Here is a 55550-nt window from a genome sequence, read left to right as displayed (position 1 = left end):
GCCGCCCGCGCGGACGGCGGCGACTGCTGGCGCCCGGTCGCCCCGGCGGCGCTTTCCGGAAACGTCCCGGCAACCGGGGCGACGGTCAATTCCCAGCAGTCGGACGGAGTCTTCGCAGCCGAACGTGACCGTTAGGAAAAGCCGGGTAATCTGTCGCCCTGTGTCGGAGGGGACCCCCTCACCCCGCCCGGCCGTCCCCCTTGCCTGCCATCGCGGCCGGGTCCGGCGACGTGCTGCCCAAGCATCGGTCAACTGCGCCCGGTCAGGCGAAATACGTGCCTTAGTAAGGTAAACGCATGACGACGACCAACTCCCGTATCCCGGTCACCAAGGCAGTGGTCCCCGCGGCCGGTCTGGGTACCCGATTCCTGCCGGCCACCAAGGCCACTCCGAAGGAGATGCTGCCCGTCGTCGACAAGCCGGCGATCCAGTACGTCGTCGAGGAGGCGGCCTCCGCGGGCCTGTCCGACATACTGATGGTCACCGGCCGCAACAAGCGCGCCCTCGAGGACCACTTCGACCGCGCCTACGAGCTGGAGGAGCTGCTCGCCCGCAAGGGCGACCAGGACCGCCTCCGCCGGGTCCGCGAGTCCGTCGAGCTCGCCAACATGCACTACGTCCGCCAGGGCGACCCCAAGGGCCTCGGCCACGCCGTCTCGGTCGCCGAGCAGCACGTCGCCGGCCAGCCCTTCGCCGTCCTCCTCGGGGACGACCTGATCGACCCGCGCGACCCGCTGCTGTCCCGGATGATCGAGGTCCAGCAGGAGCTCGGCGGCTCGGTCGTCGCGCTGATGGAGGTCGACGCCTCCCAGATCCACCTGTACGGCTGCGCCGCCGTCAAGCCGAGCACCTTCGGCGACGACGTCTTCCAGGTGACCGACCTGGTCGAGAAGCCGGAGACCGCCGAGGCGCCGTCGAACTACGCCGTCATCGGCCGGTACGTGCTCGACCCGTCCGTCTTCGACGTGCTGCGGGACACCCCGCCCGGCCGCGGCGGCGAGATCCAGCTCACCGACGCGCTTCGTGAACTGACCACCCGCCCCGCCGACACCGGCGGCCAGGTCCACGGCGTGCTGTTCAAGGGCCGCCGCTACGACACCGGCGACCGCTCGGACTACCTGCGCGCTATCGTCCGTCTCGCCTCGGAGCGCGAGGACCTCGGGCCGGAGTTCCGCACCTGGCTGCGCGAGTTCGTCGCCACCGAGCTGCAGGACTGACACACCGACAGAGAGCGAGCGCGCCCATGACCGGGTCCACGGAGAGCGGTACCACCCCCGCAGCCTGCTGCGACGACTCCGCGGACCCGGCCGCGGCCGCCCGCCCCGGTGCCCGTCCGGACGGTCTGTGGACCGTGGACGAGCACCTCGCGGACGTCCTGGCCGCCGTCGGCCCGCTCCCCGCCATCGAGCTGCAACTGCTCGACGCGCAGGGCTGCCGGCTGGCCGAGGACGTCGTCGCCGAGGGCGACCTGCCCCCCTTCGACAACAGCTCGATGGACGGCTACGCCCTGCGCACCCCCGACACCGTCGGCGCGAGCACCGCGTACCCCTCGGTGCTGACCGTGGTCGGCGACATCGCCGCCGGCGCCGGTGAACTCCCGGCCGTGGGCCCCGGCCAGGCCGCCCGGATCATGACCGGCGCGCCCGTCCCGCCCGGCGCCGGGGCTGTCGCCCCGGTCGAGTGGACCGACGGCGGCACCGGCACCGGCCGGCCCGCCGACGCGATGGCCGCCGCGGTCGAGGGCGAGGAGGTCCGGGTGCTGCGCCCGGTCGCCGAGGGCGCCCACATCCGCCGCCGCGGCAGCGACGTCGCCGCCGGCAGCCGGGTACTGACCGCCGGCACCCGGCTCGGACCCGCCCAGCTCGGCCTGCTCGCCGCAATCGGCCGGGCCACCGCCACCGTCCGTCCGCGCCCCCGGGTCGTGGTGCTGTCCACCGGCAGCGAGCTGGTCCAGCCCGGCGAGCCGGTCGGACCCGGGCAGATCTCCGAGTCCAACAGCTTCACCCTCACCGCCGCGGCCCGTGACGCCGGCGCGATCGCCTACCGGGTCGGCGGCGTCCCCGACGACGCGGCCAGGCTGCGCGCCGTCCTGGAGGACCAGCTCGGCCGGGCCGACCTGGTCGTCACCAGCGGCGGCGTCAGCGTCGGCGCGTACGACGTGGTCAAGGAGGTCTTCGCGGAGTACGGCGGGGTGGACTTCCGGCGGCTGCGGATGCAGCCCGGCAAGCCGCAGGGCTTCGGCCGGATCGGCCCCGGCCCCGGGGTGCCGCTGCTGGCCCTGCCCGGCAACCCGGTCAGCGCGTACATCTCCTTCGAGCTGTTCGTCCGCCCGGTGATCCGCGTGATGCTCGGCGCCGAGGACGTCCACCGCCCCGTGGTCCGGGCGCACTGCCCGGTGGCGCTGCGCTCGCCCGCCGGCCGCCGGCAGTTCCTCCGCGGCCGGTACACGGCCGCGGACGGCCTGGTGGAGCCGGTCGGCGGCGCGGAGTCGCACCTGGTCGGCGCGCTCGCCCGGGCGGACTGCCTGATCACCGTTCCCGAGGACGTCACCGAGCTGCCCGCGGGCAGCGAGGTCGACGTGGTGCTGCTCGGCGGCTGAGCACGGCCGAACTCCCTGTTGCGGCGGGGCCGTCCCACCGATGCGGCCCCTCCCGCGCCGGGACCGGGACGGGGGGTACGGTAGCGCGGTATTCGACCTGCGCGCCCCCTGGAGCCACCCGTGACCGCCTCACCCCCCGGCGACCGCCTCACCCATGTCGACGAGCAGGGCGCGGCCCGGATGGTCGACGTCTCCGCGAAGGACGTGACCGCCCGGACCGCCGTCGCGGCGGGTCGGGTCCGGGTCTCCCCGCGGGTGGTCGAGCTGCTGCGCGGCGAGGGAGTGCCCAAGGGCGACGCGCTGGCCGTGGCCAGGATCGCCGGGATCATGGGCGCCAAGCGGACGCCCGAGCTGATCCCGCTCTGCCACCCGATCGCGCTCTCCGGCGTGAAGGTCGAGCTGACCGTCGCCGACGACGCGGTGGAGATCACCGCGACCGTCAGGACCACTGACCGGACCGGGGTCGAGATGGAGGCGCTGACCGCCGTCGCGGTGGCCGGGCTCACCGTGATCGACATGGTCAAGGCCGTCGACAAGGGCGCCGCGGTGGAGTCCGTCCGGGTGCTGAGCAAGACCGGCGGCAAGAGCGGTGACTGGACCGCCCCGGAGGGGGAGGAATGAGAGCCCTCGCGGTCACCGTCTCCAACCGCGCCTCCGCCGGCGTCTACGCCGACCGGGGCGGCCCGCTGCTGGTCGAGGGCCTGCGGGCGATGGGCTTCGACGTGGACGGCCCCCGGGTCGTCCCGGACGGCGAACCGGTCGAGGCGGTGCTCCGGGAGGCCGTGGCGGCCGGCTACGACGTGGTGCTGACCACCGGCGGCACCGGCATCTCGCCGAACGACCTCACCCCCGAGATGACCGCCCGGGTGATCGACCGGGAGATTCCCGGCATCCCCGAGGCGATCCGGGCGTACGGCCGGGACACGGTGCCCACCGCCGCGCTCTCCCGGGGGCTGGCCGGCCTCGCCGGACGTACCCTGGTCGTCAATCTGCCGGGATCGACCGGCGGCGTCCGGGACGGCCTGGCCGTCCTGGCCCCGCTGCTCGCCCACGCCGTCGACCAGCTCGGTGGCGGGGACCACCCCCGGCCCGACACGGCAGCTTCCGGGAGCGCGCACTGAACGCCGGCTGGCCGGTGGAACTCCACGAGGGGGACGTCGTGCTGCGCCCGATCAGGGCCCGCGACCAGCGCGAGTGGCAGGAGGTCAGCCGCCGCAACCGGGACTGGCTGCGCCGCTGGGAGGCCACCGTGCCGCCCGGCCCGGCCGGTCTGGCGGCGGGCCCGCGCCCGACCTTCCGGCAGATGGTCCGCTATCTGCGCGCCGAGGCCTCGGCCGGCCGGATGCTGCCCTTTGTGGTGCTGTACCGCGGCCGGCTGGTGGGTCAGTTGACCGTCGGCGGAATCACCTGGGGGTCGATGTGCTCGGCCAATGTCGGGTACTGGATCGACGAGGCGGTGGCTGGGCGGGGCATCATGCCGACCGCCGTCGCGCTCTCGGTGGACCACTGTTTCCGCACTCTCGGCCTGCACCGGATCGAGGTGTGCATCCGGCCCGAGAACGCCCCGAGCCGGCGCGTGGTGGAAAAGCTCGGCTTCCGCTCGGAGGGAATGCGTCCGCGCTATCTGCACATCGACGGCGACTGGCGGGACCACCTGGTGTTCGCGCTCGCCGCCGAGGAGGTCCCGGAGGGGATGCTCGAACGCTGGCGTTCTCTCAGCTCCGGCCGCCGACCACGTAATTGAATGTATGTTCGAATGAAATATCGATATGGCATCGGCGCGACGACGGACGGGCACAAATACCGGCAAAATAGTCGGAGAATCAGCTTGATCACACGACACGCCGTGCCAAATTGCTACCGGCCCCTCCTGCACGCCCGTACGGTGTGAATCGTGAGCAGTAGCGGCCTTATCTACGCCGTCATCGTAGGGGCCTGGGCCGCCTATCTGGTGCCGATGTGGCTCCGCAGGCAGGACGAGCTCAACGAGGCGCGCCCGACGGAACGCTTCAGCACCGCCATCCGCCTGCTGGCCGGGCGTTCGGCGCTGGAGCGGCGGGCGTCCCGGGCCCTGGGTGACGAACCGCGTGACGACGAGCAGAGCAATGACGGCCCCCCCGAGCGGGACGCGGCCGCCCCCGGCGACCCCGCGGACGCCCCGGACACCCCGGGTGCCCCGGACCTCCCCGACGACAGGACGGACGCGCCCGCGCCCGCCCGGCCAGTGGAACGCGACCGAGCCGAGCCGAGGCCGGCACCCCGAGGCGGCGGCCCCGAGCGCCGGGCCCGGCTGCTGGCGCGCCGGCGCCGGATGGTCACCGCGCTGTTCCTGGCCTTCGCGCTGGGAGCGGTGGTCGCGGCCGTGGCCGGTCTGGCCTTCCTGTGGGTCCCCGCGGTCCCGGCCGCGCTGCTGACCCTCTACATCGGGCACCTGCGGCGCCTGGAGCGCCAGCGGTACGCGGTGAAGCTGGACCGCAACCGCGCGGCCCAGGCCGCCGAGCGGCTGCGCAAGCGCGAGCAGCAGCGGGCCGAGGCGGGCCGTGCGGCCGCCGCCCCGGTGCCGGCCCCGGCGGCCGAGCCGGAGCCGCGGACGCCCGCCCCCGGGCGCGGACGCCCGCACCTTCGGCTCGCCACCGAGGCGGACGCGGCGCGGGCGGCCTCCGGGGGGAGTCCGGCGGCGGGCTCCGCGGTGAGCCCTGCCGGGGTCCCGGTCGGGGCCTCCTCCGCATCGGCCTCGGCCGTCGCGGAGGTCACCGAGCACGAGGAGTGGGTCGACGGCATGCGGGAGCGCGGTGCGGCCGGCCCGGACTCCTGGGAGCCGGTGCCCGTCCCGCTGCCGACGTACGTGACCGCGCCGGTGGCCCCCCGGGTCAACCGGGGGCTCGACCTGTCGGCGCCGGGCACCTGGACCGCCGGCCGCCCGGTCGAGTCCCGGAACACCCCGCTCTTCGACCAGTACGCCGAGCCGCCCGCCCAGGAGCCGCGGCCCCGCGCCGCGAACGAGTAGCGCGAGCGGTCCGCGACCGTCCGCGAAGAGGCCCCCGCCGTCGGGGGCCTCTTCGCGTTCCGCCTCCGTTCCGCCCCCGCCCCTCCCCCCGCTCCCGTCCTGCCGCAGGGGCGTCACCAGGAGGGTGGTCACGGACCACCTCGGAGAGGTGCTAAAGTTTCTTCTTGTTGGGGCTGTGGCGCAGTCCGGTAGCGCACCTCGTTCGCATCGAGGGGGTCAGGGGTTCGAATCCCCTCAGCTCCACCCAACGGAAGTCCCGCCCGATCGAAAGATCGGGCGGGACTTCTGCGTTGTGGGGGTGTGTTGTGGGGTGCGCCGGCCGACGGGGGGTCAGCCGGACTGCCGGGGCGGGGTTCCGGCGGGGTGTGAGGCGGATCACGCGCGGGCGGGCCGGGAAGCGGTGAGGGCCGGGCCGGAGAGGTCTCCGGTCCGGCCCTCGGGGTCCGGGCGGGTCAGGACTGGCCGGAGCCCGCGTACGGGCCCGGCTGCGGGGCGCCGGACTGCGGCGGCACCGAGCCGTAGCGGGCCGGCCGGCGGCCGCGCGGGTGGCGGGTCAGGGTGTAGCCGGCGACGCCCGCCAGGGCGGCCAGCACGCCGCCGCCCAGGGTCCAGAACCAGCGGCTGTTCCAGCCGGAGAACCAGCCGGTGTACCAGTGGTCCTCGGGCTCCTCCGGGGCCGCCGCCTTCGCGGTCGCGGCGCCGCCGCCGACCGGCGGGACCAGCGGGGCCTTGAGCTCGCCGCCCTCCGGCTGGGCGTTGTCCTCGTCGCCCTTGGCGGTCACCCGCAGCTGCACCGCGGCGGCCAGGCCGAGGTCGGGCTGCGGGGCGTCGGCCACCGAGAGCCGGACGTAGTAGGTGCCGGGCAGCGGGTCGCCGGACCACGGCTCGGCCCAGGAGCGGACCTCGCGCAGGGTGCAGCTGAGCGCCAGCGAGCCGGCGGCCTGCTCGGCGGTCGCGTTCTGGGTGCCGTCGGTGCAGGACTGGCGGCGGCGCAGCCCGTCGAACACCTCGACGTTCCAGGTCTGCGGCCCGTGCCGGTCGGCGGACGGGGCCAGCGAGACCGTGAGGTCCACCTTGGCGGTCCGGCCCTCGGCGGCGCCGAAGGCCCAGTACAGGTAGTCGCCGGTGGAGACGTCCACCTTGGCGTCCTGGCCGGGCGCCAGGTTGACGGCGGTCAGGAAGGAGGTGCCGGCCTTGTTGGCCGGGGCCGGGGTGCCGCTCGCGCTCGGGGAGGGCGAGGCGGCCGTGGCGGCCGGGGCCGCGAGCAGCAGCGCCGGGAACACGGCCAGGGCGGCCGCGGCGGTGCGGAGGAAGGTCGTACGCATGGTCAGTTCTCCTGCCAGACAGCGATCCGCCAGCGCGCGATCCAGCCGAACAGCAGGCCGGTCAGCAGGCCGGCCAGGGTGAGCACCAGCAGCAGGATCCAGCCGCGGCCCAGACCCATCGCCGGGCCGTCCGGGGCGGGGGAGGCGGCGGTCAGGTCGACCGTCAGCTCCAGCGGCAGGCCGGGGTCGGCCGCCGCACCGGCCTGCGGGGCCAGCGAGTTGGAGACGACCAGGCAGACATTGGTCTCCGGCTTGCCGCTCGGCGAGGCGGAGGCGGTGGCGGAGGCCGTGGCGTAGCCCTTGGAGGCGGCGGCGGACCAGCGCAGGCCGGTGGAGACCACGTCGGTGCGGCTGCTGCCGGCGTCGGTGCCGCGGACCAGTTCCTGGCCGGTGGTGCTGGTGGCCTGGAGCAGGACGCCGTAGTCGCGGGCCACCGGGCGGTCCAGGGCGACGCTGACCGAGGCGCGCAGCTCCTGGCCGGCCTTGACCGGGACGCGGTAGACGCGGTGCTCGGAGAACTTCTCGCGGTCGCTGTAGACGCCCGGGGTGAGGACCGGCGCGGACTCGCACTTGTCGGTGCCGGCGGTCTTGACCGGGGCGACCGTGTAGGTGTCGTTGGAGCGGTCGACCAGCTGCTTCACCTTCTCGGTGAGCTGCTCCTGGGTGCGCACGTCGGTGTAGGTGCCGCCGGTGGCGTTGGCGATGCAGAGCAGCTGCTGGCGGGTCTTGTCGTCGTGGGCCAGGCCCAGGGTGTCGACCACCAGGTGGATGCCCTGGGAGGCGAGTTCGCGGGCGACGTCGCAGGGGTCGGGCGGGGTGCAGGTGTCCTCGCCGTCGGTGATCAGCACCACCCGGCGGGTGGTCTCGCCCTTGCCGAGGTCCTGGGCGGCGCCGCGCAGCGCCAGGCCGATCGGGGTGAAGCCGGTGGGCCGCAGGGTCGCGACCGCGGTCTTGGCCTCGGTCTTGTTGGTCTTCCCGACCGGGAAGAGCTGCTTGCTGTCCAGGCAGCCCTGGGCCTTGTCGGTGCCGGGGTAGTTGGCGCCCAGGGTGCGGATGCCGAACTCGGTCTCGGCGGGCAGGGCGTCGATGACGTCGCTCAGGGACTGCTGGGCCACCGAGATTCGGGTCTTGCCCTGGATGTCCGCCTCGCGCATCGAGCCGCTGACATCGAGTACGAGATCGACCCGCGGGGCCTCCTTGCCGGCTGGGTTGGCTGATGGTTCGTCGGCATGGGCGGGCAGGCCGCTGAGCAGCGCCCCGCCCGTTATCGCCAGGGCGGCCAGCAGGCTGCCGAGCCTGGCCTTCGGTCGTCGTCCGGTAGTCACCCGTCGATCCTAGGGACCATCAGTTCGCCGTGGCCAACGCGCGATGCGGCGGGACACACCGGGTGAACCGGGCGGAATACCCGCACAGTGCTCGTTAGGGTGGCGAAGGGGATGGGGGTGCCGCCCGTCCTCCCCGGTGGTCGTCCCGGCGGCGCCCGCAGCCCCGACTCCCAGGACGGTCCGTGGCGACACCCTCCGCCGTGACGAGAACCGCCGGCCGGCCCCGCCGTACGGTGCCGACCCGGCGCAACACCGAACTCGCGCTGGTCCTCGCCGCCGTGCTGACCGCCGTGCTCGGCTACGCGGAGGTGGGCCTCAACGTCGACGGCGCGGTGCCGGCCGACGCGGGCGAGTACGGGGGCGCGCTGGGGGTGCTCGCGCTGCTGGCGCACGGCGCGGTCCGCTGGCGGGCGCCGTACGCGGACCCGCTGCCGCTGCCGATCGCGGTGCTGCTGAACGGCGTCGGACTGGTCGTCATCTACCGGCTGGACCGGGCCACCCCGGGCAACGCGGCCCCCACCCAGCTGCTCTGGTCCTCCCTCGGGGTGGGGCTGTTCGTCCTGGTGCTGCTCCTGCTGCGGGACCACAAGCGGCTCCAGCGGTACGCGTACATCGGGGCGCTGGTGGCGCTGGTCCTGCTGGTGCTGCCGATCTTCTTCCCGCCGGTGTACGGATCGCGGATCTGGATCACCTTCGGGCCGTTCTCCTTCCAGCCGGGCGAGTTCGCCAAGGTCCTGCTGGCGGTCTTCTTCGCCGCCTACCTGGCGGTGCACCGGGACGCGCTGGCGCTCACCGGGCGGCGGGTGTGGCGGCTGCGGCTGCCGCCCGGGCGGGTGCTCGCGCCGGTGCTGGCGATCTGGGCGGCCTTCGTCGGGGTGCTGGTGCTGGAGACCGACCTCGGCACCTCGCTGCTGTTCTTCGGCCTCTTCGTGGTGATGCTCTACGTGGCCACCGCGCGGACCGGCTGGATCGCCATCGGGCTGTTCCTGGCGGCGGTCGCGGCGGTGGGGGTGGGCCGGCTCTCGCCGCACGTGCACAGCCGGGTCGCGGACTGGCTGGACCCGCTCGGCTCGATCGCCGCCGGGCACGGGGCCAACCAGATCGCCCAGTCGCTGTTCGCCTTCGCCTGGGGCGGCGAGCTGGGCGCCGGGCTGGGCAGCGGGCACTCGGCGCTGATCGGCTTCGCCGCGAAGTCCGACTTCATCCTGGCCACCATCGGGGAGGAGTTGGGGCTGACCGGGCTGGTCGCGGTGTTCCTGCTGTACGCGCTGCTGGTGTCGCGCGGGTTCCGGACCGGGATCGCGCTGCGCGACCCGTTCGGGCGGCTGCTGGCGATCGGGCTGGCGGCGCTGGTCGGGCTGCAGGTCTTCGTGGTGGCGGGCGGGGTGCTGGCGCTGGTCCCGCTGACCGGCATGACGCTGCCCTTCGTCGCCCAGGGCGGTTCCTCGGTGGTCACCAACTGGGTGATCGTCGCGCTGCTGGTGCGGATGAGCGACATCGCCCGGCGGCCCGGCCCGGGGGAGGGCCGGTGAAGGGGCTCGGACGCGGGCGGGGGAGCGGACGTCGCGGCGCCGCCGCCGGGGGAGGGCCGCCGGGCGGCGGGCCGCAGGGGCTGCCGGGGATCTCGGTGACCGGGCGCCGGGCCGGCACCTTCTGTCTGCTGCTGACCGTGGCGCTGTGCGTCCAGGCCACCCGGGTGCAGGTGTTCCGGGCCGACGAGCTGAACCACAACAGCGCCAACCAGCGGCTCGTCGTCGAGCGCTACTCCCAGCCGCGCGGCAGCATCCGGGTGGGCGCCGACAGCGTCACCGGCTCCGAGCCCACCGGCGGGCGGTACGACTACAAGCGCACCTACACCGACGGGCCGCTGTACGCGGCGGTCACCGGCTACTCCTCGCAGACCTACGGCAACAGCCAGCTGGAGGGGACCGAGGACGCACTGCTCTCCGGCACCGACAGCCGGCTGGCGAGCTGGGCGGTGTGGGACGCGGTGGCCCGGCGGCAGAACCCCGGCGGGGACGTCCGCACCACCGTCGACCGGGCCGTCCAGGAGGCGGCGGTGCGCGGGCTCGGCCGGCAGAAGGGCGCGGTCGCGGCGGTCGAACCGGCCACCGGGCGGATCCTGGCGCTGGCCTCCACCCCCTCCTACGACCCGGGGAGCTTCGCCGGCACCTCCGCCGACGACCGGGAGGCCTGGAGCCGGCTGCAGAGCGACCCCGACCGGCCGATGCTCAACCGGGCGCTGCGGCAGACCTACCCGCCCGGCTCGACCTTCAAGGTGGTCACCGCGGCGGCGGCGCTGGAGAGCGGGGTGGTCACCGACGTCGACGCGCCGACCGACACCCCGAACCCCTACCTCCTGCCGGGCACCTCCGTGCCGCTGGTCAACGACTCGGCCGCCTGCGACGAGCCGAACCAGTCGCTGGCCACCGCGATGGCGCTCAGCTGCAACAGCGTGCTCGGCCGGCTCGGGGTCGAGGTCGGCCTGCGGCGGATGGCGGCGACGGCCGAGGGTTTCGGCTTCAACGAGGCCCGGCTGGACACCCCGGTGCGGGCGGCCAGGTCCAACTTCGACACCCGGATGGACGAGGCGCAGCTGGCGCTCTCCTCGATCGGCCAGTTCGACACCGCCGCCACCCCGCTGGTGATGGCGATGGTCGCGGCGGGCATCGCCAACAACGGCACCGTGATGCGTCCACAGCTTGTGGACAGTCTGACCGCCGCCGACGGCACGGTGGTGCACTCGGTGCGGCCGTCGGTGTACCGGCAGGCGGTCGGCCCGGGCACCGCCGGGCAGGTGCGGCGGCTGATGGTCGACGCGGTGGAGAACGGCACCGGTCGGGCCGCCCGGATCGACGGCGCGGTGGTCGGCGGCAAGACCGGCACCGCCCAGCACGGGGTGGACAACACGGGGACGCCGTACGCCTGGTTCATCGCCTGGGCGGCGCCGGCCGGCTCGGCCGCGGTGCCGCCGGTGGCGGTCGCCGTGGTGGTCGCGGACAGCGACGCGACCGAGGTGACAGGCGGGGGGCTGGCGGCGCCGGTCGCGCGTGCCGTGATGCAGGCGGTGCTGTCCCGGTGAGCTCCTTACCGACGGCGGTGACCTGCTGCTTTATCGGCTCGCCGGGAGATCCGCCGTTTGCGAAGTGTCCGGTTTGTACATGCCGATGCGACGGTTCGTACAATGCGCGCGCCGGGACTGTTCGTTTGCGACACTGGTGCTTTCGCGCGGTACTGTCCCATCTTTGTTCGGTTGGTCCCCGATGGCACCCTTCGGTGTGTTGCGCGACCGGCCACTAGGACACCCTCCCCCGCCTAGAAGGACACCCCCGCTTTGGCCCCCAACACGCTCGGCGCACGCCTCCTCAGGCGCAAGCCCGTCTCCACCCTGATCGCCGAGAGCGAGGGCCGTGAGGGCCCGCCCGCCGGGGCGCCCGAGGAGGGCGGCCGTTCCGGCATCCACCTGCGTCGCTCGATCGGGCTCTGGCAGCTGTCCGCGATCGGCATCGGCGCCACCATCGGCACCGGTATCTTCTTCGTGCTGAACAGCGCCGTGCCGTCGGCCGGCCCGGCCGTCATCCTCTCGTTCGTGATCGCGGCCGTCACCGCCGGGCTGACCGCGCTCTGCTACGCCGAGATGGCCTCCGCGATCCCGGTCAGCGGATCCTCCTACTCCTACGCCTACGCCACCCTCGGCGAGGGCGTGGCCTTCGGCGTCGGCATCTGCCTGCTGATGGAGTACGGCGTCTCGGCCTCCGCGATCGCGGTCAGCTGGGCCGAGTACCTGAACAAGTTCTTCGACCTGGCGTTCGGCTTCAAGATCCCCGAGGTGATCGCCGGCGCGCCCGACGCGACCCACTGGTTCAACCTGCCGGCGCTGCTGCTGGTCGCCATGGTCTGCTTCCTGCTGATCCGCGGCGTCAGCGAGTCGGTCAAGGTCAACACGGCCATGGTGGCCGTCAAGATCCTGATCCTGCTGCTGTTCATCGGGGTCGCCCTGACCGGCTTCCACTCCGGCAACCTGACCCCGTTCATGCCGCTGGGCATCGGCGGCGTCCAGGTCGCGGCCTCCAGCATCTTCTTCTCCTTCATCGGCCTGGACGCCGTGTCCACCGCCGGTGAGGAGGTCAAGAACCCCCGGCGCACCCTGCCGATGGCGATCATCATCTCGCTGGTGGTGGTCACCGTGCTGTACATCCTGGTGGCCCTGGCCGGCATCGGCGCCCAGCCGTGGCAGAAGTTCGACGGCCAGGAGGCCGGCCTCGCCCAGATCCTCCAGGACATCACCGGCCAGAGCTGGCCCGCCATCCTGTTCGCGATCGGCGCCATCGTCTCGATCTTCTCGATCACCCTGGTGGTCATCTACGGCCAGACCCGCATCCTGTACTCGATGGGCCGCGACGGCATGCTGCCCAAGCGCTTCGCCGAGCTCTCGCCGCGCACCGGCACCCCGGTCTGGAACACCATCGTGGTCGGCCTGGGCGTCGGCGTGCTCGCCGCCTTCGTCCCGCTGGCGCGGCTGGCCGACATCACCAGCCTGGGCAGACTCGTTCGGCCGCGTCTCGCGTCGTCTCTATCTGGAGACAGGCAAGGATGCGGGCTTGCCGTTCCTGCTGGTCATCGCTTCCTAGCGGCACCGAAGATGCCCCGGTCAACTGGCCGGGGCATCTTCGTTTTTGCCGCCTAAATGTGGAGCATGCAGGGTTGCAGGACTACACCGAGTGGGCATACCGTCACAGTTCTATCGTGCAACCCTGCACGCCCAACGGAGGGGACAGGCATGTCTGAGTACGGGGAGTACCAGGACGCCAAGGACAAGCAGGACAGCAACCAGGGCAAGCACAGCAAGCCCGGAGGGCCCTCCGGGGACGGCGAGAACACCGGGTGCATGGTGCCCGGGGTCGCTGTAGGGGTGGCAATCGGTATCGTGGCCCTGGCGGCCCGCACGGCGACGGCCAGGGCGCGGAGGAGGTAGGGCCCGTGGATCAAGTGGCCAGGCTCAAGGAAAGATTGTCAGGTCTGGAACCCGGGGAATTCGAAAAGCGGTTGGCCCGCCTCCGGGGGCCGGACTTTGGCAAGGTGGTCGCTGATGAGGAATACATCAGTTACGTCAAGGCCCAGATTCGAAAGGATCTTGGCTACCCGGAACCTCAGGGGTTCGCGCCAAGGTATGCCGTTCCCATCCTGCTTGCGGTCATAGCAATGCTGGGCGTTCTAGTGTGGGCCACGGCCCGCTAGATGGCCCCTTGAGGCCCCAACGCCGCCCGCCCCCTCGGAAGGGGGCGGGCGGCTGTCGTTTGGCCCCCTGTGGGGCTGATGGGGGCCGGAGGGCGACGACGTGCAGGGTTGCACGCTGCTAATAGCCCCGTTACTCTCGGATTTACCGGCAAGAAATAGATCGGGCGTGATTCTTCACGCCTTTGCCGGCATGGGCCCATTCGGGAGGGAAGTCAAATGGGTAGGCCGTCAAACCTTAACCGCGAACTCATCGTGCGGGCGTACGAAACCGAGGTGGACAAAAAGACGGGAAAGCCGCTTTCGATTAGGAAGATTGCTGCAATGTACGGAGCAACTTACGCGGCTATTCATTACCACCTTAGGCAGGCTGGTGTTACCTTTCGGGACACCAGCGGAAAGAAGCGCGGCTAGATCGGCGCAAAAGGCGGGATTGCCGGCCGGGGCGCAAAGAATCACCAAAGAGCAGGTTGCGTTTCTTATTCGGCGCGGATACTCGCTTGAGATGATTGCTTTTGGATTTGGAATTAGCCGTCGAACCTTGATGCGACGGCTGGCAGGCTGGAAGATTCAAGCGAAAGACCTAAGGACCCAAGGTTGGACAATGAGGGTTTCCCCTCCGTCGCTTCGGGAATTTTGGTATTCCGGAAGGGAGGGCGCTCCGACCGCCATTAAGGAAGTCCCGCCGCCTTCCAGGCGGAAACGTCTAATGGCGGAATTGCGTGGAATGAGTGCGGCTCAAGTCGCCTCCCATTTCGGCATTACGCCAATCCAGGCGAAAGAGTTGATGGAAGACCTGAGAACTCTTGATCCGTCGTGAGTTGATTGGGATCGGGCACGGGGCCCACCGGGGCCCCGTGCCTCTCGGGGCACCCTGATGACAGGTGTATCGGTCGCGCAATCGACGGAATACCTGTCATGTCCACATACGTACTGAATTGACCCCCGCCATGTGGCTGGACCTGGCCTGATCACGTAGCGTCGCTGAGCTGCTTGGCCCAGTGATCTTGACCCTTCGCCTGTCGGCGCCTAGCGTGATGTCCAGTACCGCCCTTGACAACCTCCCCAAACCAGTTGACACACGGCCTAGGCCGTGTGTAAGTTGGGTCGAGAGAGAGGGCAGGGAAAGACGTGAAAGATAAGGCCGGATTCTACTTATGATTGTCAGGTGTTGTTTCGATGACTGAGCGGACGGTTCCCTACGCCCATGATGACAAGATTAAGGCGGAGGCCCTAAGGCTAATCCTTGAGGAAGGATATTCCTACCAAAAGGCTGCCGATCAACTCGGTTTGTCGAAGAACACTGTTGCCGCATGGGTTCGAAATTCGAAGCAAAATATTGCGGCGCTTGTTGACTATTCCGGGTACCTGCCCCACAATCTTGCAGACACCCACTCACGGCATGACATGGCCGTTGCGTTGCGCGCCATTGCAGAGCAGGATGCAAATATTTCGGTCACTGGCCGACGATCAGATTTCGCCGAGAGTTTTAGAGTTATGTCCGGTGACCACATTTGCCACTATGACCCCGAATTGGCATTTGGGTTCTACTGGACTCGTCGCAAGTCCGGCGATGAAGGCTGGATTGTCGTGGATTGAGACCCTTGTCCGATTTGGCCACATTTGGGGCCAGGCTGATGCCTGGCCCCTGTTCTTTTTTGGATCGTCCATGCAACCATCGGCCGCCTGGAACGTCTCACTGTCAGAGGGGGGGCGTAAGGTCCCTTCGTGCCCAGTTGAAACGCCCTTGACCTGTGGTTTAAGGCTTTACTAAGATCAGCAAGCCCCCTGTTCGAGCCATGTTCGAACGGTGGTATGCGGGTGGGCAAAACGGACAACAGGCACCGATTCGCCCGAAAAGAACCTTTGGGGGTTTTCCATGACGATTGAGCAGGTGTTTACTATTCGACAGGTTGCAGTCAACACGCTTTGTGGTATTGAGATGGGCATTGACAATGCCCGCAATGTTGCCTATTTGGCTGTAGCAGAAAACCCCGACTGGTCGGCATTCCATGAGGAATCCGACCGCCTTACCGAACTTTTCGGCGAACCAGTAGAGGAAACGATTGCGCCGGACGGCCGCCTTTACTATGCGTGGACGGCATCCGAAGAGGGAATCAGGGAGCTAATATCGTAGCAGGACACAAGAGCGTTTCTCAGCTACTCGCATATTCGGGTTGCTCAGAACGCTACTACCTAGAGAGAATCCGTCGTGCGCCGCAAACCCCGGCAGGCTGGACATTGCAGGGGCTAGCTGTTCACGAAACGGTGGAAGCGTGGGAGCGCTCCGGCCGGGCGCTTGACGGCCGGGCACTCCGGCAAATCTATAACGACACGTGGCAAAAGCATTACGCCCGTATGCTGCGTGACGAACCGGATGTAAACCGATGGCTAACGGGAAACATCCGGGTAAAGGGTGAAACTGATGTGCAGCGTCGATTTGATCGAGGATACGATCAGGTCGACTTTTATATTTCAGATGCCCTCAGTGCTGAATGGGCAATCTGGGAAACCCCTGACTACGATCCCGCCATTGAACTTCCTTTCGCCATTGACCTTGATGGAGTGGAAGTAATCGGCTACATTGACCAAATCCGCGAGTGGCCGGATGGTTCCCTGGAAATCGTGGATGTAAAAACGGGGTCGAAGACTCCCGATTGGGATTTGCAGCTAGGGATGTACCGTCTAGCAATCATAGAAGCATATGAACTTGCGGGCCCCGTATCGGGGTCCTTTTTCATGCTCAAAGACGGAAAGTATGTTCCGGCAAAGAACCTTGAGGCTTATACGCGGGACAGGCTAACCGCATGGTTCAAATCCCTTGACAGGGGAGTTGAAAGCCAGGTCTATTTGCCGAACCCCGGCTCGCAATGCCGTATATGTTCGGTCTGGAAATATTGTTCCGCAACGTAAGGAGAGAATTTGTCTGACGTGCAGTACACCTCTGGCGTAACCGTGACCATTAAGGCCGGGCCCACCCAGGATTCGCCGTGGATTGTCTTCCATGGCACCGATCCGGACCATTGCTTTGCGCTGCTTGAAGAGGCGCAGCAAAACAACCTTTACGCCAAGGTTGGCGACGCCAACAATTTGTTTGCGGCTGTGGAGATGATCCGCCGGGAACTTCCGGCAACTGTGATGCCACAGAACGGCCGCCAGGGCGCCCCCGCCCCGCAGGGGCAGCAGGGAGGCTATAGCCGCCCACAGGCGCCCCAGGGCGCCCCACAGGGCGGCCAGCAGGCCCCCCAGGCTCCGCCGCCGAACCACGACCTTGCCGCCGTGTGCCGACACGGAGACAAGCTGTATGTGAGCGGCATTTCCCAGAAGACGGGAAAGCCCTGGTTCGGCTTTGATTGCCCGTCGAACTTCAAGACGGCCGAGTGTGCGCGTTTTGCCAAGGCAAATGGTTAAGGCGTAACCCCCAAACGATGCGGGCCGTTTCGACGGCCCTTTTCTATGCCCAAAAACAGGGGGATTATTGCTCACACTTGTACAGGCGCGACATTTGGGAGGCCAGGCCGGAGAACCTTTGCCGGCCGCCTTTCCCCAACTCGAAAAAGCCGGTTGCCATATTCGCCGGGGGCAGCTCACACTAATTGCAGCCGGGCCCGGAGTCGGAAAATCCGCCCTAGTAACCACCATTGCCACACGGGCGGAGGTTCCCACACTCTATTTCAGCGCAGACAGTGACGCATTCACACAATACGTGCGACTGGCCGCCATGCTTACAAACACCCCGGTTTGGGCTGTTGAAAAGGACATGGAAGCTGGCAAAAGCGTTCACTATGACACGCAAATCAACAATCTGGACTATTTGCGGTGGAACTTTGATGCCGCTCCGACGCTGGATAACCTCGATCTAGATGTTCAGGCTTTCGGGTATCTCTTTGGATGCTGGCCGCAGCTAATCATTGTAGATAATCTCCGAAATGTTTGGACTGAATCCGGGGACGATAACAGCAAATACGGGGAGATCATTGATTACCTGCATGAGCTAGGCCGTAAGACTGGGGCGGCAATTGTTGCGCTGCACCATCTGACGGGAACCTATGACGACGGGATCAGTCCCGCGCCCATGTCGGCACTTATGGGAAAGATCAGCAAGGTTCCAGAGGTAATCCTTACCTTGCACAAGTCGGGTTCCATTGACTTCGGGGACCTGAACATAAACGTTTCAATCGTTAAGAACCGGGGCGGCAAAGCCGACCCTTCGGGAAACTGGATAATTCCGCTGAATGCGGACATGGAAAGGATGCGCATTGATTGACAGCATGAACCTTGAGAACGGCACCATTGAGATTGACGGCAAGACCGTTCCGAAGATTGTTCACCATGACAACGGGTGCCAGACGTGGAATCTGGACCCCGAGACGGCGGCGGCCATTCAGCGCGCCGTGGCTGCCGCAATCCTCCGAATGATTGTCGATTCCCTGGCCGGAAGTGACGCGGATTCCGAGTTTGACGACTGATGAACGGACGGGCCAGTAAGTCAAAGGGCTACCGGGGAGAAGTGGAAGCCGTTGAAGTCTTCTCCCCGGTCTACCCGGAGGCGGAACGTTACGGCGGAATCAACGGAGCCAACGACTTGGGCGACATTAAGGGAATTCCCTATTGGGCTATTCAGGTCAAGAACGTGGCCGTTGCCCAGCTAGGCAAGTTCGTTGCTGACGCCGAGACTCAGCGCATAAGGGCCGGAGCCCTTTGGTCGGCAGTAATGCTGAAACTCAAGGGCAAGCACATGAGAAATGGCGTGTTTGTGATGTCGAATGAACAGGCCCTAAGGATTATGAAGCGACTAGAGGAGTGTGAAAATGGCACGTGTCGTTCGAAAGATTGAGATTCAATCCGGACCGCTCCGGTTCGATGATGACATTCCCCTGAGCGTGCTTGAGAAGTTTGTCGAGGAAATTCGGGAGATTGCCGGCATGGGGGTTGATCCCATGGTGAATGTCCCGCCAAATGTCTATTTCGAATACACCGAGGAGTAATCATTTCCCCCCGATACAACGGAAACACCAACCGACGCACTAAGCGGCGGGACCGTAGTGCAGGACTTGTCAGCAATCAGGATTCCTACGACGAGTGGGAGCGTTATGCGCTGGCCATGCTGCGGGATGACCAGCACAGTAACGACTACCCGAACGAATACCGCAGCGACACTCCGCCCGAGGCCGCCTAGGGCCCGCTAGGTGGCCCACGAAAGGCAGGCCGATGGATGCCGCCGACAAGCCGCCGATAGGGGCGCTACTGGGCCATTACGGGGCGGAGATCGGGGACACCGGGCGCAAATGGCAGTCTGTCCGGTGCCCCTTTCACGCCGACCGGTCCGCGTCCGCAAGCGTGAGCTTTGATGCAAATGTTTTCAAATGCCACACGTGCGATTTCGGAGGCGACAGCTTTGCACTAGTCATGTGGCAAGAGGGGATACGCGATTTCGGTAGTGCTGTCGGATTCTGCGAAAGAATTCTTGGAGAAGAGTACCGCCCGATACGCAAAGGCGGTGGCGAAAAGCGCCGCCGCCGGACGGTTCTTGGAGAAGAGATTTGGGCCCCGAGCGCAGGACAGCGCTCGATTGTTTCGGCTAGGCGTCGTCGCCGACCCATTGCCGGGGCATGAGCAATATGCCGGCATGCTGTCCATTCCCTACGAAACCCCCTACGGGGTTGTAGGACTGAAATTCCGCTGCTTGCAAGAACACGACTGCAAAACAGTTCACAAAAACAGGTACCTAAATCCACCAGGACATGAACACCGACTGTTCAACGTTGCGGACCTTTTCCGGCCCCTTCCATACATTGCGCTATCCGAGGGCGAGATAGACGCGATAACCAGCAGTATGGCCCGAATACCTACCGTAGGGGCCCCCGGCGCAACGTCATGGAAACCGGCCTTTACGCGCCTCTTTCTTGGATATGAAACGGTCTACATCCTGACTGATAACGACGATGACGGAACCGGGCTGGAAAAGTTCGCAAGCCCGCTTGCGGAAAAGATTCCCGGCGCGCGAATCATTCTCATGCCAAAGGGGCAAGACGTGAACAGTTTTGTAATGGAAAATGGCTATGACGCCCTCAGGGAACTAGTGGGAGTGTAATGCGAAACAATCGAAACAGGCCCAATGGCCTTCCCCCGGAAACTTTCACGTGTGACGAAAGCGCTGGCCTTGATGTAATTACGGTGGCCGAATCAACCTACGACCCCGAGGCGGTGTATATCACCGCATCGGAATACAACACCGCCGGGGTTATGACGCACCATATCGGATTCTTTATGACTCCGGGCAAGGCGGTTCGCCTAGCAAAGCGAATTCTTGATGAAGCAATCAGCAAGACGAAGGGAAACGGCTAATGGCTTACGCAGACGGTGAAACCATCTCGGTCGGTAACTATCAGGTCTATTTCTACAAGTCCGATGCCGGTGGATTTCGTGCCGAAATTCGGATTGATGGCCTGGAAGTTGATGACGACCAGATCACTAGCTATGAGGCCGCTGGACTTGTCGGCCTGCTGGCGGATCAGGGCGCAGCATGAGCCTTGACGTCTGGATTGCCAGGGTTACCCGCCCTGGGCGCCCCAAGCGGCTCTGCGGGTCGCGGGTGTACGACACCAAGCCAGAAATGCGGCGGTCCGTTGCGCAGCTCTATGCCCGGTACGGGCGGGAATACGTAGAGGTCTGGCAAATCGAGGACGGCCAGGCAATAAAGGAGGAATTTCCGCTTGACAATGATTAGCGACAGCCCGCATACCGTTCTACTCATTCCCGATACACATGTTCCCGAACATCACACGGGTACCGTTGCAAATATTGCCAACCTGATTCAGGAGGGCGGTTTTGCCGGAGTAGTGCACACCGGAGATTTCCTGAACCTGGATGCCCCGTCGCGTTGGTCCAAGGGGACCATCAGCGAATTTGCCGGAAACGTTCGGACAGAACGCGAGGCCGGCAAGCGCATTCTTGACCTTTGGTTCTCCAACTACGACGGTTACAAGGGAATGCATCTGGGAAACCATGACAGGCGCATTTCTGACTACCTGTGGAAATACGCTCCCGCCGTCGCGGATATGCCGGAATGGGAATACTCGCGGCTACTTGATTTTGATGCATTTGGGATTGAGCAGCGCGAAAATATCCACCGTGTAGCCCCGGGATGGGTCACCACGCACGGGGATAACCGAGAAATCACCCTTAGCCAGACTGCCGGGGCAACGGCCTACAATGCGGCCGTCAAGTATGGCGTAAACGTCGCATGCGGGCACACGCACCGTGCGGGAATCGTTCAAACGTCACACGGGTGGGGTGGTCGGATGAAGCCCAGAATTGGCATGGAACTGGGCCACATTTCCGACCTCAGGAAGGTTTCTTACCTTCCCAACGGATACGCAAACTGGCAAATGGCTTTTGGAGTTCTGCGAGTTGCCGGCCGCCGAGTTGATCCAGAAATTCACATGATTGCCGGGGACGGCAGTTTTACCTACGGCGGGGTTATCTACTCCGGCGGAAACCTTCGGAAGGCCAATTGACAATCGTTGCCGTGGATTTCAATCCCACTGACTTTCTTCCTCTGGCAAAGAGCGTTGCCCGATCCTTTGCCCGGGATTGGCCCGGCATTGACGCGGACGACCTTTACGGGGAACTTTCACTCAAGCTAGTGGAAAAGTCGGCGTCATTCGCCAAGACTGACAACACCAATGCGGCTGTTGCCGTAAGCCTCCGGCGCTTTGCCACGGAATATTGCGGCAAGGAACGTGGGCGGGCATTGCACGGAAGTGCCGACTACCTTTATTCCGCTACGGAGGTAGAGGTAATCATGAACTCGATGTTTTTGCCCGCCGATGAGTGGGGCCAGCAAACGCGGGCAGGTGCATTGCTTCCCGACTGGTCACAGGGGGCTCACAAGGGCCGTGACGGCATGGGGCACGTGGATGCCGTGCTAGACGCCAGGGCGGCATGGGAAAGGCTCCCAGAGGCCGCCAGGGCCGTTCTAAGGGACGGATGGGCTTACGGGCCTACAGCCTCCGCAGAGGCCGCCGGAACGTCCCTGGCAACGTGGTCCAAGCGCCACAGCCGTGCCGTGGAAAAGCTCAGGGACTCCATGAACACCAACCGCCTCCGGCGCGGCCAGGACCACAGCGGCCCCGGCAGCCGACAGGCAATTTCCAACAATCAGGCTCGAAATGCGGAGTGAAAATTGAACGAAAACGAAAAGCCGTGGCTTATCTGGTTTTTGACCGGCCTAGCCCTAACTGGGCTCGTATTTGCGACGGCTGGTCTGGTATTCATTGAGATTGTGATTATCGGCGCAATCTTTCACATTGCTACCGGCACGGCCATTCAGGCCACAATTGGCATAATCCTGCTAGGCGGAACCATCGCCCTGGCATATTCATTCTGGAAGAACGAAAAGGAGTAACAATGGCAATTATCGAAGAGACCGCCGTTTTCTACCGGTGTAACATCTGCGGCATTTCATACTCGGTCCCGGTAGCTGAGTGCTTCAACTCCCTTGACGCCGTGCACCAGGCTCTAGAGCCTGCCGCACCCACCATTCCGCCGCCGCCACCCTTTGAGCCGCCGCCCGAGGAATAGAAAAGGCCCCCGCCAATGGCGGGGGCCTTTCACTGTTGCTACTTCATTTGTTCTCGGCGTAGTTCAAGCCACTTCTTAGCCGCGCTTTTGTTTGTAAATGACTGTACATAGCTTCCGCCAGTGTCGTACAAGTGGAACGAGCCCTTGTCATATTGCGTAACCGTGTTGTCTCGCAAATGAAAGAAACGCTTAGACAGCGTCCAAAGGCCGTCGGGCATGCCAGTTGCGTGCCACGTGTGAGACTGCTCGGTTTCCTTGAACGCAACCGGGCCGTAGTCGACAACCATAGCGGTTTTCACGACTTCAAGAGCCTCTAGGAGTTGCATGTAAACATTGCCGTTGAGGAATTCCATACTAGCCGCACGGTGTTCCGAGGCAACCATCACGTTTTCGTTCGTGGGGTCATTGAACATCCGCAAGGATTCCTCCGCTTCTTTAAGGCGGGCCAGCAATTCGACGGCGCGGCGGCCCTTAAGGGAAAGGGTGTAGTCCATGGTGATTCTCCTTTACGTGGACGGAGGCGGGGGCCCCGGAGGGCCCCCGCGCAATTCTTTCCCTTACTGCCAGGCCGTAACCAGGGCAGCCAATTCACTCGGGGTTGCGGATGCGCCGGAAACCGCCCGGGTAATCGCCCCCCAGTAGCCGTGAACCTTGGCGCTGGTACCATCCTTGGCCAGTTCCACGCTGTAGACGGCATCCTCGCCGTAAGCGTCGTGCCAGAGAGAACCAATGATGCTGGTGGCCGTCTCGTAAACCAGGACCATGCCCCACCGGGGCGCCGTCTGGTTGCTAACCCGGTAGGAAGGCTGTTCGGCAGCCATTCGCAGGACGTCCCGGATCACGTCGTCCCGCAGGCGCACCGTGTGACGGTTGAGCGGCAGATACGGCATTTCCTTGACAGTCTCGGGCCGGAAGCGCTTCGGAGCCATTTCGTTTCCCTTCATCGTTCTTTCCCCGCCGGGGTTGATGAGATAAACATACACACGGGGCGCAGCGTGTGTCAATGGAAAGGGCGAAACTATTTCGTTCCGCCCTTTCCATTGGGTCGGGGTCACTCCCGCCAAGCCGCCGTTTCGTCGTGGTAGCTCACATACCCGTAGTGAGACACGGGATTAGCGGCAACAATCCACCGCTCACCGTTGAATTGAACCTTTTCAATGTCGGCCTCCGGCCAGTTGTGAGGCTCATTCACAACAGGGTAGTAGGTCGGACCGGTGGGGTTCGGGTAATCATTGCGGTATTCAAACTCGATGCAGTCGCCGTGAAGAGTGAAAACCCCCGAGTATGTTTCGTACGTCGGCCTGTCCATTTTCGCTCTCCTGTTCGCCGGGGTTGATGAAGCAAAGATACACACGGGATGCGCCGTGTGTCAACGTTTCCGGGAAAGGAAATGGGCCCGCCATGGCGGGCCCATTGGTCTAGCTAATCCAGATTTGGTCATACCCAAAGGTCCGGGAAAGTCTGTTTGCTTCCCGCAACAGAATCTCACGATATACGGCCCTGTTGGCCTCCGGCCAGTCTTCCCACCCTTGGGGCATTCGTTCATCCTCATAGCATGCGGCAGCGCTAACCGCGTGCAACAGGCGGTTTTGGGCATGTTCCTTGAGGGCCTTACGGGAAATGCTTTCCGACACGACCGTCCCCTAGTTGGCCTTAGGCATGACGCCATGTTCCCTGAGTACGTGGTGTGCTTCCTCGGGAATATCCATGAGGGAACCCGCCAGATCGGCCCCGATAAGAAACAGGGGCCCCCAAATACTTCCGGGCGGAACCCGCCCCGGGGGCATCAGAACGCGAAACAATTCCGTTGCCCGCCTATTTGGGCAACCGGGCCCCCATCCCTCGACGCTTACGAAAAGCGTCAACGTATCCCCGTCCTGATTTACGGCGAATGACGTTAGAGGTTCCGGGCTGGGGCCAATGGAATCCGCAAAGGCATTCATTGCGGCCCTTTCATCAAGACCCGTAAAGTCCACCCATTTCGGCATGCGGGTTTCGTCGTGGTGGATTAGAATTCCTCGCAATACCTCACCCCTCGAAACGCTTGCCAGCAGCATGCCGGCAATTGTGGCAGGAGAAAACATATGTACGGCGCTGGGGCGTGTCAATTGGCGAATGTCCGAATTGTCCTGGCTTGATGCAATTATCCAGGGACTTTGACCAGGGGAGGGAAGGTAAGTAAGGTAAGTATGGGGTTGCCGGCCAAGGACCCTTTCTTACCTTCCTTACCATACCTCCCCCGGCGGGGCGACAGGAGAAGTGAACAGATGTTCGAAGACAAGCCCGATGAGGCCGTCTACACGGGAATTCTTGGCGAGATTGTAAAGATCCTAGAGCCGAGCGAGGAAGCGGACCCAATCGGAATTCTGGCTTCTCTCATTTCTCTTACGAGCGCCATGGTTCACCCGGACATTCGAATCCCGATTTCCCGGAGCGAAAGGCACCCCGTCACGGCGTGGACCATGCTGGTCGGCCTCACTAGCAGGGGTCGAAAGGGTTCCGCCACGAATGCGGCACTAAAAACGGGGCGGAAGGTCAGCAGGACTTTCGTTGAAAACAATGTTCTGCGCTCCCTTGCATCGGGAGAGGGTTTGATTGAAGCAATTGCCGATCTCTCCCCCAAAGAGATTCGAGAAATGGAAGAGGCCGGGCAAGCAATTCCGGAACAGGGCGGGCAAAGTCGCCTTCTTTACCTTTCCGAATACGGGAAGATTATGGGAAAGTCGGTCGGCCCCGGTGCCACTCTCGGCACAACGCTACGGGAGGCATGGGACGGGGAAACCCTTGCCGTGCCGACGCGCAACAATCCAATCAAAGCCACACGGCCGCACTTGTCCGCCGTGGCGCACGTTACCCCGGGCGAATTTTCAGACCGTCTGAACCTCACGGAATTGGCCGGTGGTTCGTACAACCGGTGGATGTTCTTCTATGTCCAGCAGACAAAAGTTCTCGCGGACGACGTGCCAATTGATGAAGCAAAATATGCCGCCCTTTGCGCAAAGCTCAGGAACAATCTCGCCGACGTTGGAATGAAAGCGCAGACGGTTGTAGAGGCACAAAAGGCCGCATGCGCTGACGATGAGAACGACGATGGGGAAGCGGACTTCTTTCTCATTGAGCGCACGCCAGAGGCAAAGGAATTGTGGCGAGACATTTGCGCCACCCTTGAACAGCAAAAGGCCATGTCGCCCATCCTGGACTCATTCACAGGCCGACAGAGGCCGCACATTATGCGCACGGCGGCAACCTATGCCATTGCAGACGGACGCACGGAGATCAACGAAGTTGACCTAGCCGCAGCGTACGAGCTTTTCGAATACTCCCTAAAGTCCATTCGGTACGTGATTGGGGAGGACGAGGACATTCCCGAAGGGGGATACTCTGCAAACGCAAAGCTGAATGAGGACGCTAAGAACGTAGCGGCGGCGCTCAAGCAGCGGGCGGCCAACCTGAAAGACGGATTGACCCGCACGGAGGTCCGGGCAATCTGCGGCGGAAATAAGGTATCCGCCACCTATATTGACGAAGTGCTGAACGTCCTTGGGGACAACATTTCCCGTGGACAGAAACCGGGCGCGGGAAGGTCGGCAGTTCTCTACTCCTGGACCGGACCCCTGGTGCGCGAGATGACCGAGGAAGGCGTCTAGAAGCGCCTAGAAACACGAAAGGGCCCCCGCCTTGGCGGGGGCCCTTTCTGCGTCTCCTAGTCGGTGTATTCGGTGATTTCCCGGATGTCCCCGTAGGTGTCCATGGTCACGAACATTTCCATGACCGCCTTGGCCTCCCAGTAGCGGAAGAACTCCCGGACCGCCTCCGTCTGGCCGCTAAGGCGAGTCTCCGTGTAGGCGCCCATTCCGTAGGTGTAGATGTCGACCACCTTGCAGCCCATCATTTCAAGGCGGTAGTCGTGACGGCCCTTACGAAGGTTCACAGCCATTTTCTTTCCTTCTCTAGTTTCTCTGCCCGCCGGGGCTTGATGAGATAAACATACACACGCCGTGCGCCGTGTGTCAACGATTCCGGGAAAGAAACTTTCTCGGCCTTTGGGCTTGCAATCGGGCAATGGGCAATGCCAGAATGGAGACATCAAGAAAGACCCCGGCGAAGAGCGGGAAGGAAGCAAAGCAATGAAGATGCTTCACCAGATGGAAGCCGAAGAGATAGAAGGCCGGCATGTCAAGGCCGGAATGCGAATCATTGAGCGCAACCGAGCATGGCTGATCATCGAGATCACCGAAGAGGACGGCGTTTACACGGTGCATGGAATGCTCACCTCAATGGACTTTGAGCCCGATGATAGGGTGACCGTGGAAAAGCGATAGAAAGCCACCGGGGGGCCCGCCAAGGGCCCCCTGGGGTCTCCCCGCCAAGAACCCTAAAGGCGCGGCAGGAAAAGATTTCAAAGCCAGTGTTGACACACAGTCTGTGCCGTGTGTATCTTTTACTCATCAGCCCCCGGCGGGGAAGAAACGAACGAAGGAAAAGACAATGGCTACGGTCTACACGGTTCGGATGACTGGCAAGCTTGCTGACTACATTGCCGAGACTGGCCTGATGCAGACTCAGAAGCCCGCCGACAGGGCGGAGGCCGGGGCCCTGGCTGCCTGGAAGGAAGCCCCATCGCGGAAGGTCGGGAAGTCGGCTTACTACCTGACTGTTACCGCCACTAGGGCGGCCTTGGACATCTTTACGGACCACGCTAAGTTCATTCTGAACATGGGCGAGGAAGCCGACTTTTCCGAAGCTGAAATCAAGGCCGCCGCTACTTGGTTGGACCGTGTGAAGGCGGCAGAGGGCCGGGAGGAAACCGAGCTTGAAAAGTTCGAGCGCGTGAACCGGGAAAAGGCCCTTTCCCCGGCCTTTGGCGAGCCGGGGAAGGTGGAAACCCCGGCGCCCCCGCGCAAGCCCGGGAAGGCCCCTCAGAACTTTGTGGACATGGCCCGGTTGGCAAACTCGGAAACGGCAAAGGCGTTTTGGGCCCGTAAGGTGGCAGAGTACGAAGGCTAAATGAAAAGGCCCCCGCGAAAGCGGGGGCCTCCCATTGACACACAGGGTTGTCCGTGTGTATCTTTGTTTCATCAACCCCGGCGGGAAGATGAGCGAGGAAACCAATGGAAATGCAAATGGTCCGAGTGTTCTGGAAGTGCCGAACAAAGGGCTGCAAGGTTCGCGCGGTGACCGATCTTCCAAGGATCGGAAAGGGCACGGCGCTTCTCATCGGAAGCGAACCCGGACAGATGGTGGACATTCACTATTGGATGTTTGCCGACACCCCGGAAAAGGCCGCTGAGGCCCGGGAACTCTATGCGTCCCACGGCGCCCTGTGCGCCGACCACGGGCCCATGGAAGGTCAGCACCTTAATGCCCGCTACCGGGCGGAAAAGGTTTGTGACGGACGCTGCCTGTCGGCAAAGTCGGCCGCCTGCGAATGCTCATGCGGCGGCGAAAATCACGGACAGAACTTCATCTAGAGAGAGGCCCCCGCGAAAGCGGGGGCCTTTTTTGGCAAGACAAGCGAGCAATCCAGTTGACACACGGCACCGACCGTGTGTAGAGTCTTTCTCGTAAGGCAGCGCAAGGAACCCCGCACGATGCGGGGGGAGCATTGCCAAACACCAAATCCCCGGCGGGAAGGCTTGACGGATTATGACATTAGTCATGAACCGGATAGGGCCAATCGGATTGGCACTAAGACGGGACACCGAGGGAACGGTTCATACCGTGCACTCCGGCCCCGTTGACTGCCTGATAGCCCGGTCCCTGTCGATACTCGGGCACCCGTGGGTGCCGGATAGGACACTGTTCAACCAGTACAACGTTTGTTCGGAATGCTGGTGTCTGGTGGTTCAGGGATTCACCGAATGGCAATCCGCAAATGAACTTGACCGGCGCGGAGAAAAGCCGCTAAAGTCTAGTCAACAAGGAATGAGAACAAGGGAGGAACGAGGAATGGCGCTCGGCGCTTTCTTCAACACCGGCGAGACTATCGTTCACGCCGACCAGCGGCCCCGCGAGGGTTGCATCAAGGTTCAGATCGCCGTGGCAAAGCGGCTCATCGGAACGAACAAGCTGGACCTTTCCGTGCCTCTGCCGGAGGGATTCACCCTCTGCCCCCGGTGCGAATCCACGCTCAAGCCGCGCATTGAGGAACTGGCCGCCTACGTGGCCGAGGACAACGCGGAGGAGTCGGAGGAAACGGAATCCGACGAAACAGCCGAGGAAAAGGCCGCCCGGGAAAAGGCCGAGGCTGACGCGGAAAAGGAAGCCGCCGCCCGAAAGAGGAAGCGGGACCAGGCGGAGGCAAAGGCGCTCAAGGGCCTTGGGGTTCGCTCCCTGACCGACGCGCAGGCCAATTGGCTCCGAATCCTGGAGCAGCAGGTTCCGGGAACCCCGGCGTTCGATTTCTGGAATGCCAAGGTTGACGCGGTTCTCATCGCGACCATTGAGCTTGACGAAATCGACGCGGCCTAATCGGGGATAGGGGAAAAGCAAATGGCAGTCATTGAGACCAAGACGACTCAGGTCAAGGACGACCTTTCCGGCGAAATCATCGACCAGAATGCGAGCGATTCGTTCCGGTTCGGATTCGACGGGGTAAACTTCGAGCTGGATTCCTCGCTTGAAGCGATCAACAAGATCCGCGAATTCCTCGCCCCGTATGCGGCGGCGGCCCGAATCGTGGAAGACGCTCCGGTGCAGGTTGGCTTTCCGTCGGTTGCGGCGGCCACCCGTGGACAGCAGCAGCCGCGTAAGCGCGCCGCCGCGACCCCGGTGCGATCCTCGGGGCCGGACCCGGCAAAGGTTCGGGAATGGGCCCGTGCACAGGGCCTGGAAGTGAACGAGCGTGGCCGCCTTTCCAGCGGCATCGTGGAAGCCTACGAAAAGGCCCACGGCTAAAAGCAAAAAGAGGGGCCCCGCCATTTGGCGGGGCCCCTCTTTTGCATGCCCTTACTTACCTTCCTTACCTTACCTCTCGGGAGATGTCCGCCCGGTCCGGGGCGGGGGTGTACAGGGCCTCTGAGACGGCCGCCCGGTGCTTGCCCACAGGGACAGTCACGGAGTCCACGGAGAGGCCCAGGAGGGCCGCCACAGCGGCCAGGACGAGACCGACAGGCAGGGACGGTAGGTAGTGGGCCCCCAGGGCCAGCAGGGCCGCAGCGACCGCGTACAGTCGGACCGCGTTGCGGGTAATAAAGCTAATCATACCTATTCCTTTCTATTGACTTACTGGAATGTCCCCCTTACCTTGTGCCGCCAAGGAAGGGGGTAAATCATGCTGAAAAAGAAACTTCTACTCACGCTTGTATTTGACGATAAAGCGTGGATGATCGTAGGACCAGAACAAAGCTGCAACGACGCCAACTCAGGGAACGGCGGCGGGGATAATCGTAGGGGCGGCCTCCGGGCCGCCCCTACGGGCGTTCAGCCCTTGAATGCCTCCGCCCAAGTAGCGGGCCCAACCACACCATCCACCTCTAGGCCGTGCCGGGCCTGGAACTGTCGGGTAATGGAATCAGTCGCCGGACCAAAAGAACCGTCCGCATCAATCTGCCACGTACGTTCCTTAAGGCGCGCCTGGAAAGTCCGCACATCCTCGCCGGTCATATACGGTCGAGTCAGCTTGAGAAAGCGGCCAGGGAAAGCCGGAATGCCGGAAGTCGGCGGCTTAGGCTGAGGGGTCGGAATGGAGTTGCCGGCATAGGCCGGATATCCATATCCGAGAACCTGCCGGACCTTACGCGGACGAGTGCGACGGTAGCAACCGTCACCATTGGACTGAGAACCGGCATTACCGGCAGACGTGTTTCCCTCAAGGGTGGTAATAGTGGTGTCAGTAAACGACTCCACAATGCCAACGTGATCGGCAAGACCGTCACCATCCCAGTCATAGAAAACAATGGCGCCGACCTTCGGGTATTCGGACCACTGCTTTCGGGCCCGGAACCAATTCACGTGCGACGGGCAGTAAGCCGCCCGGCCAACCGAATCCGCATTGCCGGAAACGGAAGCGCAGTAACTAATCCACATATCGCACCACGCCTGATTAGGCAGGCCGTACCACTTACCGAAAAGGGTATCGTTATTGCGACCCTCCTTATAGCCCTGGTTAATCCACTTGCGGCACTCGTTCAGCATGCTGTCAACACTCATTAGTATTTCCTCTTTCTTTGTTTTGGGCATGAGAAAGCCCCCGGCCGGCAAACCGGGGGCGATTGTCTGTGTGGCCCCTAGGAGGGGCCCTTGTTGCTTGCCGGTCCTGCTGGACCCTTGCGCGTTTCTACGGCCCGCACAGAGCCACGTAGGGCCGACAGGGCGGCCATTGCTTCCCGGTGATAGGTGGTCACCGTGACCGAGAGATCCTGAATGGCCCGTTCACCGGTGACAAGTGAGCGAAGCAAACCATTTTCAGTTTCAAGGCGTTCAACGCGGGCCGTAAGATCTCTAATGGTTCCTTCCAGCCGATCACCCCGGGCCTTTTCTGCCTCTGCATTTTCACGCCAAAGACGCGCAGATTCATTGTCGGTTTCCGACCGGAATCGAATGAATGCAATTCCTAGGCCGATGGCTAGGCCGGCAATACTCAGGGCCGTATTCCAATACTCCATTTACCTCCTTTCTAGTGGCCTACGGCCGTAACGTCCATGGTGGTAACCCAATCAACGGCGGCGCCATTTACCTTGACTTGGTGCGAAAGTCCTTCCACCCGATAGGCCCGACTGTAAACAATTCCCCCAGGGAAGGCCGGATTGTTTTCCTGAATAGTGAGCTTTCCCATAAGTTCAAGGGAGAGGATCTTTGATGCCAGACTGTCATTAGTGGAGAGTGTCCACTGAAGTGAGCTGAGGCGCGGAACGGGGTTCTGCCAACGTTCCATAAACTCTCGCGAAAACTGCCGAACCCACGAATCCTCAATGCTTTTCAACTCGCGCTTGTACATGCGACGACCGAAGGACTGTACAGATTTCGCACTGGATGCCGTACTAGAAATGCCATTCTTTCGAGAAATCGTCACGATATTGTAGACGTGCGACAAGTCGTAATCCAGAGAGTAGCCCGGTTCCGGGCCCTCTCCCTTGTCGGTGTATAGCGTCATTTCATTTCCAGGAATGGCTATGGCATCCTGCAACAGGCCATCAAGGGTAGATTTCACAAGGTATCCGATGCGGCCCTCACGGGTGGCAAAGAATACGCTTTGCAAATCGCCGGTAATTTCCTGTATGTGGGCCAGTGCATTGACACCACTAAAATCAAGTGGGCCAAAGATTGTTGGACTAGAGCCAGGCCCCCATTTCCAATTCGACATGTCGTATCGAGGGTGAACCTTGGAAGCGAGAAAGTTGGTTCTAGTGGTTCCACCGTGAACGGTATTGTTCTTTCCTACCTGCCATTTCGCGGTGACATCCTCGGAGCCTGTGTCATAAATGGTGACGCAAGAAAGCTGGCCGGCAAACTGGTCGGGCTGCCAATCTGCCCACCACGAACGGCCCCCAATACTGGCCGGAGCCTCATAGCCGGAATCCGGCTGTGTGCTTACGTAAGTCTTTCGGTAGGCCCAGTCATTGACGTTCAGGGAAATGATTCGCTTTCCCGTGGGATCGGCGGGACCGGCGGACACGGAAAGAAAGTGCGAATCCGAATTGGTGAGGTAGCCCAATGGCATGAGCATGTAGGTAATGCCCTCATTTCCGGTGAGGGCATAGAGGCAATCATTGCTCGGTGTTAGTGCCACACCGATATGAACATTTCGGCCCAACGCTACGGCTGCAAAATGTGTCACCCCCGAATCAGGGCGGGGAATGCTGTTCGTCGGAAAGATAGCCCAGAAATCAACACTCCACCCCTTGTCAATCCTTCCCTTGGAACGGTCCTTGTTTGTGGTGGCCAATGCGGCAATCGCCGGGTCGGTAATATCAATCACGGTTCCGAATGAACCGTTAGCCCATTCAAAGGAAAGCGACGTCCCGCCTTGAATACCGTGAACAAAAGGAAAAGCGCCGTAGGTAATGGGCCGTCCACCATTCGTACTGTTGACAAGAGTACCGGGGGACCCAACAAACCCGGCCGCTTCTCCAACGGTTCCAAATGATTCCGCAGGATCGGTCAGAGGGAAATGCGCCAGGACGTTTTGATTCTTGTTTGCAACCGCCTGATAGGGGGTGTTCCAAATTGTTTCCGAAAAGATTCGGAGGTCATCGGAACATTCCATCTTCACATCGTTCGCCCCAAGCGTCCAATTGTTTTGAGCCTGAATCCTGTCAATGAATCCAGAGAATACCGGTTCGGCTCCGTCACCGTACTGAAAAGGCACCACCCGATAACCGGTTGCATTGTCAGAACGGGCGCACTGTAGGCCGATTAGGTCAAATCCGAAGTCTCCGGAAATAGTTGAACGGTCGTTGTTCGGGAGAACGCTTAAAGTCAACTTCATCGTTGGGGCAATCATTCCCCACGGCATCGTTCCATTGAAATTGAATGGTGTCCAGCTTGAACCCGGAGTGATTGTTGCGATGGTTCCAAGTGACCAAACATTGGACGGGTTAACCTGATCTGTCACCCATCCAACAATGGACATTGTTGTTCCGGCGGGAAGTGCTTTGTATCCGGTTCCGGCCGCCCACTTCACCCAACCCGAAAATGTGTAGTTGTAAAATGGGATCGGCGCCGTGTAGACATGAATTGAATTGGCGCCAACCTTGAGGCTCGACCCAGAAACGGCATCAGCCAGCGCCTTTCGGTAGGAAAAGCGAATATGCTTGGTACCAACCCCGGTGGACGGCTCCGATGCCCCGCTTATAAAGTTCAGTTCCCACCAGGATTCGCCGTTGGGACCCTTGGGATATTCCCACCGATCGGAAGGGGGAATGGGGGCGGTCATTCCCTGAACGCCCTTCCCGTTGAATCCCTTTTCCCAAGTTCCCGAAGTTTCGGGGGATGACGCCCAACGCGGAAAGATATTGTTTCCAATTACGGAGTTGATCCGGATTCGACGGTTGGGCCGAATAGTGGTCTGATCTTCGGTGAAATACCAATCCGGCTCACCCACAAATGGCGGCCGATTGTAAGCGAATGCGCTTGTCATGAGAAACGAGGAAGCAACGTTGGTTGCCCCTCGGGCAACCAACCGGTATTGCACCTTTACGGCGCCAACCGGGGCGACGTGCTTAAAGATGAGCGGCTGTGCAGTGTCCTTACTGATAGCCGAAACCTTTATTGGTGTAGTGCCATGCGCATATCCAATGGCCACATCCTTGGAGTTTGAGTAAAGCACAAACAGGCCAATGGAAAGATCCGGCTGACTGACGTCAGCCTTGCACAGCCGGACTTGGAATTGCGATTCCTGGCCTTCAATTACCTTGGCATCCGGAAATGCAACGATGTCCGACCATGTTGGCAGAAGGGTCGGGATGGAAACCCGGGCGCATCCGGTGAAAACGTCGCCAGCCCCGCTGACCTTTACCGTGACGCCATTCCCGTATGTGATTAGCTTTGAGATGGGAAAGTAAGGGCCCCCGGGGATCGTGTCGTATGCCCCGGGGGAATCACTCGGGAACAGGTTGTTTTCGGGACTGGAAACCTTGATGAAGGGGTCCGGGGAAAATCGATCGTCGGCATTGTCAAATGAAACCGTGGCTGTTCCAGTTTCGAAGTTGTCAAGTTCGAATGAACGCCCGCGCTTGACGTCGAATTCCTTTACCCATGGCGTGACATTACGCCATGCCGGCGTCTCGTTAATCAGGGATTCAAATGCGATTTCCGTTTCAAAACCTAGGCGACTAGTCATGCTTGCAGACCGAAACCGGTCCTACCCCCATTCCTTTTAGAGATTCGGATAATTTCATCGCGGACGCTGGCCGCAATAGATCGGGCCAGGTCTCTTTCGGCGGTCACTGAACCGGCCACGGAGACGTTCACAACGACAGTTGGCCCTGTCGGCCCGGCCTGGCCGGGAACGTCCTGCTGTGCCCCCGTGAGGGGCGTTACGCGGGCCCCTGTCGGAAGCTGTAGAAGCTCGGGCCCGGCGTCACCAACAATGGCGGCACCGCCCCCGAGGATATTGCCACCCTTGGCCAGGTAGGGAAGATTTGGCGTACTAATGGTGTATGAAGGAATATTCATTCCGAAAACGTTTCCACCACCGACGGTGAATGAAAGATTATTCCATGCGCCAATGATCTTGTTAATGGCCCCCTTGAAAGACCCCCAGATGCCGTCCCAAACTCCGCCAAAATTGATATTCAAGTTGGAAGTGAACCAATTCTTTACATTCTGCCAACCGTCCTTGATCCATTTCATGGCAGCATCAAAGTTATTGATCATGTTGTCAATCGGCCCCTTGAAGGCGCCGTAAACCATATCCCAAATTCCCTTAACGGTTGAGTAGATTACTCCGGATATTCCGCTCGCAATGTCCTTGATGCCTTGCCACATTTTCGACCAATTTCCGGTCAAAAGGCCCGTGGCAAATTCCCAGACGCCACGCAGAATATCTAGAAATCCGTTGATCTGGCCCATGACCGCTCCGATAAAAGCACCGGCCACACGGAGAAGATTGTCACCCCAATTCGACCAAATGTACGAGATAACCTTAATGACAGCTTCAATCTCTGCGCGGATAAACTCGAAACCGGCATAAATGGTTGTCTTCAGGTTCTCTACAACAGGTGCAATCTTGGGCCACATTGATTCGGCCCAGGGCAGGACTTGATCCCGGATCACTCCGGCAAAGCGCTCCAACGCCCCGCGTATCGACTCTATGGCGCCCGACACCGGGCCGCCCTCAGTAGTCAAAGAAGAGATGAAAGAGCGGACGGAAGAAACGGCGCTGTCGTAGATTGAGCGCGCCATTGCTCCGGCTTGAATAACTGTGTTAATCCAGCCGGAACTAATGCTACTGGTGTCTGCACCGGCGCCCGTAAACGCTCCAAAGAAAAGACGAACGGTGTCACTTGCAGCGCTAACAATGGGCCCAAAGGTAGTGCTCAGAACCTGCCCAAAGCGTTCCAGCACGGGAAGAACATTGTTGCCGATAACCGAAACAAAGCCCTGTTCAAGGCCGCGCTTAAAGCTTTCAACCTTTGTTGCTGCATTATCGTGCAGCGTGTTCCCAAGGTTTTGCGCAGCACCCGCCACATCACCCATTGCCTTGGTGGCCGTGCTCGGATCAAGAGCATAAAGGCTCTGTCCCATATCCTCGGCTTTAGTACCAAAAAGTTCGACCGCAATAGCATTCCGCTTAATCGGATCTTCGATCTTGCGGAGGGCATCAAAGGTCTGGTCTAGGGCGTCATTGGCAGACGGCCCACCCTTGGCAATAGCGGCAAACATCTTGTCGGCATTAAGTCCGACCTTTTCGTAACCCGCCCTAATCTTGTCGGAGCCGGCAACCGCTTCAATGGAGAATTCCTTGATGGTGTCGGCAATGGTGTCTGCATCCCGCGCACCGGCCTGTAGACCCTGGGAGATAAGGCCCATGGCCTGTGTGCCATCGACACCGACATTACGAAACTGGGTCGAATATTCGACCATGGTATCCAGCAAGTCATCCGCTTTATCATTTCCCTGCTGGAAACCACGGGTAAGAATGTCTAGGGCCTCTTCAGAATTCTTTGCCAAGCCCGTTCGCACCATCTGTGCGGCAGCATTGGCGGTGCCCTTGACATCCTGGTCAAACGTTTCCGCAAGCCCCATGGCGGAAGCGGTGATCTTTTCAATCTGTGCCGTAGTGGCGTCTTCATCGAGAAGCCCACTCTGCCAAACTTCCTTGACAGCGTTTGTGGCGTCACCGACCGATTCGCCGTAAGCCTGGCCGTAAAGTCGGCCCGCAATTCCGCCAAACTCTTGAGCCATTTCCGGGGTTGTACCAAGCTGGGCTTGCAGCTTGCTTATACCCTTTCCCTGGTCCATCGCTTTAGCGATACCATCGGTCAGGGCCTGCCCGGCCTTAAGGGCAATGGCCGCTATGCCGGCCACCATTAGCGCGCCCTTGGAAAGGAATCCCTCACTAAGGCTTTGCCCGCCGGTTTCTCCGGCATCCTGCCCCTCGGAGGCAAGTCGACCCGAAGCGTCACGCATGTGGTCCTGGAGACCAGCGGCCAGGCCGTTGGTCCCGCGTTCCACTCCGTCCGTGACGGCCTGGCCGCCGTCCTGGCCGACCGCCTGTCCAGCTGCAACAAAGCGGCCCCGGCCGTCCCGCATGCGGGCGCCTAGACCTGTCCCAACGTCCTGAGCGGCACTGTCCGTAGCGTCCGTGACGGCCTGGCCGCCAGCCTCACCAAGGGACTCCCCTGCTGCCACGTAGCGGCCCCGGGAATCCCGTAGGCGGCCCGCTATGCCCTGGCCCAGAACCGCCGTGGCCCTGTCGGTTGACTCTGAGATTGCGTCGCCCGTGGCGTCGCCTAGGGCCTCTCCAGTGGTCACAAAGCGACCCCGAGAATCCCGCAGCCGAGTAACAACCGTTTGGGTAAGGTCGTCGGTTCCCTCGGTGACACTGTCCACTACCGCAGAAATGGCGCGGTCCGTGGACTGCACTACCTGAGTCATTGCGCGGACAGCGCCCACAGCATCGCCGGTTACAACAATTGAAAGTTCCTGGCTACGGTCCGCCAATTATCCCCTTCCGGTAGTAGCCCCCCTCATGTATTCGGTGTAAGCCGTGTAGGCATCCAAGGGCATTTCCATTAGTTCCTGATATGTCATTCCATAGAAATGACAGAAAGCCGCATACTGTTGCAGCTCATCTAGTCTTTTGGGTCGGCCTCCGGGAGGCTCACGTCAAGCTCTACAGCAGGCACGTTCATGGCATCGTCAAAAGAAAAGTCCGGGTTTTCCTTTCGGCCAATGAGCCAAACAAGAGCAACCAGGGAAAGGGGGTCAAGGTCGACCCTTCGAATCGGCCTCCCCTTTTCGTCCTTCTCCGGAAGGCCGGAATCATCAAGCACCGGCTTTGCCTTGAAAGCATCCTGAACCGAAAGACCGGTCTTGTCCTTGAAAAGAACCATGTCTCCGAGAGTGAGAGACTTTGGGTCGAAAGAAATGTGCATAGTTCTCCTATTCTGGAAATGCCTTTGAGAGGGCTGCCCCGAGGGCCCGGTAATATGTTTGCTGCTGTTCGTAACGTTCAACTACAAACTTCGCCTGAAAGACGAAATAGCCGCTGGAACGGAACGCTCGAAACTGCTTATAGGCGAATGACCCGAATTCGGCACCCATGGCGTAAGGCCATTGGTTTCCTCCGTATCGGACCTTGACCCCTCTGCGGCCCCTTTCGGCGCGCAGGGATTGGGCAGCCTTTGCGGGGAGACGCCCTTGGCTGGTTGCCATTCGCCGGGCGGACTGAATCGTCAGTTCTGCTACGGCCCTATCCGTCTGTTCTACAATGCGCGGAATGTCTTGCGCCACGTTCCGCAGTTCGTCCCGAAAAGCCGTAAAGCCTTCAAGGCGAAAGGCTGTCGTGTTACGGCTAGCCAATTAGATAGCCGTATCAAGCGTCTTGTACGTAATGGCAATTGCGTCATTTCCGGTGCCGTTAAGGGCGGTACCAGAAATTGACAGATCTGGAATCTTCCCCGCCTCAATGTTGGGGGTGGCCGCATCAAAGCGCATGTTGGGCATAGTGACGGTAATCACGGGAATGACAGTCGGCTTTAGCGGATCGGGCGCAACTCCGCCCCAAGTAAGAACGACATTTCCCAGGTTTCCAGTCGCCAGAGCGGCAGACGCCTTATTGTAGGCAGTCATACTGTCAAATTCCCCCTTAGAGGAGAATTCAATCTTTCGGGCCTGCTGTTCCCGAGGCTCACGCCGTCCCACGCCAATAGTCCAACGGTCATCCTTAAGACCGTTGTCACCCTTGACGGAAGTCTCCGAAACAGGAAATGCGGCAGAATCCAGCGTGACAGTTCCACCAAGGTAGGTGAAAAGACGAGCACCTGCGGGATAGGTGGGCGTGACCGGGGAACCAGTCCGAACGGTTTCCCGGGAAAAGATCATGTCAACCGAAAGAGCTAGAACACCATCAATTTCGTTACTGAGTTCCCAACCGCCAACCTTTCCGCCAGGATAGACAAACTGGTTAAGGCCGCCGCCGGAATCGGCGCGGCCCACTTCAAGGGTGAAACTCTTTCCCGCCAGATCAGCAATTGTGGCGGTAAACGTGGTAAAACCGTCGGCATCCTTCGCGCCAACTGCCACATTCCCTAGCATGTGCTTAAGCCAAAATGCAAAGGAACGGTCCAGAACCTCTAGTTCTAGCGATCCATCTGCGCCCTTGGCATTCGGTGCAAACCGGTCGGCACGCATAACACGCTGGCCTACTGTCATGGCTGCCGATTCAATGCGCTCGTACTTTCCGGAAACAGATTCCTTTGAAAGCTCAAAAAATCGACTTACCGGAAGCACGGCGCCGTAAGTCACCTCATCGACGGCCCCAATGTATGAATCAAAAACAGATGCCATTAATCCTCGCTATTCTTAGTCCTGGCCTTGATCCAATCCCCTCGGGAAATTAGTTCAATGGCAATGGGTTCCGGCACGTCCACCGACGGGCCTCCGCCGATGGCCTCAAGGCCAAGCGACGGAATCAGAACGGCCCCCAGGGGCCCCGTGTACACAACTCGCATGTCTTTCTCTCTCCTGTCTCTACAGGGCCGCCACAGCCCCCTAGCGGCTGTCCCTGGCCGTGATCCTGGCCAATCCCTCCCATTGGGCTTCAAAACCATCCGGCGTAGGCCAGGAAATCAAACGATCGGGAACAAGGGCGCTGGATATTGCCGCACCCCCAATAGTCGGATCAAACATTAGGGAAAGTCGAATACTCTCGGCAGCAGTAAATGCCGCCGTCTCAACTCGTTCCGCATCGGCGCCGGGCACAGCAACGGAAACCACAACATGAACGTCATACGTGGTTTCCGTCTGCCGATTAGTAATCCAGCGCGTATCTGACCAATCAATCTTTCCGACCATGACCCAATGCCGGCCAGGAAGGCGGGGGAAGGACCATGAAACCTGAAATGAGGAAAGCCCCGGGGCGACCTTCAAATGCTCGACTAGTGCCCGCTTGACTGAAAGCGCATGAATTGTCACAGCATCCACCAATCAAGCGTGTACCGAGCCAACGTGGCATCGACGTCCGGAATTCCGGTTTCAAAGCCCGCTCGTCCGGCGGTTGCAAGTTGATAGGTTCCCATTTCGGAAACCTGGAAGGAAACCGCACGATCCGGAATGGCCGAGTTGTCAGAGAGAAGTACGTCACGAATCCGAATTAGTGCAGCCCGACGGACATCCGGCGGGGCCGGATACAGGCCGTATTCAATGGTGACGCTGCCATCCGGGTTATCAAGGATTCGACGAGTATCGTTTTCCTCGCGGTAGGCATCAATAAAGAATCCGCGACGCGACCGAATAACGAATGACCGGTCAGTGATCTTTTCGAATTCCTCTTCAACGGCATCCCGGACGGCCGCCACCAGGGCGGCCGGGAATCGTGTGGAATCGGATATTGCCTCATCGAATGCACGGACTTCCGAAACCGCAACGATAGGTGCTTCGGTTACCTCAAAGTAGAATCGGCGGTAAATGCCGCCGGTCGCTTGCCAAATGCCGGTGAACAAACCCATTCCCGGGGGTGTCCAATCGGCCGTGAAAGTACGGCCGTCCCCGACCGCCTGTATGTCGGCCACAGGGTTTGTCGAATCCGGTCCGGCCTCATGACCGGCGTGGACCAGGAGGTGAACCCCGGCGGCCTGGCCGCCGTTCTCATCGTCCCCAAAATCAACCCTGAGGGTGGCCAACCTGCCTACGCGCAGGCGCAATGAACCCCCTTCCTTACCTTACTTACCTTACTTCGCCTTGGGCGGGCGCCCACGGCGGGGCCTGGCGGCCTCCCCCTCGGTAAAGGGGGCGTCCGCCGGAACGGCATTGCCAAGCTCAATATGACGAGTGGCAATATCGTCCGGCACATCAAGAGTTTCGCCAGGGCCAGGATTTAGAACATTTCCGACCACGCCAATTAGCTGTCCAGTTAGAGAAATCTTCAAAAGGCTTCTCCTTAGCTGGCGGCAGATCGCAGGACTGAAACGGCCTCAAGGTCCATGAGGTCACCATCACCGCGCCAAGTAATCTTCCAGGAAACCATGTCGGAATCCCAGCCGTATTCGTCGGAACGGGAAACGGTCATGCCCTTAACCTGTCGTACCTTGAACTGCGAGAAATCGCCGTACCAAATCAGATCAGTATTTGCGACACCGGCCTTTGCGGCAATGGTGGCGTCAACGGCATAGGGCTTTCCAAGGATTAGATCCGGCACGCCGGCAACGTAGCTGGGATTCCAAATCGGGTTGCCCTGAGTATCCTTAATCTTGCGAAGTTCGGCAAGCTGGAGATCACCGAAAAGCCATGCGGCATTTCGGCGGTAGCCGGTCCGAATCTTGTGCTGAACATCAATAAGATTGTCATAGGTGACAGGCCCAAGCCCGGCACCCTGAGTAATCTTCTTTCCTGCAGGAATGGCCGCCTGAAGCTTGGCCAGCATATCGGCGGTAAGGCGGTCGGCCAGGGCCTCCCCGGTGTCCGTGGCTACAATGCCGGTAATGTCCACCTCGCTATCATTGATCAGTTCGGTAGAAAGCTGGGCACCAAGACCGTACTTCTTGGCGCCAAGGTCCCGAGTGGTGAAACCGCCCTTGGCAAAGGGAATCTTGTCACCCTCGGCAAGGATTGCAACGTCCGTCGGAAGCGGACGGGCATTCTTTACCGGGTAGCGCATAACCTCACCGGTGGAAGTATTGAACGTACTTACCAGGGAAAGGAAGGGGGACCGCTCCCGCATCGATTCGAGAACCTGCGCAATAAACTGCACAGCCGTGGTATTGCCAGCAAAGGCCGGATCGGAAACCTTTCCCGCCTGTGGCTGAACATTGGCGCCCGGAGCACGCGTCTCCGGTGCGATAAGGGCATCACGGATCTCGCCACGGGCAACACTGACAAGGATGGAACGAACGTCGGTAGACGGCTCGTTGTCGGGGCCGGAGGGCAGGACAGAGCCCCACTTTTCGGCGGCACGCTTAGTCTCCGCCTCCGCCTCCGCCTTGGCGGTGAAGTCGGCAATCTCGGCACCCTTTTCCTCAAGGGCGGTGTCCAGCTTCTCAAGGCGGCCCCGTCGGTCCGCATCGGTCAGCGTCGCGTCATTAAGAACCGCCTTGTAATCCTCGAAAAGGCGGGCGCGGGCATCAATGGCGCGCTGAGCAAGTGCAATAAAAGTCATGAATTCCCCTTTACGGTAAGCGAAAGAATTTCAAGGCGGGCAGCATCCATGGAATGCTGAATCTCGCGAATGCGGGACCCGTAGCCCCGACTATTGGCAAGACGCCGCACGCGCGCCTTTTCTAGATCACGCTGGGCAAGACCGGAATCCGTATCCAAATATGCGGGATATGTAACCGGTGAAACATCAAATAGGGCAAGATCGCGAATCGTCCGCAAGTCTCGGCCGTCCGTGTCTAGTGACCAGTCGGCATCTAGTACACGGAATCCGAAAGAAGATTGCGAGATGTCACCGCGACGAAGGGATTCCGAAAGGTCCCTGCCGGCACTTGTGTCCGGCAAATCCACTTCATATCGCAGGCCAATTTCATCCTGGATAAGTCGAAGTGTTCCGGCGACGGTTCGACCGATTACTAGGTTCGGGTCGTGGTTGATGAGCGCCCGCACGTCGTGCGCTTCCTCAATTGCCCGCGAAAAGGTTCCGGGGGCTATGGTTTCCACAAATCCGCCAAGATCCTGGGAACGCGTATTGAACTTGGCGGCATAGCCGACCATTACCGGGCCAGTGCCATCATCTGCGGACCGGATTTCAAAGCTACTCAGGCTGGTTCGGATCTCCCTTTCCGGGAGCGTTGACATTGGGTATTTCCTCCTGTCCGGTATTGTCGTTTACCGGCGGAGGGGCCGCCGGAGCAGGCGGAACCGGATTGATGGTTTCCGCCGTAATGGGGGTGAGATTTGCGGGACGGTAGTACTGTGCGCCAAGTCCATCCGGAATTGGCTCCCAGTCTTCAAGATTGGCGATCATGTCGGCATTCATGAATCCGTTCTGAATGCCAATTGCATACCCCTGATACCGTTCAGCAGTCTTTGCCCTGAGTCGGGCATTCAGATTGAATTTGATATACCGATTCCCCGGAAGCAGGAACGTAGATATTGCCTGTTCGATCCGGGTAAGCCATGGGGCTAGTGTCTGGTCAATAAACCATTTGTTCTGTTCCTCTACCCCGGAGCCCCAACTAGACGTAACTGTTGGGTCTACCTGATTGGCCGGAACGCGGTAGATCAAAGCAATCTCGGACTTTTGAAACCGTCGGGTTTCAAGAAACTGTGACTGTTCAGGTGTAATGCTGACGCTTTGCCATGTGGCCCCACCGGTCAAGATTCCGAGGCTATGGCTATTCGCCATGCCGGAATGATTTCGACGGAACATGTCCCTAAGCATCAAGGCTTGATCCTTTGTCGGATTTCCTGGATGCTGAATTATTCCGGTCATGCTGGCGCCCTGGCCAAAGAAGCGGGCGCCGTATTCCTCGGCGGTCAACCCTAGGCCGATAGCCTGCCGCGCAATCTCTAGGGGCGAAAGTCCCCGAGGTTCACCGGGAATAGTGAATGCCGGAATCCAAAGAATCTGTGACCGGTCATATTCCTTTCCATTGTGCTGAAAGACAACGTCCCTACCATCCTGCGTCTGAACAATTACGACAGAACGGGGGTTTAGGGGATAAAGGGCCACGACCGATCCGCTTTCATCGCGCACGGTGGCAATGAATGCGTTGCCATCCATAAGAAGCGAGACGGCAACGCGATGCCAAAAGTCGTAGCGAGTCATGTACGGATTCGGTGAAACAAGCCAGGCCGGATTAGAAATGGATCGGTTGGTCACCTTCCCAGAAAGAAAGCTGTCTACCGGGAGAGTAGAAATACTGTCAGCGATTAGGCTTACGCAATAAAAGACGGCGGGGAAAGAAAGACTGCCGCGCTGGCTGACGGTTTTGCCGGAGTGAGTCTTTGCCCCAATGTCTCGGAAAACTTCCCCGTTCCATCCAACCGGGTTGGTGAGATCGGGCGGGGAACCCCGGCGCTCAAAGAGATTCCAGAGACCCACTAGCGGCCCCGTTCAGAGGCCATTCCGGCCCCCAGGAACAGAATGCCGGCCACCAGCGCCCCGGCCGCCCAGGAGGCAGCGCAGGCAGCGCCGGTAATGAAGACGCCCCCAAGGGTCTGGAATACAGCGTAGGCCCGAACACGGGCCAGGAAATCGGGCTTCTTAATGGTTCTCCCTTCTCCGCTTGCGGCGGATTAGTCATCAAAGGAAATGAACTCTACTTCGGGTTCGTCCTCTGCTGGTACAAGCGAAACCGCCAAAGCATTGAGGCTTGCGGCGATTCCATCAATCTTGTCTGAATCGCGAACACGCTTGGGCTTCATCAGGCCGTCGGCCTTGAATTCGAGTTCAACGTTATTTGCCATCCAAGTGAGCACAGGGTTTCCACCGTGGCGAAACGTTTTTTCAGCAATGAGCGATTCAAGCATCTTGCACGGTTCATTAAGCCGGGTAGCAGACTGGGGGACCTTGACTACGGAAAGGCCGCCGTCCTCTAGACGCTGGACAATCTGTAGGGCATTCCACGGGTCATAGCCAACGTGCTTAATGTTGAACATTTCGGCATCGGCAGCTATGCCGGCATAGACGCTTTCATAATCAACAGTCTCGCCATCGGTAATGGTGAGGAAGCCCCGGACTTCCCATGTAAGGAATTCCTCTCGCTGTTCTGTCCGCCGCTCTATTGCCGCGCGCGGAATCCAGAATCGGGGGAGGACGGTAAAACCGGGGGCCTCCGGGTCATCGGCGGTACCGGGGAACAACAGTAGCCAGGCCGTAAAATCGGCCGTAGAAGCCAGGTCTAGGCCGCCATAGCAGGGACGGCCCCGGAAGTCCTCCGGATCGATCCTGGGGCCCGCTGTGGCGGCCCAGGCGTCCATGCCGATCCATCGTGTTGCCTGCGCAACCCACTGATTCAACCGAAAGACGCGAAAGGCATTCTCCGCACTCGGCTTTTCTTTGGCATCTCGAAATTCGTCCCGCAGGGTCGAAATGTTAAGGAAGTCCCCGAGGGCAGGGTTAGCCCAATACCAACCTGTCGGAGGAATGCCATTCTCTGGATCACCCGGGGAACCCTCATCCGACCAATCGGCATCCTTGGGAAGATTGCGAAGATATACAAAGCGCGCCGGATCTAGGCTCTTGTCCTTTTCCACGCGCTCTGAGTAATCGTGTTCCTCTAGGGCAAAACGTGCTGAGGTATATGCCGCTGTAGTGATGCACAGCATCAATGGTTGCGTACGGGTACCAAAACTCTGACGCATTGCATCGAATAGATGGCGGTCCCGTTGGGTAAGAACCTCATCCATCAATACCATTGAGGCATTAACGCCAAGGGCGCCCGCAGCATCCCCAGGAAGAACCGCGTAAACAGAGTTGGTTTTGCGGTCGACAATCCGTTTCCGGGAATCAATGATCTCTAGACGCCGGGAAAGAATGGGGGAAAGCTCAACCATTCGTTTGGCGGTATTGAAGACTAGGGCCGCCTGGTCCCGGTCAGCAGCAACCGAGTAGACCTCTGCCGATTCCTCGCTGTCTCCAACAAGTCCAAGTAGCGCAATGGCGCTAGCTATTTCTGATTTGCCATTCTTTCGGCCTAGCTCAATCCAGCCCATTCGGTACTGACGAACCCACTCGCCGAGTTGTTTGTCATATCGGACAGTGCCGAACAGTGGCTCAAAGATCCCTGCCTTTTGCCACGGGGAAAGAATAAAAGGGTGCCGCGCCGTACGGCCCTTAGTGTGGACCAAAATCTTTTCGACAAAATCAATGGAGCGTTTAGCCCGCGCCGAATCGTACCGCCACCAGTCAGGATGCGGATTGGTCGGCGCATGGCTAGCTATGTCATACGGCAATCAATTCCTCTCATGAGACGGGGCATGCAAAAGGGGCCCCGGAGGGCCCCATGGGTCAAAGGAGGGTAGTACAGGACCGACACTTTAGTAAGTGTGTCGCCATGCTGTTATTGACACCACGACGGTCATTCCAAATCCGGCTGTTTCTCTCGCTACCATCCCGCAAGCGATCCAAATGAATCTTAAGTTTCATAAAGTCTGCACATCGGAGGTGACCGTTCGGCATTCGAGTCATTCCCTCGGGGGCATCGGAATCAGTCGTCATCTTCGGGTTCCTCTTCAAGGGGGCCGAAAATATCAAGCCATGTTTGCTCTTTGCGGAGAGCCTTACAGGCGGCCCGGTCGGCACACTCGACCCATGCCGGATTCTTAGTAAGTGCGAAGAATCCGGGACCAACTGCGCGAATGAATGCAGTAGTAAAGTCGAGTGCGATATAGCAGTGACTGCAAGAAAATACTTTGGACTTAGCGGAAAGTCGCTTCAATGGGCCATCAGCCGAAAGGGTGGGAGTACCCGGGCTATCGTTTCGCCAATAGCAAATCCACTGATCCGCGCAAACATTTCCCGGCCTACCTTTTCGGGTTTGCACAGAAAACAATGTTTGCCCCGAAGGTACGAGGTTGCAACATTCGTCGCAATAGCTCAGACGGTCCATGGGTGTCACGGTGTCAAGGTGGTGGGTCGGTGGGGCCCCGGGGAAATGCGAAAGCTCACTAGGCCGCCGGAGGCGCGCATTTGAACATAAACCTGTTGGCCAGCCATCAGGCGATAGACGGTACTCACAGGCGGTTTGAAATTGGAAAGGCGAACCCACGTATCAAGCGCCCGCTTTTCCGCGTAAGTCAAACGGTACTGTTGAAGGAGCCCGCCCACAATGAGAATCGCACGGACGGCATCCTGTGTAAGGAATTCCCCCAGCTTGTTTCCAGCGTGACCGTAAGCAGTCACCTTGAAAGTTAAAGGTCCCATTCGGCCCACACACACTTTCTGAATCCGACAGTTACCGTTACACCGGTCCTGTCGGCCTCATCATTAATTAGGTGCATTCCGCGACCATGCATTTTCATGGTCTCGATGTCGAAAACGCATTCCCGTTGAACGGGCAGCAGGTGATAAGCGGCGTCATAGACGCGGAGGGAAAGAACCCGCTCAACAATGTCAAGCTCAATCAAGAGATCGTTTCCGAGCAGATCGGCCCCAAGGCGATTGCCGCCGCGCATGCCGTGCCTCAGAACGTTGGTAGCCAACTCGCTGGACACCAACTGAATTTGACGCCAGATGGGCGTTACAACGCCCCAGGAGGACGCCCGGTCGGTTACCCACGTACGCGCCTCCGAGACAACGCGCTTGGGTTCCTCGGGGGCGGGAGACGTGGTTCCGTCGTCATTGAAGCGAGTGAAAAGACGCCACGACTTGTGAGCCGTGTGCACTGCCTGCATTTCGATTCCGGGCATAACCAGGACACCCCAACGCTTGGCCGGCATGGACGCCATACGCCAAGGACGCCGGGGAAGGGTCGGTGGCGCTGTGTGTGCAACCCTGCATGATCCAGTAGGCAGCGTGCAACCCTGCACGCAGAATTGGCCTCAGAATGCCCGGATTGGGTGGAAAAGTCTGTATTCGGCTGACGCGGGATCGGGCAAACTGGTAGGGCCCACACGGCAGCAGAGAGGTAGGGGCGGGATGCCCAGGCGGATGGATCAACCCACGGCGCGACAGGTTCGGTTGGGGTCGGCGCTGCGGACGCTGCGGCTTGCGGTACCCGGGAATGACAACGGTCAAGAGGCTGTTGCTAAGCGGTTGGGTTTCACCGAAAGCAAGCTAAGTCGAATCGAGAGCGGCAAGATCGGGATTAGCGATTCTGATTTTGCAGTGATGCTGGATCTTTATGGCCCGGAGGAAAACCACAGGGCCTATCTTTTCGACTTGCGGAAACGCAGTAAAGTTGTGGGTTGGGAAGCCGACGTTCGCAACAGCATCGATCCAGACTATGCCGACTATATCGGGTATGAAGGCGATGCGTTCCAAGCCTTCAATTTGGAAACCGGAATCATTCCGGGGTTGCTGCAAACCCGTGAATATGCAGTTGCAAACAGTCCGGCGTCACCCTGGTATGGTCACGCCGAGATTGAAGAGAGCTGGAAAGTAAAGCAGCGGCGCCAACAAGTTCTCACCAAACCAAATCCGCTGAGGCTTTGGACCATCATTTCTGAATCCGCGTTCCGGCACGAAATTGGTGGACCCGAAGTAATGCGGGCGCAACTGCTGCACCTGATCGACCTTTCGGAATCCCTGCCGAACCTAAGCATTCAGGTTCTTCCGGAGAAGTCTCCTGCACATGGCGGCCTCTTCGGTCCTTATATGATCCTGTCGTTCCGGGAGCGCTGGGAACCCGATATCGTCTACATTGAAGGCTTGACGGATACCCGATGGGTTGAACGTCCGGACAAGGTGACGGATTATGGCGCTCAGTTCAACGCCCTTATGGCCAATGCGGCTCTACGGCGCGAGGAATCAATAAGCCTCATCCGGGAACACGCCAACCGTCTCTAACATTACAGGAAGAATGATGACGCACATCGTAAACGCCAGCGGCATTCCGGGCATTGTCTGGGAGAAGCCGGAAGCGTCGGGAAATCAGGGAAACTGCTTTGAATTTGCCGCCCTTCCGGATGGCAACGTGGGCGTTCGGAATAGTCGGTTCCCGGACGGCCCCGCCCTGGTCTACACGCGGGCAGAGGTGGCCGCCCTGGTGGAGAGCGCCAAGGCTGGACAGTTCGACAAGTACACGGCCTAAGAGGCCCCAGGAAGGCCCCCGACGCTCCGCCGGGGGCCTTCCCCCATGGCCCCGCCCTGGCGCCTCGCCAGGAAGCCGCCAGGGCCGCTACAGTGGGCCCGTTCCTTTCGCAGTACAGGCGGGGCCCATGGCAGTGGGCCCGCCTAACCAGAGGGGCCCCGATTCCGACGGGGCCCCTCTGGCGTTCCCGGACCTTATGAGTCTCCGCTTAGCTGAGAAGCCGGAGGACGTCAGCATCCGGGCCAGAATCATCATCGGGCGTAACAGCCAACCGGGCACGGTCGCTTGGAGACAATCCAAGCTTTGCACCCCACTTAGCCATTTGATCCTGTGCCGCAATCTGCGCCTGTAGCGCAGGATTCTTCACAATGGACCCTTGCCGGCCTTCCGCCGAAAAGCCGTTGGCCGACAAATCCCGAGTAGCATTTACATAAAGAGAATAAGCCTGGCAATACGCGGCAATGGCAACCCGGTCCGCACCGGTAATAATTCCCATTCCATCAAGAATAGGTGCAAGCCTATTCCATTCCCCCAAGGCCATATCATCAAGCCAATCCGGCGGGGAAGGAAAGTCGCCGGACACAACCGGCGCTTCAAAAATAGGACGATTGCCAGGATTGCCATCAAGTCGTTTCACGGAGGCGGGCTTAGGCGCCCGCCCCGAACCAATGCCACCCAAACCTCCTCCTCACTTTTATGCATTGCCTGTCGGTCGTGTAAAAGGGTCATGCATAACCGCATGAATATGCAAGCATGAATATGCACCGCGGAATGTATGAATATGCGGACTTTGCATCGGTTCTATGCGCTGCCCAATTTTGGTTTCTCCGCACGCGAGTCACGGGGGGAAGGAACGGGGGGGTTCCTAAGGAAGGACTACACTTTTACATCCCCCTATGCCCTTTCTGCATATTCAGGGCTGCATACTATGCATGAATGATGCATGTATGATTATGCGATGAGTATGCATGGTGAGTGATTATGCGAAAACCATGCATGGCCTATGCATGATCAGCTAGGCTCAACGCATGACGGATAAGGGCAAGCTCAGTATTGAGGGGCTAACGGTCCAGCCGTGCCCCAATTGTGAACGATGGACTAGCATCAAGGGCGCATGCTGTTCGCCCTGTGCCAGTGGGGGAAAGTACCCGCATCAGTGGCTCTGCGAACAGAACGAGAGTAAGCGTCTCAAGTATCCGCGTGAGTTGCTTGACCCAAACACCATTTGCCCTGTGTGTGACAGGAACTTCCTTGTATGGAGTTCAAAGCCTTACAGGATGGAATGGGGGTGGCGGTGCACTGATTACCAGTGTCCTGGCTTCCGGTTAGGTTAATGATCCTGGGCCCCGCATTTCCTTTCCCTGGATAGTTGACACACGGTGTGGACCGTGTGTATTCTTTTTCTATCGACCCCGGCGGGTCAACCAACTAGGAAAGGAAACACAATGTCCGTCATGATTCACGGTGTGACTGCCTGTGAGGCCGACAACTGCACCAACCGGGTTACCACCGGCATTACGGTGCGTTCCCGGAGTGGTGTCGCGTTCACGGATGAGGTGTGTGCAGAGTGCACCCCGTACATCCTGGCTTTCTACATGGGCCACTCGTATGAGGAGATCATCAAGGTCTCTGTTCTGTAGCCGCTAGACCTAGGGCCCCTGCTACGGCGGGGGCCCTTTTGCGTCCCCTATGGACGCTGTAGGGCCGCTAGGGCAGCCCGGCCGATGTACGCCGTGTAGGCGGGCGGTATGGCCTCCCTGAGACCGGCCCTAGACGCCCATGGCATTCCCATGATCTCCCTGGCCAGATCAGCGCCAATGAAGTTTCCAACAATGTGCATATATTCCCCGGGCTGCACAACCCTGCCCATCTTCGTGATAGGCGCCATGTGACGTGGATGGTGCATGGCGGATACTGGAAAGTTTGTTTCGAATATGCGATGCCGATAGGTGCGGAGTTTGAACATTGACCCGCACAATTCGAGCGGATCATTCAAGGGAGCCCCTACCACATTCTCAATGACGTAAGGCTTTCCTGTTGCAATGAGCAATTCCCGAAGTGGATTGATATAGTCGGGGTGTTTATTGTTTCGGATTCGCTGTGCATGAGAATACTTTTGGCATGGTGGCGAAGCGTGAATTAGATCGTATTCCTGGCCGTGCTTGGCCAGGTACGTCATTGCGTCGCCTTGAAGAAACGTAAATGGATACCGGGGCTGATTCTTGTTGTCCACCCCGGTAACATCGAAACCGGCCAGGGAATATCCCATGCCGGCCCCGCCCTGGCAACAGAAAAGGTCCAACGCCCTAAAACGGGGCGTGGACCCATTGCCGGACAATGAATGTGGTACCGCTATAGCTCTCCCCTCAGGGCCCACCAGGGCCCGCTAGGCGGCTATAAACGGGTCATGCGATTGCCCCTGCGACTGTTGCACGTACGACAGAGAACCCGGATATTGCGCGGCTCATTGGTACCGCCACGGCTCACCGGAATAATGTGATCCCCTGTAAGGGGATTGTCTGGACTTCCCTTTGTCATGCACCAATTGCAATATGGCCGCTTTGCGATAGCGGCCTTAACATTTGCAAGCCATTCATTTCCATAACCGCGTGAGTGTCGATTCTTGGACTTGTATACGCGGCCCTTTGCCGGCCGCGCCATAATGGGAGCGCAATCACTACAATATGCGCTCCCTAGATTGTGCAGGCGCAGGCAACGCCTGCACATTATTTTAGGCAATTGGGCCCCTTTCGTGAGGGGCCCTTTATGCGGGGCCCGTCAAGGCCCCGCTATTTAAGCCTTATGACGGGCCCCGGAAGGGCCCTTAATTGGTACGGGCCGCCTGGGCGGCCCTTTACGGGAGAGCCACCTAAGCGGCTCTCCCTTTCCCTCTCACTTATAGAAGACCTGTCTAGGCCCAGATACTTGGCACGTCACTGATGTGACGTGGGTCACACGGTGACCCTGCTTACCCCTTTCGGGGGCCAAGCCTTGGTTTCTCGCCCAACGAACAGGCCGGAGGGGCTCCGTTGGAGCGATCCCGACCCTGACGCCCTGTACGGCCTGGATGCCGTCCTGGCCAACGCTGCGACGGTGCAGACCGTATGGCGTGAGCAGCACCGACGTCCCCAACGACCCCGCGTAGCAGGCAAGTTGGGGTCCAAGGACGGTGCGCGAGAGGGCCGATCCAATAGCCGTTGACACACGGTGCACGCCGTGTGTAAGTTCGTCTCATCGCCCCAACGAGGGGGGGAAGGAAGAAAGCAAGGCGCTTAGGCGCGGGTAAGGCTGCACCATGAAAAGGCCCCGTTTCGGCGGGGCTTTTTCATTCCCAAAAACAGGTCCGGAGGGGTTTTCAATGGCTGAACTTGATTTCATGACTGAGGTAGAGGTTCGTAAGGCCAAAATGATCCTCAAGCCCTACCGAAACATGCCTAAGCTGCATTCCCTTGCCCTCCGGGCCATTCTGCGAGTCGCATACGATGGTGGCGATATTGGAGAGGCGGCTTTTAAAGCGGCACTTGCGTTGTCGCAGGAAGAATCTTGCCAGGGCTACGAATGGGCCCTTAAGGAACGGCGCGGAAACCGGCCGGTTTACGCGATTCTTGACGAAAGGAAGATTGCATGACGCTTCGACTTCTCCCCAATGTTTTTGAGAAGGCTGCCGAGATTATCGAAAAGGACGGCCTTGCCAAGGGTGTTTATAAGGACGCGGATGGCTGCCATTGCGCACTAGGCGCCCTGAATGCCGCACTCGATAACGGGTTTGTTGGAATCAACGATGATCACGGTGGGGCCGCCATTGCCTCGGAAGGACTTGCAGAATGGATTACCTACGCGGACCACCTGAATACTCAGGTGCCGGACGAATACGGCGATGTTCCGGAATGGAATGATGAGCCGGAACGGACAGCGGCGGAAGTTGCCGCATTCCTCCGGAAGGCGGGCAAGGATCTCCAGGAAGACTACAATTCCCACTATTACGCGTGACCACGTTCACGGCTGTAGGCGATTCCGAGGATATTGGCCGCGCCCTCTATAACGCCCTTTGCTTTCTCCCTGCCCGTTCAAGCCCTCCGTACGTGAGGGCTTTTTTCATGCCCGGACGCGTCGAATTCACGGCAACAGACTGTTACACCATCGGTCGGGATTGGGCAGAACTCGAATTTGGCCCGAAACAACCAGTCGAAGTTTGGATTACTCATGAGGCGGCGAAAAGCTTTGAGGCCACGGCACGCAAAGACGTTGTCCCGAAATCCCGTGCGCCAATGGATGCACCGGACGGCCGGGGTCGGGGCGCTATCACCTATTACAGCGGGGATGCTCTACATTTCGCCCCCCAGCTTGAAGGAATGCCAACGTCCGGGAAGGACTGCACAGGACGTGTCGGCCCTGTTTTTTGTCCTACCGGAGTAGTGAATCTGGCAGACCTCTGGAAAGCCTGTGATGACCTGTTGGAGCCCCTAGAGGCCGGAGAGGGTGACAGGCCCCCAGACAAGGCCATGTTTGACCCTTCGCTACTTGGCCGGTTTTCTAAAATCAAAACCCCCGGCCGGCAACTCGCTCATATGGACATGCTTTTTACGGATTCGTCAAACGTGACACTGGTAAAGATTGGGTCCAGGTTCCGGGGCGCCATTATGGCTATCGACCGAGAAACGGCGGCCGATCATCCGGCAATGCCGCAAGAGGGGCTTTGGTGAGACGTTCTTGATTACCGCAGTTCTGGTGGCAGCATTCATCATTTGGGATTGGACCCGAAAGAAGAGCTAATTGCCAAACAAATATGACCGGCCACAGGGCCGAATTTTGGAACTTCTCATGTCCAAGGAATGGGTTTCCACTACGGAAGTCTGTTCCGCGATTGGCGGAAGCAACAACGGTACTAGGCGGTTGCGTGAACTCCGCAAGAAATACGGCCTAGACATCGAATGCCGGCCAAAGGCTAATTGCCCATCCAAGGATTGGGAATATCGGCTCAAGGATAGGCCGCAAAGGGCAATGGAAATGGAGCCGCTGTTTTGAACGCCGTTACCTCCGGGCAGCAGAAAGGCCCCCACGTTGCCATGGGGGCCTCTCGCTTCCCTGAACCCCGGCGGGGAGAACTAGGAAGGAACACCAGGATACCACCCGACCAGGGGGCGTTGCGTAACACGATCAAATGGGAGGTTTCTGATGAATTCGGACAGCTAGGCCGAAAGCGGCTTTTGTCAATCCTATTCACGCCCGGGAAGGCGCGTGGTAGTATGCCCGAAAATTGAACTAGCCCCAGTCGCCTAAGCGAGCTGGGGCAAGTCCGGTCCGGGACGTACGCCAATACCCCCGGCCTGGAACACTCGGATGAGGAGTGAACATGTCCCAGGGTACAACCCTGCCTGCCCACGTTTCCAGTCGGGTGCCCAGCACGTTTCAGGGGCCGGTCCGTGCTATCCGTGCAGCGCTCATGGCGCGAGTGTCGACCGAGGAACAAACCGTTGGCTACGGCATCAAGGTCCAACTTGATGAGGGTAAGGCTTATATCCAGGAACAGCCCGGGTGGTTTCTTCCTGATGACCTCATTTTCGTTGATGAAGGCGTTTCGGGAACGGTAATTGACCGACCCCAGATGCTTCGACTGGAAAAGCTTGCCCGAGAGGGCAAAATTGATGTCATTGTTGTCCACAAGTTTGACAGGATTGGCCGAACGGGCCGGGCCTTTTGGACTTGGATTTGGGCAATGGAAGACTTGGGCATTTCCTTTGTCTCCGTAACCCAGAAAATCGACACAACCACTCGGTATGGCCAGCAGCAATTGCAGTTTTATGCCATGATGGCCGAAGCGGAATGGAATCAAATCCGCGACAGGACCATGGGTGGTCGTCTTGCTGCGGTTTTGGCGGGTTTCTGGCCGGGCGGGCCTGCCCCGTACGGACACAAGATTGTCGGTCCGAAAAAGCGCAAAACTCTTGTCGTCAATAAGGCCGAACAAAAGGTCATCTTTGCGGCGACCGATCTTATTGTTGATGAGGGATTGAGCGTTGAAGCCGCCGCAGAGCAGTTGAATGTAGAGGGGTTCCGGACGCGGAGCGGGTTGCTTTGGACCGGGGCTAACCTTATGCGGAAGCTCAAAAATGAAAGCCTTATCGGACGATTCCTTTACCGCGACCCGAATAAGGATTGGCAAAAGAAGAAGAACGAGACTGTTCGGGTGAATCTGGACGGTACTCCAATGAGCCCTGCCCCGGCTATTGAACTTCAATTCCCGCCCGTAATGGATGAGGAACGTTACACGCTATTGCGTGCCGCAATGCAACTTACGGCCTACGGTCCCCGACGGGACAACCTGACTTATCCCCTTTCCCGTCGCATCGGAAGTCCGTGCGGCCGTCACTATGTAGGGCGCCCCCAGGGCGAGGAACGCATTCGGGGTTATCGGTGCCAGGGCCGCACAAGCCGGAGCATTCCCAAAGCGCAACGGTGCAAGTGCCTTGATGTCGATGCAACCCTTATTGAGCCCGTGGTTTGGCGGGAGGTTCACGGCCTCTTGGGGGACGAACAGCGGCTTACTGTGCTGGCTCAGGAATGGGTTAAGTCGCTCCCCGGTGATGTTGAAAGCTATCGTAAGCGTGTCGCGCTGCTGGAAAACAGTGTTGCAAACCAGCAGGACCTAGTAACGAACGCTGCAATCAAGTTTGCCACTACTCCCGGAATTGATGCGGAGATTCAGCGAGTGGCAATGGAGCGGCTTAACGAGGACTGGGAAAAGGAAAAGAAGCTTCTTGGGGAAGCGCGCGGCTTGCTGGAAGAGCGCGAAAGGGCAGAGGCCCAGGCCCGGAGCATTATGGATTTGATTCGGGTGGCCAGGGCCAATCTTGATGAAATCGGCCTTCAAGAAATCAAGGATATTTACGGAATCCTTGATGTCAAGGTGACTATGGCTGGTGAGGTTACAACGGCGCGCGGCGCGGCCCGCGCATGTTCAGTAACTGATTGGCACGATGAAACCGAGACGCCAATTCCGGATGAGATAAGCGTTGAAGACTGGGAGGCTTGGGGAGTTCACGGCCTGATAGAGGCGGAGTTGGGCCAGCGGGTGTACTGCCGTAAGGGTCTGAGCTTGCGTGAGCAAATCAACGGGATGTTGTTCCGTCTGCGTTCGCGCTGTGCATGGGATGCGGTTCCGGCGGCCTACGGCACTCCGACCGCGCTCAAGCTTCGCCAGGGGGCCCTCTGGGGGGCCGGAGCGTGGCCAACCCTTGCCGGGTACCTGTTGGAGCGTGGCGGGGCGTCTATGCCCCCGTCCTGGCGCTCCCTGCCCCCTCTGACCATCACGGGCCGCCTAAGCGCCGACCTGGCCCGACTTGAGATGGACGCTACGCCGGATGCCGTCGAACCAGCCTGGGCACCCTGATCGCCTTCTCGGTGGTCTCGATCGGCGTGATCGTGCTGCGCCGCACCCAGCCCGACCTGCCGCGCGGCTTCCGGGTCCCGGGCTACCCGGTCGTCCCGCTGGCCAGCATCGGCTTCTGCGTCTACCTGATCACCGGGCTGCACGCCGACACCTTCAAGGCGGGTGGGGCCGCCCTGGTGGTCGCGGTGGCCGTGTACTTCGGTTACAGCATCAAGCACTCCAAGCTGGAGCGGGCCGGGGAGCGGGCGGACGCCGGCTCCAAGGTCGGCTGAGCGGCGACGTGA

58 protein-coding genes, 1 tRNA gene and 1 pseudogene are annotated in these 55550 nt (G+C 60.6%); 39 read left to right on the top strand and 21 right to left on the bottom strand.

The window, feature by feature from the left end:
* Nucleotides 1-296 precede the first annotated feature (296 nt).
* The 7 genes from galU (at nucleotide 297) to BI06_RS07065 (ending at nucleotide 5849) form a co-directional block, all read left to right on the top strand.
* Complete coding sequence (gene galU, locus BI06_RS07095; RefSeq protein WP_030393486.1) at nucleotides 297-1217, top strand: UTP--glucose-1-phosphate uridylyltransferase GalU; 921 nt, start codon at nucleotides 297-299, stop codon at nucleotides 1215-1217.
* A gap of 26 nt (nucleotides 1218-1243) precedes the next feature.
* Nucleotides 1244-2599: a gephyrin-like molybdotransferase Glp gene (glp, locus tag BI06_RS07090; protein WP_082558348.1), complete on the top strand. Its 1356-nt coding sequence runs from the start codon at nucleotides 1244-1246 to the stop codon at nucleotides 2597-2599.
* A 120-nt stretch (nucleotides 2600-2719) separates the two neighbouring features.
* A complete protein-coding gene (gene moaC / locus BI06_RS07085; protein WP_030393484.1) occupies nucleotides 2720-3220 on the top strand; it encodes a cyclic pyranopterin monophosphate synthase MoaC in 501 nt (166 codons plus the stop codon).
* Nucleotides 3217-3720 (top strand): molybdenum cofactor biosynthesis protein B, encoded by a 504-nt coding sequence (locus BI06_RS07080; RefSeq protein WP_030393483.1) that lies wholly within the window; start codon nucleotides 3217-3219, stop codon nucleotides 3718-3720. The genes moaC and BI06_RS07080 overlap by 4 nt, the downstream gene beginning before the upstream one ends.
* Before the next feature lie 14 nt (nucleotides 3721-3734).
* The gene (locus BI06_RS07075) at nucleotides 3735-4343 is read left to right on the top strand and encodes a GNAT family N-acetyltransferase (RefSeq protein WP_030393482.1); all 609 of its coding nucleotides are present in this window, start codon (nucleotides 3735-3737) and stop codon (nucleotides 4341-4343) included.
* Between the two features lie 150 nt (nucleotides 4344-4493).
* Nucleotides 4494-5606: a gephyrin-like molybdotransferase receptor GlpR gene (glpR, locus tag BI06_RS07070; protein WP_043466569.1), complete on the top strand. Its 1113-nt coding sequence runs from the start codon at nucleotides 4494-4496 to the stop codon at nucleotides 5604-5606.
* Between the two features lie 169 nt (nucleotides 5607-5775).
* Nucleotides 5776-5849 (top strand) — tRNA-Ala (locus tag BI06_RS07065).
* Nucleotides 5850-6058: 209 nt separating this feature from the next.
* Here BI06_RS07065 and BI06_RS07060 read toward each other — a convergent pair.
* Nucleotides 6059-6931, bottom strand: coding sequence for a hypothetical protein (locus tag BI06_RS07060; protein WP_051740393.1), 873 nt, complete (start codon nucleotides 6929-6931; stop codon nucleotides 6059-6061).
* Nucleotides 6932-6933: 2 nt separating this feature from the next.
* Nucleotides 6934-8256: a VWA domain-containing protein gene (locus tag BI06_RS07055; protein ID WP_030393479.1), complete on the bottom strand. Its 1323-nt coding sequence runs from the start codon at nucleotides 8254-8256 to the stop codon at nucleotides 6934-6936.
* A gap of 200 nt (nucleotides 8257-8456) precedes the next feature.
* On the opposite strand from BI06_RS07055, the gene BI06_RS07050 reads away from it, so the two are divergent.
* The 18 genes and pseudogenes from BI06_RS07050 (at nucleotide 8457) to BI06_RS50400 (ending at nucleotide 21901) form a co-directional block, all read left to right on the top strand.
* On the top strand, nucleotides 8457-9788 hold the full coding sequence (locus BI06_RS07050; RefSeq protein WP_043467306.1) for an FtsW/RodA/SpoVE family cell cycle protein: 1332 nt from the start codon (nucleotides 8457-8459) through the stop codon (nucleotides 9786-9788).
* Between the two features lie 95 nt (nucleotides 9789-9883).
* A complete protein-coding gene (locus tag BI06_RS07045; protein ID WP_369826060.1) occupies nucleotides 9884-11338 on the top strand; it encodes a penicillin-binding transpeptidase domain-containing protein in 1455 nt (484 codons plus the stop codon).
* 252 nt (nucleotides 11339-11590) lie between these two features.
* Nucleotides 11591-12943 carry an amino acid permease gene (locus BI06_RS07040; RefSeq protein ID WP_082558347.1) on the top strand — a complete coding sequence of 451 codons (1353 nt, stop codon included), beginning with the start codon at nucleotides 11591-11593 and terminating at the stop codon, nucleotides 12941-12943.
* 93 nt (nucleotides 12944-13036) lie between these two features.
* Nucleotides 13037-13231 (top strand): hypothetical protein, encoded by a 195-nt coding sequence (locus BI06_RS07035; protein ID WP_043466566.1) that lies wholly within the window; start codon nucleotides 13037-13039, stop codon nucleotides 13229-13231.
* A gap of 1439 nt (nucleotides 13232-14670) precedes the next feature.
* On the top strand, nucleotides 14671-15090 hold the full coding sequence (locus tag BI06_RS46040) for a helix-turn-helix domain-containing protein (RefSeq protein ID WP_082558346.1): 420 nt from the start codon (nucleotides 14671-14673) through the stop codon (nucleotides 15088-15090).
* Between the two features lie 280 nt (nucleotides 15091-15370).
* Complete coding sequence (locus tag BI06_RS49320; RefSeq protein ID WP_149030302.1) at nucleotides 15371-15628, top strand: hypothetical protein; 258 nt, start codon at nucleotides 15371-15373, stop codon at nucleotides 15626-15628.
* Nucleotides 15586-16404, top strand: coding sequence for a PD-(D/E)XK nuclease family protein (locus tag BI06_RS46035; protein ID WP_158516402.1), 819 nt, complete (start codon nucleotides 15586-15588; stop codon nucleotides 16402-16404). Before BI06_RS49320 ends, BI06_RS46035 begins: the two co-directional genes overlap by 43 nt.
* Nucleotides 16405-16413: 9 nt before the next feature.
* Nucleotides 16414-16902, top strand: a complete 489-nt coding sequence (locus tag BI06_RS07025; protein WP_043466560.1) for a hypothetical protein — start codon at nucleotides 16414-16416, stop codon at nucleotides 16900-16902.
* Between the two features lie 67 nt (nucleotides 16903-16969).
* A complete protein-coding gene (locus BI06_RS46030) occupies nucleotides 16970-17758 on the top strand; it encodes a DnaB-like helicase C-terminal domain-containing protein (RefSeq protein ID WP_082558344.1) in 789 nt (262 codons plus the stop codon).
* A complete protein-coding gene (locus BI06_RS07020; protein ID WP_043466557.1) occupies nucleotides 17751-17960 on the top strand; it encodes a hypothetical protein in 210 nt (69 codons plus the stop codon). The genes BI06_RS46030 and BI06_RS07020 overlap by 8 nt, the downstream gene beginning before the upstream one ends.
* Nucleotides 17961-18001: 41 nt before the next feature.
* Nucleotides 18002-18328: a hypothetical protein gene (locus BI06_RS49315; protein ID WP_149030301.1), complete on the top strand. Its 327-nt coding sequence runs from the start codon at nucleotides 18002-18004 to the stop codon at nucleotides 18326-18328.
* Nucleotides 18303-18479 (top strand): hypothetical protein, encoded by a 177-nt coding sequence (locus tag BI06_RS50405; protein ID WP_158516400.1) that lies wholly within the window; start codon nucleotides 18303-18305, stop codon nucleotides 18477-18479. The genes BI06_RS49315 and BI06_RS50405 overlap by 26 nt, the downstream gene beginning before the upstream one ends.
* 223 nt (nucleotides 18480-18702) lie before the next feature.
* Nucleotides 18703-18927 (top strand): annotated as a pseudogene (locus BI06_RS55435) (CHC2 zinc finger domain-containing protein); the annotation flags it as partial.
* A gap of 31 nt (nucleotides 18928-18958) precedes the next feature.
* The gene (locus BI06_RS46020) at nucleotides 18959-19585 is read left to right on the top strand and encodes a toprim domain-containing protein (protein ID WP_233290058.1); all 627 of its coding nucleotides are present in this window, start codon (nucleotides 18959-18961) and stop codon (nucleotides 19583-19585) included.
* 253 nt (nucleotides 19586-19838) lie between these two features.
* Entirely contained in the window at nucleotides 19839-20021 is a 183-nt protein-coding gene (locus BI06_RS49310; RefSeq protein WP_149030300.1) for a hypothetical protein, read from the top strand.
* Between the two features lie 186 nt (nucleotides 20022-20207).
* The gene (locus BI06_RS47810) at nucleotides 20208-21011 is read left to right on the top strand and encodes a metallophosphoesterase (RefSeq protein ID WP_149030299.1); all 804 of its coding nucleotides are present in this window, start codon (nucleotides 20208-20210) and stop codon (nucleotides 21009-21011) included.
* Nucleotides 21012-21022: 11 nt separating this feature from the next.
* A complete protein-coding gene (locus BI06_RS49305) occupies nucleotides 21023-21676 on the top strand; it encodes a hypothetical protein (RefSeq protein ID WP_149030298.1) in 654 nt (217 codons plus the stop codon).
* A 3-nt stretch (nucleotides 21677-21679) separates the two neighbouring features.
* The gene (locus BI06_RS50400; protein ID WP_158516399.1) at nucleotides 21680-21901 is read left to right on the top strand and encodes a hypothetical protein; all 222 of its coding nucleotides are present in this window, start codon (nucleotides 21680-21682) and stop codon (nucleotides 21899-21901) included.
* Between the two features lie 214 nt (nucleotides 21902-22115).
* Here the strand turns inward: BI06_RS50400 and BI06_RS07010 are convergent, their stop codons facing one another.
* The 3 genes from BI06_RS07010 to BI06_RS49300 form a co-directional block, all read right to left on the bottom strand.
* Nucleotides 22116-22571: a hypothetical protein gene (locus tag BI06_RS07010; protein ID WP_043466549.1), complete on the bottom strand. Its 456-nt coding sequence runs from the start codon at nucleotides 22569-22571 to the stop codon at nucleotides 22116-22118.
* A gap of 63 nt (nucleotides 22572-22634) precedes the next feature.
* Complete coding sequence (locus BI06_RS07005; protein WP_149030297.1) at nucleotides 22635-23060, bottom strand: hypothetical protein; 426 nt, start codon at nucleotides 23058-23060, stop codon at nucleotides 22635-22637.
* 68 nt (nucleotides 23061-23128) lie between these two features.
* The gene (locus BI06_RS49300; protein WP_149030296.1) at nucleotides 23129-23386 is read right to left on the bottom strand and encodes a hypothetical protein; all 258 of its coding nucleotides are present in this window, start codon (nucleotides 23384-23386) and stop codon (nucleotides 23129-23131) included.
* Nucleotides 23387-24344: 958 nt separating this feature from the next.
* On the opposite strand from BI06_RS49300, the gene BI06_RS46015 reads away from it, so the two are divergent.
* Nucleotides 24345-25724, top strand: coding sequence for a DUF3987 domain-containing protein (locus BI06_RS46015; protein ID WP_158516398.1), 1380 nt, complete (start codon nucleotides 24345-24347; stop codon nucleotides 25722-25724).
* Nucleotides 25725-25780: 56 nt separating this feature from the next.
* Here BI06_RS46015 and BI06_RS06995 read toward each other — a convergent pair whose 3' ends face one another.
* Complete coding sequence (locus BI06_RS06995; RefSeq protein ID WP_043466541.1) at nucleotides 25781-26014, bottom strand: hypothetical protein; 234 nt, start codon at nucleotides 26012-26014, stop codon at nucleotides 25781-25783.
* 190 nt (nucleotides 26015-26204) lie between these two features.
* Between BI06_RS06995 and BI06_RS52865 the strand changes: the two genes are divergently transcribed.
* The 5 genes from BI06_RS52865 (at nucleotide 26205) to BI06_RS06975 (ending at nucleotide 28974) form a co-directional block, all read left to right on the top strand.
* Nucleotides 26205-26399 carry a hypothetical protein gene (locus BI06_RS52865; RefSeq protein WP_043466538.1) on the top strand — a complete coding sequence of 65 codons (195 nt, stop codon included), beginning with the start codon at nucleotides 26205-26207 and terminating at the stop codon, nucleotides 26397-26399.
* A gap of 166 nt (nucleotides 26400-26565) precedes the next feature.
* Nucleotides 26566-27084: a hypothetical protein gene (locus BI06_RS06985; RefSeq protein ID WP_043466536.1), complete on the top strand. Its 519-nt coding sequence runs from the start codon at nucleotides 26566-26568 to the stop codon at nucleotides 27082-27084.
* Between the two features lie 104 nt (nucleotides 27085-27188).
* Nucleotides 27189-27548 carry a hypothetical protein gene (locus BI06_RS49290; RefSeq protein ID WP_158516397.1) on the top strand — a complete coding sequence of 120 codons (360 nt, stop codon included), beginning with the start codon at nucleotides 27189-27191 and terminating at the stop codon, nucleotides 27546-27548.
* Between the two features lie 478 nt (nucleotides 27549-28026).
* Complete coding sequence (locus BI06_RS06980) at nucleotides 28027-28548, top strand: hypothetical protein (protein ID WP_043466533.1); 522 nt, start codon at nucleotides 28027-28029, stop codon at nucleotides 28546-28548.
* A gap of 21 nt (nucleotides 28549-28569) precedes the next feature.
* Complete coding sequence (locus BI06_RS06975; RefSeq protein WP_043466531.1) at nucleotides 28570-28974, top strand: Lsr2 family protein; 405 nt, start codon at nucleotides 28570-28572, stop codon at nucleotides 28972-28974.
* A gap of 525 nt (nucleotides 28975-29499) precedes the next feature.
* Here the strand turns inward: BI06_RS06975 and BI06_RS06965 are convergent.
* The 13 genes from BI06_RS06965 to BI06_RS06950 form a co-directional block, all read right to left on the bottom strand.
* Nucleotides 29500-30228, bottom strand: coding sequence for a peptidoglycan-binding protein (locus BI06_RS06965; protein WP_051740391.1), 729 nt, complete (start codon nucleotides 30226-30228; stop codon nucleotides 29500-29502).
* A 77-nt stretch (nucleotides 30229-30305) separates the two neighbouring features.
* Entirely contained in the window at nucleotides 30306-30683 is a 378-nt protein-coding gene (locus BI06_RS49285) for a hypothetical protein (protein ID WP_043466527.1), read from the bottom strand.
* A gap of 11 nt (nucleotides 30684-30694) precedes the next feature.
* Nucleotides 30695-33859, bottom strand: coding sequence for a hypothetical protein (locus tag BI06_RS49280; RefSeq protein ID WP_149030293.1), 3165 nt, complete (start codon nucleotides 33857-33859; stop codon nucleotides 30695-30697).
* Entirely contained in the window at nucleotides 33856-36273 is a 2418-nt protein-coding gene (locus BI06_RS46010; RefSeq protein ID WP_158516396.1) for a phage tail tape measure protein, read from the bottom strand. Before BI06_RS46010 ends, BI06_RS49280 begins: the two co-directional genes overlap by 4 nt.
* Before the next feature lie 542 nt (nucleotides 36274-36815).
* Nucleotides 36816-37076, bottom strand: a complete 261-nt coding sequence (locus BI06_RS49275; RefSeq protein WP_149030291.1) for a hypothetical protein — start codon at nucleotides 37074-37076, stop codon at nucleotides 36816-36818.
* A 469-nt stretch (nucleotides 37077-37545) separates the two neighbouring features.
* A complete protein-coding gene (locus tag BI06_RS49270; RefSeq protein WP_149030290.1) occupies nucleotides 37546-38532 on the bottom strand; it encodes a phage tail tube protein in 987 nt (328 codons plus the stop codon).
* Between the two features lie 204 nt (nucleotides 38533-38736).
* Nucleotides 38737-39039 carry a hypothetical protein gene (locus tag BI06_RS49265; RefSeq protein WP_158516395.1) on the bottom strand — a complete coding sequence of 101 codons (303 nt, stop codon included), beginning with the start codon at nucleotides 39037-39039 and terminating at the stop codon, nucleotides 38737-38739.
* Between the two features lie 116 nt (nucleotides 39040-39155).
* A complete protein-coding gene (locus BI06_RS49260) occupies nucleotides 39156-39887 on the bottom strand; it encodes a hypothetical protein (RefSeq protein WP_043466523.1) in 732 nt (243 codons plus the stop codon).
* Between the two features lie 236 nt (nucleotides 39888-40123).
* Nucleotides 40124-41338, bottom strand: a complete 1215-nt coding sequence (locus BI06_RS06955; RefSeq protein WP_043466521.1) for a phage major capsid protein — start codon at nucleotides 41336-41338, stop codon at nucleotides 40124-40126.
* On the bottom strand, nucleotides 41335-41976 hold the full coding sequence (locus tag BI06_RS46005) for an HK97 family phage prohead protease (protein WP_043466519.1): 642 nt from the start codon (nucleotides 41974-41976) through the stop codon (nucleotides 41335-41337). The genes BI06_RS06955 and BI06_RS46005 overlap by 4 nt, the downstream gene beginning before the upstream one ends.
* Nucleotides 41933-43225 carry a phage portal protein gene (locus BI06_RS46000; protein ID WP_082558339.1) on the bottom strand — a complete coding sequence of 431 codons (1293 nt, stop codon included), beginning with the start codon at nucleotides 43223-43225 and terminating at the stop codon, nucleotides 41933-41935. Before BI06_RS46000 ends, BI06_RS46005 begins: the two co-directional genes overlap by 44 nt.
* A gap of 194 nt (nucleotides 43226-43419) precedes the next feature.
* Nucleotides 43420-45078, bottom strand: coding sequence for a terminase large subunit (locus tag BI06_RS45995; protein ID WP_199523252.1), 1659 nt, complete (start codon nucleotides 45076-45078; stop codon nucleotides 43420-43422).
* 957 nt (nucleotides 45079-46035) lie between these two features.
* Nucleotides 46036-46518: an ATP-binding protein gene (locus BI06_RS06950; protein ID WP_043466517.1), complete on the bottom strand. Its 483-nt coding sequence runs from the start codon at nucleotides 46516-46518 to the stop codon at nucleotides 46036-46038.
* 256 nt (nucleotides 46519-46774) lie between these two features.
* Between BI06_RS06950 and BI06_RS45990 the strand changes: the two genes are divergently transcribed.
* Both BI06_RS45990 and BI06_RS06945 read left to right on the top strand, forming a co-directional pair.
* Complete coding sequence (locus BI06_RS45990) at nucleotides 46775-47632, top strand: helix-turn-helix transcriptional regulator (RefSeq protein WP_233290057.1); 858 nt, start codon at nucleotides 46775-46777, stop codon at nucleotides 47630-47632.
* Nucleotides 47633-47645: 13 nt separating this feature from the next.
* A complete protein-coding gene (locus BI06_RS06945; RefSeq protein ID WP_369826058.1) occupies nucleotides 47646-47876 on the top strand; it encodes a DUF397 domain-containing protein in 231 nt (76 codons plus the stop codon).
* Nucleotides 47877-48084: 208 nt separating this feature from the next.
* Here BI06_RS06945 and BI06_RS45985 read toward each other — a convergent pair whose 3' ends face one another.
* A complete protein-coding gene (locus tag BI06_RS45985; protein ID WP_149030288.1) occupies nucleotides 48085-48513 on the bottom strand; it encodes a phage terminase small subunit P27 family in 429 nt (142 codons plus the stop codon).
* Between the two features lie 808 nt (nucleotides 48514-49321).
* On the opposite strand from BI06_RS45985, the gene BI06_RS50395 reads away from it, so the two are divergent.
* Nucleotides 49322-49516 carry a hypothetical protein gene (locus BI06_RS50395; protein WP_043466513.1) on the top strand — a complete coding sequence of 65 codons (195 nt, stop codon included), beginning with the start codon at nucleotides 49322-49324 and terminating at the stop codon, nucleotides 49514-49516.
* A 754-nt stretch (nucleotides 49517-50270) separates the two neighbouring features.
* Here BI06_RS50395 and BI06_RS55430 read toward each other — a convergent pair.
* Nucleotides 50271-50414: an HNH endonuclease gene (locus BI06_RS55430; RefSeq protein ID WP_369826057.1), complete on the bottom strand. Its 144-nt coding sequence runs from the start codon at nucleotides 50412-50414 to the stop codon at nucleotides 50271-50273.
* A gap of 820 nt (nucleotides 50415-51234) precedes the next feature.
* Here BI06_RS55430 and BI06_RS49255 point away from each other — a divergent pair.
* From BI06_RS49255 to BI06_RS06925, 5 genes are all read left to right on the top strand, one after another.
* On the top strand, nucleotides 51235-51504 hold the full coding sequence (locus tag BI06_RS49255) for a hypothetical protein (protein ID WP_149030286.1): 270 nt from the start codon (nucleotides 51235-51237) through the stop codon (nucleotides 51502-51504).
* A complete protein-coding gene (locus BI06_RS49250; protein ID WP_149030285.1) occupies nucleotides 51501-51866 on the top strand; it encodes a hypothetical protein in 366 nt (121 codons plus the stop codon). The genes BI06_RS49255 and BI06_RS49250 overlap by 4 nt, the downstream gene beginning before the upstream one ends.
* The gene (locus BI06_RS49245) at nucleotides 51863-52579 is read left to right on the top strand and encodes a hypothetical protein (protein ID WP_149030284.1); all 717 of its coding nucleotides are present in this window, start codon (nucleotides 51863-51865) and stop codon (nucleotides 52577-52579) included. The genes BI06_RS49250 and BI06_RS49245 overlap by 4 nt, the downstream gene beginning before the upstream one ends.
* Nucleotides 52580-53229: 650 nt before the next feature.
* On the top strand, nucleotides 53230-55266 hold the full coding sequence (locus BI06_RS45975; protein ID WP_082558336.1) for a recombinase family protein: 2037 nt from the start codon (nucleotides 53230-53232) through the stop codon (nucleotides 55264-55266).
* Nucleotides 55267-55277: 11 nt separating this feature from the next.
* Entirely contained in the window at nucleotides 55278-55538 is a 261-nt protein-coding gene (locus tag BI06_RS06925) for an amino acid permease C-terminal domain-containing protein (RefSeq protein ID WP_043466507.1), read from the top strand.
* Nucleotides 55539-55550 lie beyond the last annotated feature (12 nt).

The organism is Kitasatospora sp. MBT66 (assembly GCF_000710405.2).
In the GTDB taxonomy this organism is placed as follows: Bacteria; Actinomycetota; Actinomycetes; order Streptomycetales; family Streptomycetaceae; genus Kitasatospora; species Kitasatospora purpeofusca.
Note: the sequence above shows the minus strand (reverse complement) of the source record. Positions and strands in the feature narration are given on the sequence as shown.

Bases quoted from the DNA above. Each gene is read 5' to 3' on its own strand.
- galU (WP_030393486.1), top strand. From the start codon at position 297: ATGACGACGACCAACTCCCGTATCCCGGTCACCAAGGCAGTGGTCCCC.
- glp (WP_082558348.1), top strand. From the start codon at position 1,244: ATGACCGGGTCCACGGAGAGCGGTACCACCCCCGCAGCCTGCTGCGAC.
- BI06_RS07080 (WP_030393483.1), top strand. From the start codon at position 3,217: ATGAGAGCCCTCGCGGTCACCGTCTCCAACCGCGCCTCCGCCGGCGTC.
- BI06_RS07060 (WP_051740393.1), bottom strand. From the start codon at position 6,931: ATGCGTACGACCTTCCTCCGCACCGCCGCGGCCGCCCTGGCCGTGTTC.
- BI06_RS07035 (WP_043466566.1), top strand. From the start codon at position 13,037: ATGTCTGAGTACGGGGAGTACCAGGACGCCAAGGACAAGCAGGACAGC.
- BI06_RS46040 (WP_082558346.1), top strand. From the start codon at position 14,671: ATGACTGAGCGGACGGTTCCCTACGCCCATGATGACAAGATTAAGGCG.
- BI06_RS49320 (WP_149030302.1), top strand. From the start codon at position 15,371: ATGACGATTGAGCAGGTGTTTACTATTCGACAGGTTGCAGTCAACACG.
- BI06_RS50405 (WP_158516400.1), top strand. From the start codon at position 18,303: ATGGCACGTGTCGTTCGAAAGATTGAGATTCAATCCGGACCGCTCCGG.
- BI06_RS49310 (WP_149030300.1), top strand. From the start codon at position 19,839: ATGGCTTACGCAGACGGTGAAACCATCTCGGTCGGTAACTATCAGGTC.
- BI06_RS07010 (WP_043466549.1), bottom strand. From the start codon at position 22,571: ATGGACTACACCCTTTCCCTTAAGGGCCGCCGCGCCGTCGAATTGCTG.
- BI06_RS49300 (WP_149030296.1), bottom strand. From the start codon at position 23,386: ATGGACAGGCCGACGTACGAAACATACTCGGGGGTTTTCACTCTTCAC.
- BI06_RS46015 (WP_158516398.1), top strand. From the start codon at position 24,345: ATGTTCGAAGACAAGCCCGATGAGGCCGTCTACACGGGAATTCTTGGC.
- BI06_RS06995 (WP_043466541.1), bottom strand. From the start codon at position 26,014: ATGGCTGTGAACCTTCGTAAGGGCCGTCACGACTACCGCCTTGAAATG.
- BI06_RS52865 (WP_043466538.1), top strand. From the start codon at position 26,205: ATGAAGATGCTTCACCAGATGGAAGCCGAAGAGATAGAAGGCCGGCAT.
- BI06_RS06985 (WP_043466536.1), top strand. From the start codon at position 26,566: ATGGCTACGGTCTACACGGTTCGGATGACTGGCAAGCTTGCTGACTAC.
- BI06_RS49290 (WP_158516397.1), top strand. From the start codon at position 27,189: ATGGAAATGCAAATGGTCCGAGTGTTCTGGAAGTGCCGAACAAAGGGC.
- BI06_RS06980 (WP_043466533.1), top strand. From the start codon at position 28,027: ATGGCGCTCGGCGCTTTCTTCAACACCGGCGAGACTATCGTTCACGCC.
- BI06_RS06975 (WP_043466531.1), top strand. From the start codon at position 28,570: ATGGCAGTCATTGAGACCAAGACGACTCAGGTCAAGGACGACCTTTCC.
- BI06_RS06965 (WP_051740391.1), bottom strand. From the start codon at position 30,228: ATGAGTGTTGACAGCATGCTGAACGAGTGCCGCAAGTGGATTAACCAG.
- BI06_RS49285 (WP_043466527.1), bottom strand. From the start codon at position 30,683: ATGGAGTATTGGAATACGGCCCTGAGTATTGCCGGCCTAGCCATCGGC.
- BI06_RS49280 (WP_149030293.1), bottom strand. From the start codon at position 33,859: ATGACTAGTCGCCTAGGTTTTGAAACGGAAATCGCATTTGAATCCCTG.
- BI06_RS46010 (WP_158516396.1), bottom strand. From the start codon at position 36,273: ATGCGGGACGGCCGGGGCCGCTTTGTTGCAGCTGGACAGGCGGTCGGC.
- BI06_RS49275 (WP_149030291.1), bottom strand. From the start codon at position 37,076: ATGGTTCTTTTCAAGGACAAGACCGGTCTTTCGGTTCAGGATGCTTTC.
- BI06_RS49270 (WP_149030290.1), bottom strand. From the start codon at position 38,532: ATGGCATCTGTTTTTGATTCATACATTGGGGCCGTCGATGAGGTGACT.
- BI06_RS49265 (WP_158516395.1), bottom strand. From the start codon at position 39,039: ATGGTCGGAAAGATTGATTGGTCAGATACGCGCTGGATTACTAATCGG.
- BI06_RS06955 (WP_043466521.1), bottom strand. From the start codon at position 41,338: ATGACTTTTATTGCACTTGCTCAGCGCGCCATTGATGCCCGCGCCCGC.
- BI06_RS46005 (WP_043466519.1), bottom strand. From the start codon at position 41,976: ATGTCAACGCTCCCGGAAAGGGAGATCCGAACCAGCCTGAGTAGCTTT.
- BI06_RS06950 (WP_043466517.1), bottom strand. From the start codon at position 46,518: ATGCAGGCAGTGCACACGGCTCACAAGTCGTGGCGTCTTTTCACTCGC.
- BI06_RS45990 (WP_233290057.1), top strand. From the start codon at position 46,775: ATGGATCAACCCACGGCGCGACAGGTTCGGTTGGGGTCGGCGCTGCGG.
- BI06_RS06945 (WP_369826058.1), top strand. From the start codon at position 47,646: ATGATGACGCACATCGTAAACGCCAGCGGCATTCCGGGCATTGTCTGG.
- BI06_RS50395 (WP_043466513.1), top strand. From the start codon at position 49,322: ATGTCCGTCATGATTCACGGTGTGACTGCCTGTGAGGCCGACAACTGC.
- BI06_RS55430 (WP_369826057.1), bottom strand. From the start codon at position 50,414: ATGACAAAGGGAAGTCCAGACAATCCCCTTACAGGGGATCACATTATT.
- BI06_RS49255 (WP_149030286.1), top strand. From the start codon at position 51,235: ATGGCTGAACTTGATTTCATGACTGAGGTAGAGGTTCGTAAGGCCAAA.
- BI06_RS49250 (WP_149030285.1), top strand. From the start codon at position 51,501: ATGACGCTTCGACTTCTCCCCAATGTTTTTGAGAAGGCTGCCGAGATT.
- BI06_RS45975 (WP_082558336.1), top strand. From the start codon at position 53,230: ATGTCCCAGGGTACAACCCTGCCTGCCCACGTTTCCAGTCGGGTGCCC.